Source organism: Meridianimarinicoccus roseus (assembly GCF_003172915.1).
GTDB classification, from domain to species: Bacteria; Pseudomonadota; Alphaproteobacteria; order Rhodobacterales; family Rhodobacteraceae; genus Meridianimarinicoccus; species Meridianimarinicoccus roseus.
This window is the reverse complement of the sequence record NZ_QGKU01000032.1, coordinates 168,285-217,277: the sequence shown is the minus strand read 5'-3', so window position 1 is coordinate 217,277 and position 48,993 is coordinate 168,285. Positions and strand designations below refer to the sequence as shown.

At 64.3% G+C, this 48,993-nt stretch carries 46 protein-coding genes and 1 pseudogene (1 of these 47 cut by a window edge); 29 read left to right on the top strand and 18 right to left on the bottom strand.

All coding sequences use genetic code 11. The annotated features are described in order from the left end of the window. Positions 1-136 precede the first annotated feature (136 nt). Positions 137-1,107 (top strand): annotated as a pseudogene (locus DKT77_RS10150) (IS5 family transposase). A gap of 169 nt (positions 1,108-1,276) precedes the next feature. On the opposite strand, the gene DKT77_RS10145 reads toward DKT77_RS10150, so the two are convergent. The 3 genes from DKT77_RS10145 to idi all read right to left on the bottom strand — a co-directional run bounded on the left by DKT77_RS10145 (position 1,277) and on the right by idi (position 4,243). Next, positions 1,277-2,560 (bottom strand): glycerate kinase type-2 family protein, encoded by a 1,284-nt coding sequence (locus tag DKT77_RS10145; protein ID WP_109811582.1) that lies wholly within the window; start codon positions 2,558-2,560, stop codon positions 1,277-1,279. 29 nt (positions 2,561-2,589) lie between these two features. Further along, on the bottom strand, positions 2,590-3,621 hold the full coding sequence (locus tag DKT77_RS10140) for a zinc-dependent alcohol dehydrogenase (RefSeq protein WP_109811581.1): 1,032 nt from the start codon (positions 3,619-3,621) through the stop codon (positions 2,590-2,592). A gap of 91 nt (positions 3,622-3,712) precedes the next feature. After that, the gene (gene idi / locus DKT77_RS10135; protein WP_109811580.1) at positions 3,713-4,243 is read right to left on the bottom strand and encodes an isopentenyl-diphosphate Delta-isomerase; all 531 of its coding nucleotides are present in this window, start codon (positions 4,241-4,243) and stop codon (positions 3,713-3,715) included. Positions 4,244-4,529: 286 nt separating this feature from the next. Between idi and DKT77_RS10130 the strand changes: the two genes are divergently transcribed. Then, positions 4,530-4,958, top strand: a complete 429-nt coding sequence (locus DKT77_RS10130) for a c-type cytochrome (protein WP_109811579.1) — start codon at positions 4,530-4,532, stop codon at positions 4,956-4,958. A 79-nt stretch (positions 4,959-5,037) separates the two neighbouring features. Here the strand turns inward: DKT77_RS10130 and DKT77_RS10125 are convergent, their stop codons facing one another. The 3 genes from DKT77_RS10125 to DKT77_RS10115 form a co-directional block, all read right to left on the bottom strand. Further along, on the bottom strand, positions 5,038-5,580 hold the full coding sequence (locus DKT77_RS10125) for a fasciclin domain-containing protein (protein ID WP_109811578.1): 543 nt from the start codon (positions 5,578-5,580) through the stop codon (positions 5,038-5,040). A gap of 117 nt (positions 5,581-5,697) precedes the next feature. After that, positions 5,698-6,423, bottom strand: a complete 726-nt coding sequence (locus DKT77_RS10120) for an anti-sigma factor (RefSeq protein ID WP_109811577.1) — start codon at positions 6,421-6,423, stop codon at positions 5,698-5,700. Continuing rightward, positions 6,420-6,959, bottom strand: a complete 540-nt coding sequence (locus tag DKT77_RS10115; protein WP_109811576.1) for a sigma-70 family RNA polymerase sigma factor — start codon at positions 6,957-6,959, stop codon at positions 6,420-6,422. The genes DKT77_RS10120 and DKT77_RS10115 overlap by 4 nt, the downstream gene beginning before the upstream one ends. Positions 6,960-7,165: 206 nt before the next feature. On the opposite strand from DKT77_RS10115, the gene DKT77_RS10110 reads away from it, so the two are divergent. Further along, positions 7,166-7,519 (top strand): H-NS histone family protein, encoded by a 354-nt coding sequence (locus DKT77_RS10110; RefSeq protein WP_238547787.1) that lies wholly within the window; start codon positions 7,166-7,168, stop codon positions 7,517-7,519. A gap of 30 nt (positions 7,520-7,549) precedes the next feature. On the opposite strand, the gene pncB is transcribed toward DKT77_RS10110, so the two are convergent. Together pncB and pncA are read right to left on the bottom strand one after the other, a co-directional pair. After that, on the bottom strand, positions 7,550-8,839 hold the full coding sequence (pncB, locus tag DKT77_RS10105) for a nicotinate phosphoribosyltransferase (protein ID WP_109811574.1): 1,290 nt from the start codon (positions 8,837-8,839) through the stop codon (positions 7,550-7,552). Between the two features lie 19 nt (positions 8,840-8,858). After that, the gene (gene pncA / locus DKT77_RS10100) at positions 8,859-9,467 is read right to left on the bottom strand and encodes a bifunctional nicotinamidase/pyrazinamidase (RefSeq protein ID WP_109811573.1); all 609 of its coding nucleotides are present in this window, start codon (positions 9,465-9,467) and stop codon (positions 8,859-8,861) included. A gap of 109 nt (positions 9,468-9,576) precedes the next feature. On the opposite strand from pncA, the gene trhO reads away from it, so the two are divergent. The 16 genes from trhO to hslV all read left to right on the top strand — a co-directional run bounded on the left by trhO (position 9,577) and on the right by hslV (position 31,835). After that, on the top strand, positions 9,577-10,494 hold the full coding sequence (trhO, locus tag DKT77_RS10095; protein ID WP_109811572.1) for an oxygen-dependent tRNA uridine(34) hydroxylase TrhO: 918 nt from the start codon (positions 9,577-9,579) through the stop codon (positions 10,492-10,494). Positions 10,495-10,725: 231 nt separating this feature from the next. Further along, positions 10,726-12,252, top strand: a complete 1,527-nt coding sequence (gene gpmI, locus DKT77_RS10090) for a 2,3-bisphosphoglycerate-independent phosphoglycerate mutase (protein ID WP_109811571.1) — start codon at positions 10,726-10,728, stop codon at positions 12,250-12,252. 172 nt (positions 12,253-12,424) lie between these two features. Beyond that, complete coding sequence (locus DKT77_RS10085) at positions 12,425-13,762, top strand: S41 family peptidase (protein ID WP_109811570.1); 1,338 nt, start codon at positions 12,425-12,427, stop codon at positions 13,760-13,762. A gap of 199 nt (positions 13,763-13,961) precedes the next feature. Beyond that, the gene (locus DKT77_RS10080) at positions 13,962-14,354 is read left to right on the top strand and encodes a hypothetical protein (protein WP_109811569.1); all 393 of its coding nucleotides are present in this window, start codon (positions 13,962-13,964) and stop codon (positions 14,352-14,354) included. Between the two features lie 67 nt (positions 14,355-14,421). Continuing rightward, complete coding sequence (locus tag DKT77_RS10075) at positions 14,422-17,001, top strand: response regulator (RefSeq protein ID WP_109811568.1); 2,580 nt, start codon at positions 14,422-14,424, stop codon at positions 16,999-17,001. A gap of 66 nt (positions 17,002-17,067) precedes the next feature. Beyond that, positions 17,068-18,096, top strand: coding sequence for an AbrB family transcriptional regulator (locus DKT77_RS10070; protein ID WP_109811567.1), 1,029 nt, complete (start codon positions 17,068-17,070; stop codon positions 18,094-18,096). After that, positions 18,093-18,656 (top strand): tRNA (adenosine(37)-N6)-threonylcarbamoyltransferase complex ATPase subunit type 1 TsaE, encoded by a 564-nt coding sequence (tsaE, locus tag DKT77_RS10065; RefSeq protein ID WP_420798311.1) that lies wholly within the window; start codon positions 18,093-18,095, stop codon positions 18,654-18,656. The genes DKT77_RS10070 and tsaE overlap by 4 nt, the downstream gene beginning before the upstream one ends. Then, a complete protein-coding gene (locus DKT77_RS10060; RefSeq protein ID WP_109811566.1) occupies positions 18,644-19,675 on the top strand; it encodes an aminoglycoside phosphotransferase family protein in 1,032 nt (343 codons plus the stop codon). The genes tsaE and DKT77_RS10060 overlap by 13 nt, the downstream gene beginning before the upstream one ends. After that, a complete protein-coding gene (locus DKT77_RS10055; RefSeq protein WP_109811565.1) occupies positions 19,651-20,352 on the top strand; it encodes a nucleotidyltransferase family protein in 702 nt (233 codons plus the stop codon). Before DKT77_RS10060 ends, DKT77_RS10055 begins: the two co-directional genes overlap by 25 nt. After that, on the top strand, positions 20,349-23,312 hold the full coding sequence (gene addB, locus DKT77_RS10050) for a double-strand break repair protein AddB (protein ID WP_109811564.1): 2,964 nt from the start codon (positions 20,349-20,351) through the stop codon (positions 23,310-23,312). The genes DKT77_RS10055 and addB overlap by 4 nt, the downstream gene beginning before the upstream one ends. Next, positions 23,267-26,770 (top strand): double-strand break repair helicase AddA, encoded by a 3,504-nt coding sequence (gene addA / locus DKT77_RS10045; protein ID WP_109811563.1) that lies wholly within the window; start codon positions 23,267-23,269, stop codon positions 26,768-26,770. The genes addB and addA overlap by 46 nt, the downstream gene beginning before the upstream one ends. Before the next feature lie 35 nt (positions 26,771-26,805). Further along, complete coding sequence (trxA, locus tag DKT77_RS10040) at positions 26,806-27,126, top strand: thioredoxin (RefSeq protein ID WP_109811562.1); 321 nt, start codon at positions 26,806-26,808, stop codon at positions 27,124-27,126. Positions 27,127-27,344: 218 nt separating this feature from the next. After that, positions 27,345-27,848, top strand: coding sequence for a putative pterin-binding protein (locus tag DKT77_RS10035; protein ID WP_109811561.1), 504 nt, complete (start codon positions 27,345-27,347; stop codon positions 27,846-27,848). A gap of 24 nt (positions 27,849-27,872) precedes the next feature. Then, positions 27,873-30,485, top strand: a complete 2,613-nt coding sequence (locus DKT77_RS10030) for an ATP-binding protein (protein ID WP_109811560.1) — start codon at positions 27,873-27,875, stop codon at positions 30,483-30,485. Between the two features lie 110 nt (positions 30,486-30,595). Continuing rightward, positions 30,596-31,210: a response regulator transcription factor gene (locus DKT77_RS10025; RefSeq protein ID WP_109811559.1), complete on the top strand. Its 615-nt coding sequence runs from the start codon at positions 30,596-30,598 to the stop codon at positions 31,208-31,210. A gap of 64 nt (positions 31,211-31,274) precedes the next feature. Next, on the top strand, positions 31,275-31,835 hold the full coding sequence (hslV, locus tag DKT77_RS10020) for an ATP-dependent protease subunit HslV (protein ID WP_109811558.1): 561 nt from the start codon (positions 31,275-31,277) through the stop codon (positions 31,833-31,835). On the opposite strand, the gene DKT77_RS10015 is transcribed toward hslV, so the two are convergent. Further along, positions 31,832-33,061: an MFS transporter gene (locus DKT77_RS10015; protein WP_109811557.1), complete on the bottom strand. Its 1,230-nt coding sequence runs from the start codon at positions 33,059-33,061 to the stop codon at positions 31,832-31,834. The two genes, hslV and DKT77_RS10015, sit on opposite strands and share 4 nt — an antisense overlap. 117 nt (positions 33,062-33,178) lie before the next feature. On the opposite strand from DKT77_RS10015, the gene DKT77_RS20960 reads away from it, so the two are divergent. Continuing rightward, complete coding sequence (locus DKT77_RS20960) at positions 33,179-33,346, top strand: hypothetical protein (RefSeq protein ID WP_238547784.1); 168 nt, start codon at positions 33,179-33,181, stop codon at positions 33,344-33,346. A 124-nt stretch (positions 33,347-33,470) separates the two neighbouring features. Here the strand turns inward: DKT77_RS20960 and hslU are convergent, their stop codons facing one another. The 3 genes from hslU to DKT77_RS10000 form a co-directional block, all read right to left on the bottom strand. After that, positions 33,471-34,772, bottom strand: a complete 1,302-nt coding sequence (hslU, locus tag DKT77_RS10010; protein ID WP_109811556.1) for an ATP-dependent protease ATPase subunit HslU — start codon at positions 34,770-34,772, stop codon at positions 33,471-33,473. Positions 34,773-34,831: 59 nt separating this feature from the next. Next, positions 34,832-35,395 (bottom strand): Smr/MutS family protein, encoded by a 564-nt coding sequence (locus DKT77_RS10005; RefSeq protein WP_338016076.1) that lies wholly within the window; start codon positions 35,393-35,395, stop codon positions 34,832-34,834. Between the two features lie 93 nt (positions 35,396-35,488). Beyond that, positions 35,489-36,157, bottom strand: a complete 669-nt coding sequence (locus DKT77_RS10000) for a Tim44/TimA family putative adaptor protein (RefSeq protein WP_109811554.1) — start codon at positions 36,155-36,157, stop codon at positions 35,489-35,491. Between the two features lie 107 nt (positions 36,158-36,264). On the opposite strand from DKT77_RS10000, the gene DKT77_RS09995 reads away from it, so the two are divergent. After that, on the top strand, positions 36,265-36,795 hold the full coding sequence (locus tag DKT77_RS09995; RefSeq protein WP_109811553.1) for an FxsA family protein: 531 nt from the start codon (positions 36,265-36,267) through the stop codon (positions 36,793-36,795). Positions 36,796-36,857: 62 nt separating this feature from the next. After that, positions 36,858-37,358, top strand: a complete 501-nt coding sequence (gene secB / locus DKT77_RS09990) for a protein-export chaperone SecB (protein ID WP_109811552.1) — start codon at positions 36,858-36,860, stop codon at positions 37,356-37,358. 21 nt (positions 37,359-37,379) lie between these two features. Here the strand turns inward: secB and dnaQ are convergent, their stop codons facing one another. The 4 genes from dnaQ to DKT77_RS09970 are packed head-to-tail and all read right to left on the bottom strand — an operon-like array spanning position 37,380 to position 40,102. Continuing rightward, positions 37,380-38,090 (bottom strand): DNA polymerase III subunit epsilon, encoded by a 711-nt coding sequence (gene dnaQ, locus DKT77_RS09985; protein ID WP_109811551.1) that lies wholly within the window; start codon positions 38,088-38,090, stop codon positions 37,380-37,382. After that, complete coding sequence (gene coaE / locus DKT77_RS09980) at positions 38,083-38,676, bottom strand: dephospho-CoA kinase (protein WP_109811550.1); 594 nt, start codon at positions 38,674-38,676, stop codon at positions 38,083-38,085. The genes dnaQ and coaE overlap by 8 nt, the downstream gene beginning before the upstream one ends. Beyond that, positions 38,673-39,506 (bottom strand): shikimate dehydrogenase, encoded by an 834-nt coding sequence (locus DKT77_RS09975; protein WP_109811549.1) that lies wholly within the window; start codon positions 39,504-39,506, stop codon positions 38,673-38,675. The genes coaE and DKT77_RS09975 overlap by 4 nt, the downstream gene beginning before the upstream one ends. Then, positions 39,503-40,102: a Maf family protein gene (locus tag DKT77_RS09970; protein ID WP_109811548.1), complete on the bottom strand. Its 600-nt coding sequence runs from the start codon at positions 40,100-40,102 to the stop codon at positions 39,503-39,505. The genes DKT77_RS09975 and DKT77_RS09970 overlap by 4 nt, the downstream gene beginning before the upstream one ends. 402 nt (positions 40,103-40,504) lie before the next feature. Between DKT77_RS09970 and hemJ the strand changes: the two genes are divergently transcribed. The 7 genes from hemJ to DKT77_RS09935 all read left to right on the top strand — a co-directional run bounded on the left by hemJ (position 40,505) and on the right by DKT77_RS09935 (position 47,862). Beyond that, on the top strand, positions 40,505-40,957 hold the full coding sequence (gene hemJ, locus DKT77_RS09965; protein ID WP_109811547.1) for a protoporphyrinogen oxidase HemJ: 453 nt from the start codon (positions 40,505-40,507) through the stop codon (positions 40,955-40,957). 136 nt (positions 40,958-41,093) lie between these two features. Beyond that, positions 41,094-42,377 carry a transcription termination factor Rho gene (rho, locus tag DKT77_RS09960; protein ID WP_420798310.1) on the top strand — a complete coding sequence of 428 codons (1,284 nt, stop codon included), beginning with the start codon at positions 41,094-41,096 and terminating at the stop codon, positions 42,375-42,377. Between the two features lie 19 nt (positions 42,378-42,396). Further along, positions 42,397-43,680: a tRNA uridine-5-carboxymethylaminomethyl(34) synthesis GTPase MnmE gene (mnmE, locus tag DKT77_RS09955; RefSeq protein WP_109811546.1), complete on the top strand. Its 1,284-nt coding sequence runs from the start codon at positions 42,397-42,399 to the stop codon at positions 43,678-43,680. A 3-nt stretch (positions 43,681-43,683) separates the two neighbouring features. Continuing rightward, on the top strand, positions 43,684-45,555 hold the full coding sequence (mnmG, locus tag DKT77_RS09950) for a tRNA uridine-5-carboxymethylaminomethyl(34) synthesis enzyme MnmG (RefSeq protein WP_238547783.1): 1,872 nt from the start codon (positions 43,684-43,686) through the stop codon (positions 45,553-45,555). Beyond that, on the top strand, positions 45,548-46,162 hold the full coding sequence (gene rsmG / locus DKT77_RS09945) for a 16S rRNA (guanine(527)-N(7))-methyltransferase RsmG (RefSeq protein ID WP_109811545.1): 615 nt from the start codon (positions 45,548-45,550) through the stop codon (positions 46,160-46,162). The genes mnmG and rsmG overlap by 8 nt, the downstream gene beginning before the upstream one ends. Further along, entirely contained in the window at positions 46,155-46,955 is an 801-nt protein-coding gene (locus tag DKT77_RS09940) for a ParA family protein (RefSeq protein WP_109811544.1), read from the top strand. The genes rsmG and DKT77_RS09940 overlap by 8 nt, the downstream gene beginning before the upstream one ends. A gap of 10 nt (positions 46,956-46,965) precedes the next feature. Then, the gene (locus tag DKT77_RS09935; protein ID WP_109811543.1) at positions 46,966-47,862 is read left to right on the top strand and encodes a ParB/RepB/Spo0J family partition protein; all 897 of its coding nucleotides are present in this window, start codon (positions 46,966-46,968) and stop codon (positions 47,860-47,862) included. Here the strand turns inward: DKT77_RS09935 and DKT77_RS09930 are convergent. Next, positions 47,837-48,190, bottom strand: coding sequence for a YbaN family protein (locus tag DKT77_RS09930; protein WP_109811542.1), 354 nt, complete (start codon positions 48,188-48,190; stop codon positions 47,837-47,839). The genes DKT77_RS09935 and DKT77_RS09930 overlap by 26 nt on opposite strands. Before the next feature lie 2 nt (positions 48,191-48,192). Then, positions 48,193-48,993, bottom strand: the 3' portion of a protein-coding gene (hemW, locus tag DKT77_RS09925) for a radical SAM family heme chaperone HemW (RefSeq protein WP_109811541.1). The gene runs 363 nt beyond the window's last position; 801 of the gene's 1,164 nt are visible here — the last part of the coding sequence; its start codon lies off the right edge, out of view; the stop codon is at positions 48,193-48,195.

Sequence of the window (48,993 nt, the reverse complement as noted above, 5' to 3'; positions counted from 1 at the left end):
GGCCGGATACATGTCAGCACCCGACGACGCGCCAAAAAGATCCGAAACCCCTCTTGCGCTTGGGGCGGTTACACATGTTGCGCAACTTCGTCGATGGAGGATTCACTGCGCGTATCCAGCATGATAGCTGGCGGTCATGAGCAGACCCACGCGCGCGACCTACAGGACCAGGAACTGGCCAGCCTACAGTGAGCCATTGTGTCGCCATGTGTTCGAGACCAATGGCGAACGCGCTCAAGCGCCGGGGGCTCGCTGACGATCTGGTTTGACCCCGAGATGAGCTGGAATGCCGTGCCGACGGACAGTCGTGGGCGCCAGCAGAGCTATAGCGACGCGGCGGTGCAGGCCTGCCTCACCCTCGAGATCCTCCTCGGGCTGCCGCTCCGCCAAGCGACCGGTTTCGTGGCAAGCCTGCTGGAGCTGTCCGGACTCGGCTGGTCCGTGCCGGACTTCAGCACTCCGTCACGCCGCCAGAAAACCCTGAACGTGACCATCCCGTATAGCTTCTAGAAGGGGCAGCTGCACCTGCTCGTGGACAGCACCGGCATCAAGGTGGAAGGCGAAGGCGAGTGGCACACGCGCAAGCATGGCGGCTCGAAACGAAGGGTCTGGCGCAAGCTCCACCTCGGGATCGATGAGGAAACGCTGGAGATCCGGGCGTTCGAGGTGACTTCCAGCAATGTCGGCGAAGCGCCGATGCTGCCGGGCCTGCTTGCTCGGATCCCAGCGGAGGAGGAGATCGCCACCGTCACCGCTGACGGTGCCCTTGACACCCGCGCTTGCCATGATGCCGTCGCTGCCCGCGATGCAGCCGCCATCATCCCACCGAGACGGAATGCGAGGCCCTGGAAGCCGGACACCGCCGGAGCCCAGGCGCGCGACGCGATCCTGCGAACATCGAAGCACTTGGGCCGGGTGCTCTGGCGGAACTGGAGCGGGTATCACCGCCGCAGCAGGGTAGAAACGAAAATGAACTGCGTGAAACTGCTCGGCCAGCGGCTAATGTCGCGGGCCTTCGACCGCCGGGTTGCAGAGGTCCAGATTCGCGCGGCGGTTCTCAACCGCTTCACGGCACTCGGTATCCCGATGACCGCGGCCGCAGGATAGGTGTGTCCCGGGAAAACGGAAGTGCGGCCATCAGCTGATTTGCGCAACAGCGCCGGTCCAACAGGGAAAACCGATCACCCCTCAGCACAGTCTCTCCTAGGCACCTATATCCCGACATTGAAACCAAACGGAAAATCGCTGTTTTCAGCAAAGAGATTGCTGTTGCCTTTCAGCCTTCCGCCGTCGGCGATCGAATGAGGAAGGCACGGAAGTCGTTCACGTTGGTGCCGGTCGGGCCGGGCACGAACAGATCTCCCGCCGCACCGAACGCGCCCCATGCGTCATTGCGTGCCAGTGCCGCCGCAGGGTCTGTGCCCGCCGCGCGCATCCGGGCTGCGCTGGAACCGTCGGCGAAAGCGCCGGCATTGTCCTCGGACCCGTCGATCCCGTCGGTGTCCGCGGCCAGCGCCGCCACGCCGGGCACTCCCTCCAGCGCCAGCGCCGCGGCCAGAAGGAATTCGGTGTTCCGGCCGCCGCGCCCGCCGGTGCCGCGCAGGGTGACAGTCGTCTCGCCGCCCGACAGGATCACCACGGGGTAAGCGAAGGGTCGGGACCGCGCCACAACTTCGCGGACAATGGCGGCATGAACCTGCCCGACATCGCGCGCCTCGCCTTCGATCGCGTCCGACAGGATCACGGCGGGAACGCCGGCCGCCCGTGCCGCGTGGGCCGCGGCTTCGAGCGACAACCGGGCCGATGCGATCACCCGCACCTCGTGCCGCGCAAACACGTCATCGTCCGGGTCCGGGGCCGCCGCCTGCCCGCCGCGCAGATGGGCCAAAACCCGGTCAGGCAGCGCGATGGAGCGGCTGTCGATCATCGCCAGCGCCTCGGCCACGCCCACGGCGTCCGGCACCGTCGGCCCAGAAGCGACCTGCGCAGGATCGTCACCCGGCACGTCCGACACGACAAGGCTGACGACCCGCGCGGGCGCAGCTGCGGCAGCCAACCGCCCGCCCTTTATTCGGCTTGCGTGTTTGCGGATCGCATTCATCACGCCGATCGGTGCGCCCGAAGCCAGCAGCGCACGGTTCAGCGCCTGCTCGTCCTCCAGCGTGAGCCCGTCCGGCGGCGCGGGCAGCAGCGCCGAGCCACCGCCGCAAACCAGCGCGACCACAAGATCGTCCGGCCCGAGACCGTCGACCGCGTCGAACAGCGCCTGCGTGGCGGTCATGCCAGCCGCGTCGGGCACGGGATGGGACGCCTCCAGCACACGGATCTGACGACATGGCGCGGCATAACCGTAGCGCGTGACGACGACCCCCGACAGCGGCCCGTCCCACAGCGTCTCAAACGCGGCGGCCAGTTGCGCCGCGCCCTTGCCCGCGCCCACGACCACAGTACGTCCGCGCGGGCGCTCCGGCATCGCGTCGCGAAGCGCGACCAGCGGATCCGCAGCATCCACCGCCGCATCGAACAGGCCCTTCAGGAAATCCCGTGTGCCCTCGTCCATATCATGTCCTTCCGTATTGCCGCCGCGACTCAGTCCATGACGATCTGGGTCTTCAGATCGTCTGGCCGGTCGGCGAAACTGTCGAATGCTTCCTGAATGTCGTCCAGACGGAATGCCGCGCGGGTAAACAGGTCCGTGTCGATGCGACCGTGCATCAGAAGCGTCAGCGCATCGTGCATGTTCTCACCCATGCCGGCGACGGAGCCCTTGACCGAGTTCTCGCGCAGAACAGTCGTCAGGATGTCCAGTTCCAGCGCCTCGTCCGGGCCGGTCAGCCCGAAGGCGGCGATGTGCCCGCCGTTGCGAACGAGCGTCTGCGCCCGTCGGTAAAGCGCGGCGGACCCGACACTCTCGATCACCACGTCCGCCCCGCGCCCGCCGGTCGCGGCCATCACCACCCCGTGCAGGGCAGCGGGGTCCGATACCGCGTGATCGGCGCCCACGGCCTGCGCCGCACGGCCTGCCGCGGTGTCGAAAACGATGATCGGAGCGGCCCCTATGGTTCGCAGCAACTGCACGTGCAGGTTGCCGATCGGGCCCGCCCCCAGAACCACCACCGACTGTCCGAAGCTGATCCGCGCCTTGCGCGCCGCACGCACGACGCAAGCCAGCGGTTCGGTGAGCGCCAGAACCGCATCGGGCACGTCATCCGGCGCAGGAATCACAAGGCGGGCGGGCACGACGAGGTATTCGGCAAACCCGCCATCGGCGTGAATTCCCATCTGACGCATCGTCGGACAGTTAAGAATCTCGTTCCGGCGGCACCAGTAGCACGACCCACACCCGATATTGGTATCGACCACCGCCTTCTGCCCGATGCGCAGCCGCGCCGCGGCGGGACCCGACCCCAGAGCAGCGACAGTGCCGGTGAATTCGTGGCCCGGCACCATCGGCAGATGTTCGGAAGAATAGCGGCCCCGGAAAATATGCAGATCGGTGCCGCATATGCCACAGCGCTGTATGCGCAGCAGGGCCTCGTCCGGGCCGGGCCGAGGGATGGGCCGCGCCTCGATCACGAAGCGGCCCGGTGCCACCAGAACGGCGGCCTTCATGCTGTCCATTGCGCGCCCTCCCCGGCATGCGGCTCTGGCGCATCAGCGCGGATTATGATCGGGAAGGCAACAGGGGACTGCGCGGGCAACCGTCCGACGATCAAACCCGAACGAGATTTCCGAAGATCGCGTCCTTGTGATCCTGCAGGTAGATCCGCAGCCAGGGCGTGAAACGGCCCGGTCGCCGCGCCACTTCGGCCGCGAGATCATAAAGACCGACCCATTCGACCTGCATCACCTCTTCAGGGTTCGGCGCGACCTTCAGCGTCTTCGGTGCCGTGGCGAGGTAGATATCTACCACCTCGTGCTCCACCATGCCGCCGCCCACGTCGGCGCGGTATTCCACCGTGTCGCGCTTGGCCGGATAGACCCCGGTAATGCCCAGTTCCTCCTTCAGGCGGCGCACGGCGCAATCAGACGGGCTTTCGCCCCAGGCGGGATGGGTGCAGCAGGTGTTCGCCCACAGACCCGGCGTGTGGTATTTCGACATGGCCCGCCGCTGGATCAGCACGTTCTGCCCATCCATGATGAACACCGACACCGCCTGATGCCGCAGCCCTTGCCGGTGCACGGTCAGCTTCTCGACCGGGGCAAGCGTGCCGTTCACCCAGGCGGGTATAAGTTCGGTCATTGCGCGGGCCTCATGTCGGGCGGTTGAAACTGGTCATTCGATGTAAAACAGGGCTTTCCGCCACGCGTACCTCATCACTTTAATCGGGAGGCGGCGGCAGATGCACGCCGACATCATGACACAGGGAAGATCGCACAGTTGCGGGCGACATCTGACGCCCTTATCCGACCAAGGCAGGATGCGGGAGACCTTGCAACCTTTGCCATTCTAGGCGACGTATTTGTGGCATCGGTCCGCGCCCGTGCTAGGGTATCGCGGGCAGACACTGCAAAAATGGGAGCTACCTATGACCAAGCTTTTCGCCGCACTCGCGGCCACCGCGCTCACGGCGTTGCCGATGGCCGCCGCAGCACAGTCCGGCGACGCAGCCGCCGGGGAAAAAGCTTTCCGCGGGTGCCAGGCGTGCCACGTGGTCGAGAATGCGGCGGGCGACGTGCTTGCCGGGCGCAACGCAAAGACCGGCCCGAACCTCTACCAGGTCGCCGGTCGTCCAGCGGGTTCCATCGACGGGTTCCGCTATTCGGATTCAATGGCCGCCGCGGGCGAGGCCGGGCTCGTCTGGGACGAAGAGAGCTTCGTCGCCTATGTGCAGGACCCGACCGGTTTCCTGCGCGAGTACCTCGACGACAGCGGTGCGCGCGGCGCAATGTCCTACAAGGTCCGCAAGGAAGAGGACGCCGTGGATCTCTATGCCTACCTGTCCAGCCTCGAGTAATCGGGCAGCGACGGCCATCCGGCAAAAAAGAAAGGCCCCGTTTCCGGGGCCTTTTTTTCGTGAGCTATGCACACCCGGATCACGAAGCGGGCAGAAGCACCCGGTCGATCACATGGATCACCCCGTTCGACTGGTCCACATCCGCGATGGTGACGGTGGCCACGCGGCCGCGCTCGTCCTCGATCATGATCTCGTCACCGGAATAGCGCGCCTGCAACATGCAACCGCCCACCGTCGGCACGGCATGGACCCCGCCGTCATCGTCGATCATGCCCTTGATCGCCATCGACATGGCATCGGCAGACACGACATGGCAGGCAAGGATCTGGGTCAGTTGCGCCTTGTGTTCGGGCTGAAGCAACTGCGCAAGTGCGTCGGCGTCGATCCGGTCGAAGGCGGCATTCGTGGGCGCGAACACGGTGAACGGGCCGGGACCCATCAGCGTTTCAACTAGGCCAGCCGCCTTGACCGCGGCGACCAGCGTGGTGTGATCAGCCGAGTTCACGGCATTCTCGACGATGTTGCGCTGGGGGAACATCTCGGCCCCGCCGACCATCGGGTTCTGGGCGGCGGCGGCAGTGGCAGCAAGGGCAAGGCAGGCGGCGGTTATCGTGGTTTTCATGGGTGTCTCCCTGGTGTGATGCCGGCGCGGTTGCGCCGGTTACCAGAAGTCACGTTGCACGAAGCCCAGAGTTTCAGCCTTCAAATCACTCCCAATCACGGGCGCGTGAAGTCAGCCTCACAGCCCAGCCAGGCGCCCGATCGCCCGCACCGTTCCGGTCGGTGCGCCAGTAGGTGAGCCGCCCGGAGGTTCGTCGCTGATGGCCAGAACGAGTTCATCGGCGGCCCCCCGCAGCGCGGGCGGAATCTGCGTCGTGCCCTGCGCCGACGCATCGAGAAGCCCCAGCGACACGGGCGCTTCGTCCGGCGGAATTGCCCAAAGCTCCAGCACGCGCCCCGGCGGCGACACCCCATCGGTGCGCGTGATGCGCAGCGTGCCGTCCGCCCCGTCATAGAGCACCAGAAGCCTCAGGCTGTCATCCTCGGCCGAAATCTCGCCGACCAGAAGCGGCGCGGGCATCTGAGGCTGCGTGAACAGCAGCCCGCCCAGCACAGCCGCCGCGCCGAACCCTGCAAAGGTGAGACCCCGCCAGAGGCCGACACGCTGCCAGAAGCCGGGGGACGGACGTGCCGTTTCGGGGAACAGGCCGCGCATCAGCAGCGGTTTCGCCGAGGGCTGCGGCGCAACCGGCTTGATCTCGTCTGCGGCGATGTCGGCGAAATGCGCCTCCCATACCTGCACCTCGGCTCGCAACGCGGCCGAGAAGCCAAGCCTCGCCTCGAACTCGGACCGCTCGTCGGGGCCCAGGAGGTGCAGCACATACTCGGCAGCGAGCGCCCTGTCCTCGTCGGACAGGCGCGGCCCGCCGACAGCGCCGCGATCGGGATCAGGCGTGTCCGTCATCGGCTCAGGCACTCTCTCAGTCGGATCAAGCTGCGGCGCAGCCACGTCCTTACGGTGTTCAGTGGCACATCATACATGGCCGCCAGTTCGACATAGCTGCGCCCCTCAAGATAGGCCCCGCGCACGGCGCCCCGCTTGTCGGGCTCGAGTTCTTGCATACACACGGCGATGCGCGCCGCTTCGGAGCGCGCGATCGCGCTTTGTTCTCCGGTGGCCACGTCGCCGGCAAGCGTATCGGCAAGGGCCGCCACGTCCTCGGCCGGGCGCCGCTTGCGCAGCCGGTCGATGGCGGAATTCCGCGCGATGGTGATGAACCACGTCATCGGACTATGGCCGGTCACGGCATAGCGGTCGGCGTTGCGCCAGATCTTAACGAAGGCATCCTGCATTGCATCCTCCGCGCTGGCCCTGTCCTGCAACACACGCAACGCCACGCCGAGAAGTTTCGGCGCGACCGCATCGTAGAGTCTCGAGAATGCCTCACGGTCGCCAAGCGCTATTCGGGAAATGAGGGCTTCTAGATCGGCACTGGACAATGGGGCCTGAACTTTTCTTTCGGGAGGTGTTGATTGTGCTTATCGCGCCCCGCGCCGCATGTCATCCCCAAAGCTGCAGCGGCGCGCCAAGTGCTTAAATCCTGCATTTTTTTCAACACCACGCCTGTTTGCCAATTACTCGCAAAGCCGTGATTGAAACACGCCTCGAAAGACATTCCAATTGCGGATTTTTCTGAGGTGTAATAATGAGAAAAAAACGCCGGAAAGGATTAGGCATGACCAGTATCGATGTCGCCAGCATGTCGCTGGAAGAACTCAAATCTCTGCAGACGAAAGTTAACCGCGCCATCGAAACCTACGAGGAACGCAGAAAGAAAGAAGCGCTGGCGATCGTGGAAGCCAAGGCGCGTGAAATGGGCTACTCCATTTCCGATCTTTACAGCGCTCCGCGCAAGGGCGCGCAGCCGCCGCGACCGGCGAAGTACCGCCACCCGGAAAATTCCGAACTCACGTGGTCCGGACGCGGGCGCCAGCCGCAATGGTTCAAGGACGCGCTGGAAGCCGGTGCCGAGCCCGAGGATTTCTTGATCAAGGCCTGACCTGACCGTCGCCGCAGCGCCGTCCTCGGTTCACACCTCGACGGCGCGGGCGACTTGCGAGCCGACCTCGAAAACCCTCTTGTAGCGCGCAACTTCAGGCGCGGGGCCCATCGCCTTGTTGGGGTTGTCGCTCAGCTTGACTGTCGGGCGCCCATTGGCGCTGATCGCCTTGCATACCAGCGAAAACGGCGCCAGCGCATTTCCCGGCACCAGCCCACGGAAATCATTTGTCAGAAGTGTGCCCCATCCGAATGAGACCCGCACTCGGCCAGCAAATTGTTTCTGCAATTGCAGCATCGCGTCCACGTCCAGCCCATCCGAGAAGATCACCAGTTTTTCACGCGGGTTTTCCCCCCGGCTTTTCCACCAGTCGATCGCAATTTCCGCGCCGCTGGCCGGATCGCCGCTGTCGATGCGAATTCCCGTCCAGCCGGCAAGCCAATCAGGGGCGTTTTCCAGGAAGCCGCGAGTGCCGTAGGTGTCCGGCAGGATCACCCTGAGATTGCCGTCATGTTCCTCGTGCCAGTCGGCCAGAACCCTGTAGGGCGCGGCGCGCAGGTCGGCATCGGTTTCAGCCAGCGCGGAGTAGACCATCGGCAGTTCATGCGCGTTGGTGCCAATCGCTTCCACCTCGCGGCGCATGGCGATCAGACAGTTCGACGTGCCGACGAAGCTGCTCCCCAGACCTTCCAGCATTGCCTGAACGCACCAGTCTTGCCACAGGAAGGAATGGCGCCGCCGCGTGCCGAAATCGGCGATGCGCAGGGCGCTGTCGCCGCGCAGACGTTCGACCTTTTCCCAAAGCTTGGTCATCGCACGCGCATACAGGACTTGCAGCTCGAACCGCCCCATGTCCTTGAGTACCGCGCGCCCGCGCAGTTCCATCAGTACCGCCAGCGCCGGGATTTCCCACAGCATGACCTCTGGCCAGGCCCCCTCGAAGGTCAGTTCGTACTGACCGTCGCGCTTTTCCAGGTGGTAGGGCGGCAATCGGAAGCCTTCGAACCACTCCATGAAATCGGGACGGAACATCTGGCGCTTGCCGTAGAAGGTATTGCCGCGCAGGAAGGTTGACTCGCCCCGGCTGAGCGACAGCGACCGGATGTGGTCAAGTTGCTCGCGCAGCTCACCCTCGTCGATCAGGTCGGCCAGCCGAATGTCGGCGGTGCGGTTGATGAGCGAAAAGGTGACCTGCGTGTCCGGCTGGTTCCGGAATACCGATTGGCACATCAGCAGCTTGTAGAAATCCGTGTCGATCAACGACCGTACAATCGGGTCGATCTTCCACTTGTGGTTATAGACGCGCTGCGCGATGTCCACGTATCGCCCTCCTGCCGGGTCAGTCTGACAGGCGCACGCCGGCGTCCTGCATGGCGGCGCGCGCGGCGGCCAGAGATCCGCCAAGGTCGATGGCCCGGCACAGATCGCACCGCACCTCCACGTCGAAACCCAGCCGGGCCGCATCGCGGGCCGAATACTGAACGCAGAAATCCAGCGCGAGGCCGACCAGCGTCAGGTTCGTGATGCCGCGGCTTCTAAGGTAGCCCTCTAGCCCGGTTGGAGTCGTATGGTCGTTCTCGAAGAAGGCGGAATAGCTGTCGATGGTGCGGCGATATCCCTTGCGCACGATCACGTCCGCACGCGCGGTGTCGAGATCCGGATGAAACCCGGCCCCCGCGCTGCCCTGCACGCAATGATCCGGCCACAGCACCTGAGGGCCGTAGGGCATCTCGATCATCTCCAGCGGGGCCTTGCCGGGATGTTCGGACGCGAAGGACGAATGCCCCGCCGGGTGCCAGTCCTGGCTGAAAACCACCGCGGAAAATTCCTGCATCAAGGCGTTGATCGGCGCGACCACCGCAGACCCGCCGGGCACGGCGAGCGCGCCACCGTCGCAGAAGTCGTTCTGCACGTCGATAACGACAAGGGCGTTGGTATCGGGGCGCATGGCCGTCTCCGTTCTGGATCGGCCTATCGCTAAGCAGTCCCCGGCCTCAGGTCAACCGCGACGCCCGCGCCCCTTGCCGCAAACCGCCCCGCTGGCGTAAGGCACGCCCATGCATATCATCGCCGCGCTGTACCACTTCACCCGCTTTCCAGACCCCGCTGCACTGCGCGGACCGTTGGCGCAACTGTGCTGCGCGCAGGGTGTGACCGGCACGCTTCTTCTGGCCGGGGAAGGTATCAACGGCACCATCGCGGGCACCCGCGCGGGGATCGATGCAGTGCTAGCGCATATCCGCGCGCTTCCGGGCTGCGCGGATCTGGACTGGAAGGAAAGCCACAGCGCCGCCGAACCCTTCGGCCGCATGAAGGTCCGGCTCAAGCGCGAGATCGTGACGATGGGCCAGGCGCAGGTCGACCCGCTGGCGGGCACCGGACACTACGTGGATCCGGCGGACTGGAACGCACTGATCTCCGCGCCAGACGTCGCGGTGATCGACACGCGCAACGATTACGAGGTCGCCATCGGCACGTTCGAGGGCGCGGTGAACCCGGAGACAGCGAGTTTCCGGGACTTCCCGGCCTGGTGGGCGGCGAACCGCGATAGGTTCCACAACAAGCGCATCGCGATGTTCTGTACGGGTGGCATAAGGTGCGAGAAGTCCACCAACTACCTGCTGGGCGAAGGCGTGCCCGAGGTGTTCCACCTCAAGGGCGGCATTCTGAAATACCTCGAAGAGGTGGCGGAGCCCGATAGCCTATGGCGCGGCGAATGCTTCGTGTTCGACGGCCGGGTTTCGGTGGGGCATGGATTGCGCGAAGGCCCGCACGAATTGTGCCACGCCTGCCGCCGCCCGATCCTGCCCTCGGACCGGACCCGCCCGGAGTTCGAGGAAGGCGTGTCCTGTCACCATTGCATCGCCGAGACGACCGCAGACGACAAGGCCCGCTTCCGTGAACGTCAGAAGCAGATTGCGCTGTCCCGCGCACGCGGCGAACGGCATTTGGGGCGCGCGGATTTCGAGGACTGACGCCAGCCCTCCGCACGGCCGGCAGGCGGCCGCAGGCCGACTGCCCGGCCCAACGGGATGAGATGCGGGTGCGGCGCCCCCGCGTCGCAGACGGGCGGGAGTTCCCCCTGCCGACAGCGGTCGGCCAGGGGCTCGGTATGCCGCTCCCGCAATCCCGCACCCGAGCCGCCCCCTCGCATCCTGGCGCGCCCGCCGCTATACGGGGGCAGACCCAAAGACCGGAGCTTTGCCATGACCCCGCCCAAACCCGTTGTCCTGTGCATCCTCGACGGCTGGGGCGCGCGCGGCGACACGGCCGCCAACGCGCCTGCTCTTGCGGACACACCCACCTTCGACCGGATCATGGCGACCTGCCCACACGCGCAGTTGGTCACCCACGGGCCCGATGTCGGCCTGCCGCGCGGCCAGATGGGAAATTCCGAAGTGGGACACACCAATATCGGCGCAGGCCGCGTGGTGGCGATGGATCTTGGTGCGATCGACCTCGCCATCGAGGACGGCAGTTTCAAAAGCAACGATGCGCTGCAGGACTTCATTGCCGGGTTGAAGGACACCGGCGGCACTGCACACCTGATGGGTGTCGTGTCCGACGGCGGTGTGCATGGCCATATCAGCCATGTCCTCGCGGCCTGCCGGGCGGTGGCCGAGGCCGGCGTGCCGGTGGCGCTGCATGCCATCACCGACGGGCGCGACGTCGCGCCAAGTTCGGCCGCGGGGTTCATCGAAGATCTGACCGGTGCGCTGCCAGAGGGGGTCCGCGTGGCGACCGTCATCGGGCGCTACTTCGCGATGGACCGCGACAATCGCTGGGATCGGGTCCAAACCGCCTATGACGCCATGGTCCGGGGCGAAGGTGCGCAGGCGGACACTCCCGCCGCCGCCATCACCGCCGCTTATGACGCGGGCAAGACAGACGAATTCATTCCCGCCACCGTGATCGGCGATTTCGCCGGAGCGCGGGATGGCGACGGCTTCTTCTGCCTGAACTTCCGCGCCGACCGCGCCCGCGAGATTCTGCGCGCTATCGCCCAGCCCGACTTCGACGCCTTCGACCGGGGCACGTCGCCCGCATGGGCCGGGATGCTGGGCATGGTCGACTACTCGAAGGACCATGACGAGTGGATGACCACCGCCTATCCGAAGAAGCCGGTTGTCAACACGCTTGGCGCCTGGGTCGCGGCGCATGGCAAGCGGCAGTTCCGCCTCGCCGAAACCGAGAAATATCCGCATGTCACCTTCTTTCTGAACGGCGGCAAGGAAACCCCGGAGGACGGCGAGGACAGGCATATGCCGCCCTCGCCCAAGGTGGCGACCTATGACCTCGCCCCAGAAATGGCCGCCGCCGAAGTGACCGAGGCCTTCGTCGGCGCGATCCGGGACGGCTACGATCTGATCGTCACGAACTACGCCAATCCCGACATGGTCGGCCATACCGGCGACCTGGACGCCGCGATGAAGGCCTGCGAAGCGGTGGACCGGGGTCTTGCCGCCGTGACCGTAGCGCTGAAGCAGGCGGGCGGTGCGATGATCCTGACCGCCGATCACGGCAATTGCGAGACGATGGTCGATCCCGACAGCGGCGGGCCGCACACCGCACACACGATCAACCCGGTGCCCGTCGCGCTGATCGGCGGACCGGCAGGCACGGCGCTGGCCGACGGCCGCCTGGCCGATCTCGCCCCGACGCTGCTGGACCTGATGGGGATCGACAAGCCCGCCGAGATGACCGGCGAAAGCCTGCTGCGTCATGGCAGCTAGCTGGACGGGGCCATGGGAGCAGCTACTTTGCGGGGTCAGCGGGCGGTCACAATGCCGACACGCCCCGGCAAAGGGCTGGCATCCGTCGGTCTGACGCGCTTTATACTTGGCAAGGCATCCGCAGACACAGCCGCCGCGCTCAAGTCAGGCGGCGGGAAAGGACAAGGCAGAGATGAGATCATTCGTGTTGGCCACCGTGGGCGGCGCCGTCGCGGGCCTGCTTCTGAGCACACAGCTTGCCGGGCCGCTTCTGGCGCAGGAGCAGGACAACAAGCGATCAGTTTATGAACAGCTCGATCTGTTCGGCGACATCTTCGAGCGCATCCGCGCGCAGTATGTCGAAGAAGTGGACGAGGGCGACCTGATCGAAGCCGCGATCAACGGAATGCTGACCTCGCTCGACCCCCATTCGAGCTACCTGTCGCCCGAGGATGCGAGCGACATGCGTGTGCAGACCCGCGGCGAATTCGGCGGACTCGGCATCGAGGTCACGCAGGAGAACGGCTTCGTGAAGGTTGTCTCGCCCATCGACGGCACCCCGGCGGAGGAGGCCGGGATCGAGGCGGGTGATTTCATCACCCATGTGGACGGGGAGCCCGTTCTGGGCATGACCCTCGACGAGGCGGTAGACCTGATGCGGGGCCCCGTCGGGTCCGAGATCGTGATCACCGTTGTGCGCGAAGGCGACGGCGACCCGTTTGACGTGACCATCGTGCGCGACACGATCAAGCTGACTGCCGTGCGCACCCGCACCGAAGGCGACGCGGTGATCCTGCGCGTGACCACGTTCAACGACCAGACCTACCCCAACCTCGAAAGCGGCCTTCAGGAAGCTGTGGCCGAACTGGGCGGGATCGACAAGGTCAGCGGGTTCGTTCTGGACCTGCGCAACAACCCCGGCGGCCTTCTGACCCAGGCGATCCGCGTGTCCGATGCCTTCCTGAACGCAGGTGAGATCGTGTCGACCCGCGGACGTGAACTCGCCGACAGCGACCGTTACAACGCCAGCGAAGGCGATCTTGCCGAAGGCAAGCCGATCGTCGTGCTGATCAACGGCGGCTCCGCGTCGGCGTCCGAAATCGTCGCCGGCGCGCTTCAGGATCATCACCGCGCGGTCGTCGTGGGGACCAAAAGCTTCGGCAAGGGTTCGGTTCAGACGGTGATGCCGCTGCGAGGCGACGGCGCGATGCGCCTGACCACCGCGCGCTACTACACCCCGTCCGGGCGGTCGATCCAGGCGCTTGGCGTCGCGCCAGACATCATCGTGGAACAGCCCCGCCGCGACCCCGAGGCGGAGGCCGGGGAAACCGAGGAAAACCGCCCCGGCCGGACCGAGGCGGACCTGCGCGGTAGCCTGTCGAACACAGACGTGTCCGAGGACGAATTGCGCCAGCTGGAAGAGGACGAAGCGCGCGCCCGCGCCACCGCCGAACTGCGCGAGCAGGACTATCAGCTGGCCTATGCCATCGACATCCTGAACGGGCTGTCAGTGCTGTCAGTAGCCGACTGACGCCCCTTCGGCGGCACCGCCGCCAAGGCCGAATGACCTATCGCACGGGGCCGCGAGATCGCGGCCCCGTTCGTATTCTAGCCAAACAAGCGCCCGCGCACCTAGACTAAGGATTTGCGTAACTATTCCTTGGGATATGTGTGAAACCCTGTCCCATCGTGCTAGGGTTGTGCCAACACCTTGAATTGGGGAGTCGCCAATGCCCAAGACCTTCTTTGCCGCGATCGCCGTATCCGCCGCGCTTCTTGCCGGTAACGCGATGGCAGACGACACCACTAAGATTGCCGAGCTGCAGGTTGTCATGCAGCGGTATATCGACAGCAAGCTGATCGACGGCGCGATGCGTGCGGTAGATTATGAAACCGGTGAAATCCGGTCCTACTACCCCACCGAAGCCCATACGATGGTGATGGGACTCAACGGCGACTATGTGTTGTGCAGCGACCTGACCAACAAGGACGGCACTTCGGTTCCAGTGGATTTCTACATCACCGAAACCCCGGCGGGCTACGTTGTCTACCAGACGGAAATCAACAACAGGGCCCCGCTGCAAAGCCTAATCAAGCAGGGACTGGTTGAACGAATCCGCTAATCCACCCCGGGAGTCCCTAAAGCTCCCGGGAACGTTCGGGCTGTTCCGGAAACTGGCACTGTTCACGGTGCCGATCTTCTTTGTGCTGTCGTCCTTCGGGCTTCTCTACATCCAGAACGAACAGATGGTGGACGCGCGGGACGCGTTGTCCACCCGGATCGGTAACAGCGTCGGGCGCACTGCCACCTCGCTCGAAAAACTGCTGAACTCGGACCAGTTCACCGACAGCACCCAGTCAGTCGCGGTGCAGCAGCTTCTGCTGATGCTGCTGGGCGACCAGGCGGTCAGTTGCGCTCGCATGACCAACCCCGACAACCCGAACATCGGCACCATCGTGGCGCCGGTCGGGATCGGGTGCAATTTCCGACCTGTTGACGACTGGCTGTCGGTGCGCATCTTTTCGGACACCTACACGCTGCTCGAGGTCGGCTTCAGCCAGGAAGAATTGGCCCAGGCCCGCGAGACGCAGATGGAATACTCGCTCACCGTGCTGCTCGGCGCGTTGATGATCTCCATGCTGTCAAGCTGGGTCGCGTTCCGGATCATCGTCGGGCGCCCGTTGAACGACCTGATTTCAGACCTCGTGAAGGCCCGTGACGAGGCGGACACGGCCAGCCGCGCCAAGACCCGGTTCCTCGCCAATATCAGCCACGAAATCCGGACCCCGATGAACGGGATCATCGGCACCGCCGAATTGCTCAGCGAAAGCCAGCTCACCCCGCAGCAGGCATCCAGCGTGCAGACCATCGTGAATTCCGGCAACTCGCTGATGCACATCATCGAGGACATACTCGACTTCGCCAAGATCGAGGCCGAGAAACTGGAGATGAACGAGGACGAATTCCAGCTCAGCGATGTGATCTACGACGCCTCTGATCTGGTGGAGCCGACCGCGGCGATCAAGGGTTTGGACCTTGTGGTGGACATTCCCGACACGTTGCCGCACGGCTTCGTTGGCGACGATATCCGCCTGCGTCAGGTTATCCTGAACCTGCTTGGCAACGCGGTGAAGTTCTGCCCGTCCGGCACGGTGCGCCTGTCGGCCACGGTCGCCCAACACGAGGACGGCAACGCCAGCGATCTGACCGTCGCCGTGCAGGACACCGGCATCGGCATCGCGCCCGACAAGCTGGAGGCGATCTTCAGCCCTTTCAGCCAGGCCAACGACACCACGACCCGCGATTTCGGCGGCACCGGGCTGGGGCTGACCATCTCACGCGAACTGGTCAACCGTATGGGCGGCGAAATCAGCGCCACGTCCACGGTCGGCGAGGGGTCGGAATTCCGTTTCACCATCCCGCTGCGCCACGGCCGCCCGGTGCAGCAGTCGCCCGCCATCACCCGGCTGAAGGCGATGTCGGAAACGACACCGCTGCGTGTTCTGGCGGTGGACGACATGGACGTGAACCTGCAAATCCTGCAGCGCAGGCTGGCAATGTGGGGGGTGGACACCACGCTCTGCGCCGCCCCGGCAGAGGCGCTGGAGTGCCTGACCAATGCCGCCGCCGCTGGCACGCCGTTCGATGCAATGATCCTCGATTTCGACATGCCCGACATCAACGGACAGGACCTCGCCGAGATCATCCGCGGCGAAGAAGGGATCGACGCCACGCCCATGATCCTGCTGTCCTCGGTCGCGGTGGTTACCCGTCTGGCACGCGATCCTTCCACACCCTTCGATGCAACGCTGACCAAGCCGCTGCGGCCCAAACGCCTGGCGCGCGCGCTGTGTGCCGTGCTGTCGGGGGAAAGCCTTGGACTCGATCCCGACCAGGACAAGTCTGCCAAGGACGCAGGCCAGGAGAAATACACCGGCTTCCTGCGCGGCGTGGATGTGCTCGTCGTCGATGACAGCGAAATCAACCGTGAAGTGTTGGGCCAGCAGCTTGCGCTGACGGACTGCAGCCTGCGCTTCGCCGTCAACGGCGCCGAAGCCGTCGAGGAGTGTCGCGGCAAGCGGCCCGACATCGTATTGATGGACATTTCCATGCCGGTGATGGGTGGCTTCGAAGCCACGCGCGCGATCCGCGCCCACGAGCGCGCCATCAACCGCCGCCCCAGCACGATCTTCGCGCTTTCCGCTAATGTGCTGCAGGAACACAAGGACCGTGCCCGGGCCGCCGGAATGGACGGATTCATCGGCAAACCGACCCGCCGCGCCGAACTGCTGGACGCGATCTCGGCGGCGCAACTTGGCACCATGCCCGACGACGTGGCGCAAGCCACGCGGGACGATACGGAGACCCCCGGCAACGCCGCTCACACACCCGGCACCGCCAGTGCGGCGACTCCGGTGCCCGCCGTCCTCGTTCTCGACGACGAAATCGACGAATTGCGCGGAATGATCGGCGCAGAGAAGCTGGGCACACTGGCGCAGAAGCTTCAGGATCAGGGCGACGAGGTACTGGACGGCATCCGCAGCGACCTTGCTGCGGGCGATCTTCCGGGCGCCGCGGCGCGCGCGCACAAACTGGCGGGCGGGGCCGGCACGCTGGGCTGCCGACCGCTCGCCGAAGCGATGGCCGGGCTGGAACAGGACCTTCTGGGTGGCGACGCGCCCGACGCCGCAGATATTGAGCGTCTTTCGGAGCTGTGGCGGGCGACCCGCGACGCACTGTCCCGGCTGCATACAGCATCGGCGGCCTGACCACTCGCGACCCGCGAACCACTGAAACCGCTTGAGCGTTCCGCCGCGCCGCGCCATAGCGGCGAAATGCTGGCCACATCGCTTCTGTCCCTTGCGCTTGGAAGCCTGGGCGCGCTTGCCGCTGCCCTTGCGGGGTTTCCCGCGCCGTTCCTGACCGGCCCGGCCGCCGTCGTGTCGCTGGCCGGCATCGCCGGGTTGCAATGTGCGGTGCCGACCCTTCTGCGAAATGCCTGCTTCATCGTCATCGGCCTTGGTCTCGGCACCTCGGTCAGCCCCGAGATCCTCGCCGATGCCCTGAAATGGCCGGCCAGCCTTCTGGGAATGGCGGGCAGCGTCTCGGTCATCATGATCTTCGGCGCATGGCTGTTGCGGCGCGGCTTCGCCTGCGACGGGCGCACGGCGGTCCTGGGCTCCGCGCCGGGGCACCTGAGCTTCGTTCTGGGTCTCAGCCTTGAGACTGGCGCGAACACCGCCTTTATCTCGGTCGTGCAATCGCTGCGGGTGCTGTTCCTGACGCTGGTGACGCCCGCAGCGATCGCGCTTGCCACCGATGCCGATCTGTCGGCCCGCCCAGCGCCCACCGCACTCCTGAGCCTGCCGCATCTCGCCCTGCTGGCCACGCTGGCCGTCGCGGCCGGGTTCGCACTTGGGCGCCTGCGCGCGCCCGCCGCCTTCCTGCTGGGCGGCATGGCGGTGTCCGTGATCGGCCATGGCAGCGGCCTGACACCGGGCGGGATGCCCCTGCGGCTGACCGACGCCGCGATGGTCTGCATGGGGACGCTGATCGGCACGCGCTTCACCGGCGTGCGGCTGGCACAGATCCGGCAGGCCGCGCTGGCCGCCTTCGTACTGACCGGCGGCAGCATCGCGCTGGTGGTGCTGACCGCACTCGCCGTGGTGTCGCTGGTCGATCTGCCGCTGACCGACGTGGTGCTGGCGCTGGCCCCCGGTGGGCTCGAGACAATGATCGCGATGTCCGCCGCCGTGGGCGCGGACCCAGCCTTCGTCGGATTCCACCACGTCGCGCGCATGTTCCTGCTATCGGCGCTGATTCCCGCCGCGATGGCCCATGCAAGCCGGGCCGACCGGACATGACCCGACTTGTCGGCCTGCGCGCGACACCCCATAGTCGCCCCATGCCGTCTGACCTGCGCATCGACATCCCCCTGCACGGCGAGGCGGCCACGACCGCGCTGGCCGCGGCGCTGGCCCCGCTTCTGCGCCCCGGCGACGTGATCGCCCTGTCGGGCGAGATCGGCGCAGGCAAGAGCCATTTCGCCCGCGCGCTGATCCGCGCCCGCCTGCCGGAATCGGATCGCGCACTCGACATCCCGTCGCCAACCTTCACGTTGGTGCAGACCTATGACGCGAGCGGGCTGGAGATCTGGCACAGTGACCTCTATCGTTTGACGCATGCCGACGAGGTGCTGGAACTGGGACTCGACGAAGCGTTTGGCACTGCCCTGTGCCTGATCGAATGGCCCGACCGGCTGGGTGCCGACCTGCCCGCCACGGCTTTGCACCTGCTTCTGTCGCCCGGAGCGACGGATCAGGACCGTGTAGCATCCCTGCGCGCGCACGGCGGCGACTGGTCGGCACGGATCGGCCCGGCGCTTTCGCTGGCCGCGCGCGACGCTGTCCGGTGCACGCCTTGACCGCCGATGCAGACACATCGCGGCGCGCCTTCCTCGGCGCGGCGGGCTGGGGCGCGGCCACGTCCGTGCCGCTTGCCGGGGACGCCTCCGCGCGGCGTTATGAACGGCTGACTAATCCGGACGGGCGGCGCGCCGTCCTGATGATCGCTCCGCCCGCGCCCGACGACAGCACCGGGCGTTTCTGCATCGTGGCTGCGCACCTTGCGGGGCTGGGCCTGTCGGTGCCAACGATCCACGCCGCCGCGCCGGAGGACGGTCTGGCGCTGATGGAAGACCTGGGCGATGCCGTCTTCGCCCGCGAGATAACACGCGACGCCACTTGCGAGGCGCCACTCTATACCGCCGCGATCGATATGCTGGCCGAGCTGCACCGGCACCCCGCGCCTACCGACCTAGCAGCGCCGGACGCGGCGCAGATGGCGGCGATGATCGCCCCGGCGGCGGACTGGTATGCCGGGCGAGGCCGCGCGCGCCCCGACCTCGCCCGCGCCTTCGCGAGCGCGCTGGCCGGGCCGCTGGAGGCGGCACTGGACGGTCCACGCGTTCTGGCGCACCGGGACTTTCACGCCGAAAACCTGATCTGGCTGCCGCAGCGCCGCGGTGTGGCGCAGGTCGGCCTACTGGATTTCCAGGATGCGTTCGCAGGCCCCCCCGCTTACGACCTCGTATCGCTTCTGGAAGACGCTCGGCGCGATCTTGCGCCCGGACTGGCCGAGGCGATGCGCGAACGCTATTCCGAGGCAACCGGCACACCGCCCGAGGCGCTGGCCCGAGACCTTTCAGTGCTGGGCGCACAGCGCAACCTGCGCATCCTTGGCATCTTCGCGCGCCTGTGCCTGCACTTCGGCAAGCCGCGCTATGTGGACCTGATCCCGAGAGTACGCGCCCATCTCGACACCGACCTCGCGCATCCCGACCTTGCCGCGCTACGTGCGCTGACGGACGCGCACCTGCCCGCGCCGACACCCGACCTGCTGGAGGAGCTCAAGTCCAGATGCCTCAAGATCCCGACGCCCTGATGCTGTTCGCCGCCGGGTTCGGAACCCGCATGGGCGCCCTGACCCAGGACCGGCCCAAGCCGCTGATACCGGTGGCAGGGCGCCCGTTGATCGAGCACGCCTTGGCGATCGCTGACGCGGCGGGCATCGCGCGGCGGGTGGTCAACGCCCACTATCTGGCCGACCAACTGGCCGCTTATCTCGACGGGCGCGGCGTGGCTATTTCGCACGAACAGCCGGACATTCTCGATACCGGGGGCGGGCTGCGCGCCGCGCTGCCGCTGTTGGGCGACGGGCCAGTCTTCACCATGAACACCGATGCGGTCTGGACCGGGCCGAATCCGCTGACCGCACTCTACAAGGCGTGGCGCGGCGACCGGATGCAGGCACTGCTGATGCTGGTGCCGGCGGACCGCGCCGCCGGTCATGACGGACCGGGCGATTTCGCGCTGGCCCCGGACGGCCGGATCACGCGCGGCGTGGGCTACGTCTATACCGGGGCGCAGATCGTCGATCCGTCCGGTCTGGCACTGATCCGGCAGACCGCCTTCTCGCTCAATCGGCTATGGGACCGGATCGCCGCCGACGGCGGGCTTTATGGCACAGTGCATGTGGGCGGCTGGTGCGACGTGGGCCATCCCGGCGGTATCGCCGAGGCCGAGGCGATGCTGACCCATCCGCCCGCTCTGCTGAAATGACCGCCGCGGCCCCGGTCGACCTGCGCGGCCTTTACGCTGTTCCGCCGGGCGTGGATTTCCCGCGCGCACTGGTGGACGGCCTTCTGGCGCGCTTCGACGGCACCCCGCCCGAAGCGCTGGCCCGCGCAACTGTCTATGTCAACACGCGGCGAATGGAACGCCGCATCACCGAGCTGTTCGCCGAAGGCCCGCCGCGCCTTTTGCCACGGCTGCGGCTGATCACCGATATCGGCCAGGAAAGTGCAGCTGCCCTGCCACCGCCGGTGCCGGGTCTGCGGCGCCGCCTGCAGCTGGCCCGACTGATCGAAGCACTGATCGCGGCGGAGCCGGACCTCGCGCCCCGCGATGCCGCGTTCGACCTGGCCACAAGCCTCGCCGCACTGATGGACGAGATGCAGGGTGAAGGCGTCATCCACGAGGACATCGCCGCGCTGGACGTGACCGACCTGTCAGGCCACTGGGCACGGAGCCAGAAGTTCCTTGCCCTGATCGGTCAGACGGTGGCGCCCGACCCGTCGGCACCCACCGACACAGAGGCGCGCCAGCGCCGGATGGTGGAACTTCTGGCAGACCGCTGGGCCGATGCCCCTCCGACCGATCCGGTGATCGTCGCAGGCTCCACCGGCTCGCGCGGTGCGACGGCGCTGTTCATGCGCGCGGTGGCCGGGCTGCCGTGCGGGGCAGTGGTCCTGCCGGGCGTCGACGCCCACATGCCGCCCGACATCTGGGCGCGGCTGGTCGCTGATCCGCCGCAGGAGGACCACCCGCAATACCGCTTCGCCGCTCTGGCCCGCGCGCTGGGTCAAAACCCTGCAACCTTGCGCGAATGGGCGCCCGTGTCCGCGCCCAGCCCGGCGCGCAACGCGCTCGTGTCGCTGGCGCTGCGCCCGGCGCCGGTCACCGACGGCTGGCGCCGCGATGGGCCGTCGCTGGGGGATCTGACGGCGGCGACGGCGGGCCTGTCGCTGATCGAGGCGCCCGACCCGAGGTTCGAGGCGATGGCAATCGCGCTGCGCCTGCGCGCCGCACTGGAGGACGGCCAGACCGCAGCGCTGATCACCCCTGACCGAATGCTGACCCGCCGCGTCGCGGCCACGCTCGACCGCTGGGGAATCGAACCCGACGACAGCGCGGGCGAGCCACTACGCCAGACCGCCGCGGGGCGGCTGGTGCGGCATGTGGCGGACCTCTTCGGGCAGCGTCTGACCGGGGCGGCGCTGATCGTGCTGCTGAAGCACCCGATGGTACACGCGGGCAGCGGCCGCAACCAGCACCTGAAATGGGCGCGCGACCTTGAACGCCGCCTGCGTCGGCAGGGCCCGCCCTTTCCGGACGCCGCTGCGCTGGCGGACTGGGCCCGTGGCGCGCGTGGCAGTGCGCCCGGTGCGCCCGACCCGGTCCCGTGGGCCGAATGGGTTGCTGCCACCTGCCTGGGTCATGAATGGATCGGTGTGGCACCCCTTGCCGATCTGACAGAAACGCTGATGACCACCGTGGAAGCGCTGGCGATCGGCGCCGACGGCGATCACGCAACGCTCAAGGTCTGGGCGGACCCGGACGGACGCGCAGCGCACAAGGCGCTGTCCGACCTTCTGGCCGAAGCCGACCATGGCGCCCCGATGGCGCCGCCCGCCTTCCGGGCGGTGCTGGAAAGCATCATGGGCGGCGAGGTGCGCGAGCCCGTGACGCCCGATCCACGGGTGATGATCTGGGGCACGCTGGAGGCGCGGGTACAGGGCGCTGATCTGGTAATCCTCGGCAGCCTGAACGACGGCAGCTGGCCCGAGATGCCCAGCCCGGACCCGTGGCTGAATCGCAGGATGCGCCGGGATGCCGGGCTGCTGCTGCCGGAACGCCGGATAGGCCTGTCGGCGCATGATTTCCAGCAAGCCATCGCGGCGCCCGAGGTGGTGCTGTCCCGCGCGCGGCGCGACGGCGAGGCGGAAACCGTCGCCTCGCGCTGGCTGAACCGTCTGGTCAACCTGATGGACGGGCTGCCCGACCAAAGCGGGCCCGCCGCGCTGGCCGAGATGCGGGCGCGGGGAGCGCGCTGGACGGCGCTGGCGCAGGCGATGGATCGGCCCGCCGCAACGCTGCCGCCCGCGCCCCGCCCTTCGCCGGTACCGCCTGTGGCACACCGCCCGCGCGCATTGCCGGTAACGGACGTGGAAAGACTAATCCGCGACCCCTACGAGGTCTATGCCAAGCGCATCCTGCGCCTGCGCCCGCTTGATCCGCTGCACCGCGACCCCGATGCGCGCGACCGGGGCCGCGTTCTTCACCTTGTGATGGAGCGGTTCGTGCCGGACTTCGCAACGCTTCTTCCGGCCGAACGCGAAGAACGGCTGATGCAGCTTGCGCAGGAGGTTCTGGAGACGGAGGTGCCGTGGCCCGCGGCGCGCCGGATGTGGCTGGCTCGGATCGCGCGCATCGCCGAACCGTTCCTTGCGGACGAAGAGGCGCGCCATGCGCTTGGCCACCCGATGACCGGGGAACAAAAAGGCACGCTCGATATTCCCGCGCCGAAATTCACCCTGACCGCCAAGGCCGACCGCGTGGATATGACGGCGGACGGGGCATATCTGCTGTACGATTACAAGACCGGCAGCCCACCCACCGCACCGCAGCAGAAGCAGTTCGCCAAACAGCTTCTTCTGGAAGCGGTGATCGCAGAACAGGCCGGTTTCGGCGACGCCGGTCCTGCCCCGGTCCTGCGCGCGGAATACATCGGGCTGGGCGCGACGCCGAAGGTCGTGGCCGCGCCCCTGGCCGACGCGCCGCCCGCCGACGTGCTGGCCGAATTCCTCGAACTGGTCCGGCGCTACGACGATCCGGACACCGGCTATACCGCCCAATCCGCCCCCGAAACGGACTCCTTCGACGGCGACTACCTGCACCTCGCCCGCGCCGGTGAATGGGACCTGAGCGACACACCCGGACGCGAGAAGGTCGGCCATTGACCACGACGGCATCCCCTGCCCGTCCCGCGACCGACGAGGCTACCCGACGGCAGATCGCGGCCGCGCGCCCGGACCTGTCCACCTGGCTGGGCGCCAACGCCGGATCGGGCAAGACCCGCGTTCTGACCGACCGCGTAGCGCGGCTTCTGCTGGCAGGAACCCCGCCGCAGAACATCCTGTGCCTGACCTACACCAAGGCCGCGGCTTCCGAGATGCAGAACCGGCTGTTCCAGCGGCTGGGCGAATGGGCAATGAAGCCCGATGCCGATCTGCGCGCGGCGCTTGGGCATCTTGGCGTGGCCGGCACGCTGGATGGCGCGGCGCTGGACGGTGCGCGACGCCTGTTCGCGCAGGCGATCGAAACACCGGGCGGACTGAAGATCCAGACCATTCACGCCTTCTGCGCCGCACTTCTGCGCCAGTTCCCGCTGGAGGCCGGTGTATCGCCCAACTTCACCGAACTCGATGATCGCAGCGCCGATGCGCTGGCCGCCGAAGTTCTGGAAGACCTTGCCGACGGGCCGGGCGCCGCCGCCCTAGACCGGGTCGCACGGCACCTGTCGGACGATGGGCGCCTTGGCGGGCTGATCGCGTCTCTGCTCGGGCACCGCGCCGCTTTCACGCCAGCGCGCGATTTGCCCGACCTGTTGGCAGCTCATGGCCTGCGCACCGATTTCGACGAAGCGGCCCTTGTGGACACCGTGTTCGACGGGTCCGAGCGCGCATTGCTGGAAACGATGATCCCGGTCCTTCAGGCCAAGGGTGGTCTTGACGGAAAGGCCGCCGAAAAGCTGGCCCCGCTGCTGGCCGGCACGCTTGAAACGGGCGCCGCCCTGCGCGTTCTGGAAGGCGTTCTGCTGACCGGAAAGGAAGCCAAGGCCGGCGCATTCGTGGCCAAGACCGACAGCTTTCCCACGAAACCGAGCCGTACCAAGCTGGGCGAGACGGTCACGGATGCGCTCGATGCGCTGATGGAGCGAGTGCAGGACGCCCGGCCCCTGCGGCTTGGCCTTGCCTCCGCACAGCGCAGTGCCGCGCTTCATGCATTCGCCGCCGTTTTCCTGCCCGCCATCGCCGCCCGCAAATCGGCGCGCGGACTTCTTGATTTCGACGACCTGATCCTCCGCGCGCGGGATCTTCTGTCGCGGCGGGCGGCGGCAGATTGGGTCCTGTTCAAGCTCGACGGGCGGATCGACCATATCCTCGTGGACGAGGCGCAGGACACCAGCCCGGAACAGTGGGACGTGATACGCCTTCTGGCGCAGGAACTGACCTCGGGTGCAGGAGCGCGGGAAGGCGTGACGCGCACGATTTTCGTGGTCGGCGACAAGAAGCAATCGATATATTCCTTTCAAGGCGCAGACCCGGCCGCCTTCGACCGTTTGCGCGGGCATTTCGATGCGGCGCTACGTGATGTCGGCTCCAGCCTGCAGAACGCGGTGTTGGAACACTCCTTCCGTTCGTCCGCCGCAATCCTCCAGGCGGTGGACCGCACCTTTGCCCTACCCGACATCGGCGACGCGATCGGCGGCACGCCCAGCCACATCGCCTTCAAGGACGCGCTGCCCGGGCGGGTCGATCTGTGGGGCTGGGTCGAGCCGGATCCGAACAAGCCGGAAGCGCCCGACTGGTTCGATCCCGTGGACAAGATCAGCCCCGAGGCGCCGGACGCCGTTCTTGCCCGCGCCATCGCCGCCGAGTTGCGCCGCCTTATCGACGCCGGCGAAACCGTGCCGGACGGCAAGGGCGGGCGCGAGCCCCTGCACGAGGGCCATGTACTGATCCTCGTGCGCCGCCGCAGCGTGCTGTTCCGCGAGATCATACGCGCTTGCAAGGCCGAGGGGCTGGACATCGCCGGGGCCGACCGGCTGCGCCTGACGCGCGACATGGCGGTGCGCGACCTGATGGCGCTGCTGGGCTTTCTCGCATTGCCCGAGGACGACCTGTCGCTGGCCTGCGCCCTTCGCTCACCACTGCTGGGCTGGTCGGAGGACGGGCTCTACCGCCTCGCCCAGCCGAGGCCCGGAACGCTGTGGCAGGCGTTGCGTGCGGCGGCACCCGGCAGCGACACCTACGAGATGCTGATGGATCTCGGCGACAAGGCGGACTACTTGCGCCCGTTCGATCTGCTGGAACGCATCCTGATCCGCCACAAGGGCCGAGAGAAGCTGGTCGCGCGACTCGGTCCCGACTGCGAAGAGGCGATCGACGCCCTGTTGGGCGAGGCGCTGAACTATGAACGCGCGAACGTTCCCAGCCTGACCGGGTTCCTCGAATGGATGCGCGGCGACAGCGTGGATGTGAAGCGCCAGGCCGAAGGCGCGGGACGACGACTGCGTGTGATGACCGTACACGGTGCCAAGGGACTCGAGGCGCCACTGGTGATCCTGCCCGATTGCGGCGTTCTCAACGCGCCCAAGCCGCCCGACATCATGCTGGACCCGGATAGCGGCCTGCCGCTCTGGACCCCGAACGCACCCGACACGCCGGAGGCGCTGGCGAAGGCGCGCGAGGCCAGCATCGCCCGGCAGGAAGAGGAGCGGCTTCGCCTGCTCTACGTCGCGATGACCCGCGCCGAAAGCTGGCTGTGGGTCTGCGCCTCGGGCAAGCCGGACAAGCATGGAACAAGCTGGCACGCGCGGGTCGAAGCGGGGCTGACCGGGCTTGGCGCAGCAGCGCTGGATACGCCCACCGGGGCGGGCCTGCGCTGGCAGCATGCGGACTGGGCCGCACTTCCGCTCCGGGGCACGGCACCGGCGCCGCTGTCCGCGCCGATCCTGCCCGCGTGGGCAGGAGACGCCATACCGCCGCGCCCGGCCAAGGCCGCAACCACGATCACTCCGACGGCACTTGGCGGCGCCAAGGCGCTGCCCGGAGAGGCGGGCCTGTCCGAGGACGACGCTAAGGAGCGCGGCACCCGCCTTCACCGGCTGCTGGAACACCTTCCTGCCTTCCCCGAAGCGAGCTGGACCGCGCTGGCACCCGGCATCCTCGGGCTGGCGGATGGCCCGGCCGAGGAGGCCATGATCGCCGACCTGCTGTCCGAAGCGACCGCCGTTCTGACCGCGCCCGCGCTGCGCCCGCTTTTCGCGCCGGGCGCACTGACCGAAGTCGGCCTGGTCAGCCCCCTGCCGGGCCTGCTGCCGCCGCCCCATGACCGCCTTGCCGGGGTCGTGGACAGGCTGATCGTCACCGGGGATCACGTCCTCGCCATCGATTACAAGTCCAACGCAAGGGTGCCCGCGGGACCCGAAGATGTGCCCGAGGGGATCTTGCGGCAGATGGGAGCCTATTGCGCCGCACTGGAGGCGATCTATCCCGGCGCGCGCGTCGAAACCGCGCTGCTTTGGACCCGCTCCGCTGCACTTATGCCACTGCCCCGTACTCTCGTCATGGCCGCCTTGCAACGCGCCGTCGCGGAGGGGCCCAACCTTGACGCTCGCCGGTCGGGTCCATAGTTTCACCCAACAGGATTTTGGCCAGGAGGCTCCCCATGGCGACGCAAGCCGTTACCGACGATACGTTCGATACCGAAGTGAAACAGTCCGATATCCCCGTCGTGGTGGATTTCTGGGCGGAATGGTGCGGCCCATGCAAGCAGATCGGCCCGGCGCTTGAAGAGCTTTCGGACGAAATGGAAGGCCGCGTGAAGATCGTTAAGGTCAACGTGGACGAAAACATGAAAACGGCGCAGGAACTGCACATCCGCGGCATCCCGGCCTTGTTCATGTTCAAGAACGGGCAGGTCGTGTCGAACAAGACAGGCGCAGCCCCGAAAGCCGCGCTGCAAAGCTGGATCGAAGATTCGATCTGACCCGGTCGCCGCCCTCGTGGGCGGCCGCCTGCAGAACACGCCCCGCGCCATCGGCGCGGGGTTTTTGCGTTTACGGGCCAGAAAAGCCATCGTGAATATACCAAAGGGCAGCGGCGTGTCGAACTTTGTCTATGTCAGGCATCCGATGCGCGTCTTGGGTGCGACGTGAGTCAGGCGTATGGTGCACTCCGACACGCATTGATTGAACGGAGAAACCGATGAGACGCCTGACTACACTTGTGAGCGCAGCAGCCCTTATCTTGAGCCTGGGCGGCATGGTACATGCCAACGGTTCTTTTCCCGACCCGACGGGCGCCGTGCTGCTGACGATCACTGACCCGGATGCGGGTGAGAAGATCGCGCTGGACCGGGCGGGGCTGGAGTCCCTGCCGCGTCGCAGCTTCGAGACGACGACGATCTGGACAGAGGGTGTCAAGACGTTCGAAGGTGTACCGCTGTCAGCGATCCTGAACCGGATGGGCATTTCCGAAGGCAAAGTGCGACTGACCGCCGTGAACGACTACAGCGTCGAGATCCCGGTCGAAGAGGTGCTCCAGAACGATCCGCTCATCGCCGATCTTGTGGATGGCCAGGAAATGTCGCTGCGGGACAAGGGGCCGCTCTGGCTTGTGTACCCCTATGATTCCGACACCCGCTATCAGAACGAGACTTTCTTCGCGCGCAGCATCTGGCAGCTGAACCGCCTCGAAGCACACAAGTAAATCGCGGCGAAGGACCAATCGGCCATGCTCACACCACACCGCACCGAGACCAGGCGCTTGACCTGGCTGCGCCCGGCGCTTTTTGGGCTGGCCGTACTGATCCTCATCGGCCTGATCGGCCTTCTGGCCATGGACCTTGCCCGCAAGCTGGACAAGCTGGACAGGGCCACGTCGGACAATGTCGAATGGCAACTCTCGCAGATGGAGGTCGAGTACCTCGGCCTCGTAGATGTGCTGGAGAACACCCGCACCGCAGCCGACCTGCCGGAGTTACGCCGCAACTTTGACATTTTCTACAGCCGGATCAGCACGTTCCGCGAGGGTATGATGTTCGACGGCCTTCGCCAGGCCCCCGGCTTTTCCGTGACGCTCGACAAGCTCGCCGGAACCCTCGATCACTTTGTGCCCGCGATAGACGGCCCGGACAGCGCCCTTCTGGCCGCGCTTCCGGAGATCCGTGCAGAGTTTCGCAGCCACCGGCCGACGATCCGTCAAACGGCCCTGAACGGAATGGTCTATTTTGCGGAACGGTCGGATGAGACACGCAACAGCATCGCGGCCACGCTGGAACGTGTGTCCGCCGTCACAGCCGGGCTGATCGCGGCTCTGGTCGGGCTGGTCTTCGTCCTTTGGCACTTCTACCGGCGCGCACAGTTCCATTCCCGCGAAGCGGAATCGAGCGGCGCACGAATGACCGCCGTGGTGGAAACGGCTCCGGACGGGGTGATCATCGCCGACCTGGGCGGGGTCATCCGCGACTTCAACGACGCGGCGCAGCGGATCTTCGGCTATGACCGTAGCGAGGTGATCGGTCGCCCGATGGCCGAGACCATTGTACCGCAGGATGCACGCGCCGCCCACGAGGCCGGGATGAAGCGCTTTGTCGAGACCGGCGAAGCCCGCATTGTCGGGCGCGGCCCGGTTACCGTGACCGCCCGCCGCAAGAACGGTGAGGAATTTCCTCTCGAACTGTCGCTGTCCACGAGCCACGACGCCGAGGGCGGGGCCATCGTGATCTCCTTTGTGCGTGATATCACGCACCGCGTTGCGGCCGAACAGGAATTGCGCGTGGCACGCGACACGGCACTTGCCGGCCAGCGGGCCAAGGACCGGTTGCTGACCGTCATGAGCCACGAGATGCGCACGCCGCTGAACGGAATGCTCGCGACGCTGGAACTTCTTGAGGAAACCGGCCTGAACGACCGACAGCGCCGCTATGCGTCCATCATCGGCCATTCGGGCGAGACCCTTCTGAGCCACGTGAACGACGTGCTCGACATCTCTCGCATCGATTCCGGGGCCGAAACGCAGACCGCCTCAACACAGATCATGGACTTCGGCGCCATCGTCCGCGACATCGTCGATGAACAGAGTGCGCTGGCACAGCGCAATGGCAGCCGCGTTCTGGCCGACTTGCCGAAAGCGACGACCGTCAGGGGCGATCCGGCAGCACTGCGCCGCATCTTTGCAAACCTGGTCGGCAACGCAGTGAAATTCACCCAGAACGGACGCATCGAAGTGTCCGCCGACAGGCTGGGGTCTTCGGACATGGTGGAATTCCGCATCAAGGATACCGGTCTCGGCATCGCGCCCGAGGACTGTGCGCGCATCTTCGACGATTTCGTGTCGCTTGATGCGTCTTACGGGCGGTCCACTTCCGGGACCGGGCTCGGCCTAGGAATCGTGCAGCGGCTGGTGCGCAAACTGGGCGGTGAGATCACGCTCGACAGCAAACTGGGCGAGGGAAGCCTGTTCCGGGTGCGGCTTCCGTTGCCGTCCGCGGCAGAGCCCGCCGCCGCCCGCGTGGCACCCGCCGCACCCGCGACGCCGCCCGTGCGGATCGTCACATCCGAACCGCTCCGCATACTCGTGGTCGAGGACAACGAGATCAATCGCCTCGTGGTGCGCGAGATGCTTGAAACGATCGGCCATTCCGTGACGGAAGCGGTGGATGGCATCGACGGCGTACAGGCAGCCGCGGCACGTCGATATGATCTGGTGCTGATGGATATCAGCATGCCGCGTCTGGACGGGGTTGAGGCCACGCGCCGGATCCGATCCGGCGGCGGCGCATCCTGCAGCGCGCCGATCGTCGCGCTGACTGCCAACGCCCTGCCCCACGAGGCCGCGAATTTCCGTGCTGCGGGCATGAACGACACCGTTACCAAGCCAATCTCGCGCAAGTCGCTGCAACGCGCCTTGGACCTTGCGACGGGGCGCGGCGGCGCACCTGCTGCGCATCGCCCCAAGGACGGGTCCGGCCCTGTGAACCTTGCACAACTTGACGAACTACGCGGCGAAATCGGCCAGGCCCGACTTGAGCAGATGTTCGGACTTTTTCGCAGCGAAGCGGACGCGACTGTCGCCTGGCTTTCCGATGCACCGGCACACGGCGTCCCGGCCGCGGAAGCGCTGGCGGCTGTGCACAAGCTGGCAGGGTCGGCTGCCGTCTTCGGCGCGCGCAGCCTGCACGCCCATCTGTCGGAACTCGATAACATGGCCAAGCTGGGTCAGCTCGATCAGGCCTGCGCCCGGCTGCCGGAGATTTCACCCATCTGGGCGGACACCGTCGCCGCCTATGAATGCATCGACTCGCTCGCCCCGCGAAGGGCGGCCCGGATCGCGGCGAGCGGCTAAAAAGCACACTCCTGCCATCTATCTGAGTTTATCAGGAAATTTAGATTGCAGTCGCTGGCTTTCGGCAACTACTGTGACACCACCCCGGTAGTCCGGTCTGGAGACAGCGCATGAACGTACTCATTGCAGACGATCACGATCTGGTCCGCGACACGCTTGCGGCGTTTTTGAGCGCCGAGGGCGAGATTGCCGTGGAAACGGTGGAAGACCTTGACGCCGCTTGCCGCCGGATGGAGGAGACCGGAGGTTTCGACCTGGTTCTGCTGGACTACACGATGCCCGGCATGCACGGGCTGGAAGGTCTGCGTCGCGCTCTGGACCTGAACGGTGGAAATCCGGTCGCCATCATGTCCGGCACCGCGCCCCGGACCATCGCGCAAGACGCGCTGGATGCCGGCGCTGTCGGCTTCCTGCCCAAGACCCTGCCCGCCAAATCGCTTGTCAATGCCGTAAGATTCATGGCGGCGGGTGAAACCTATGTCCCGGTGAAGTTCATGACCACCGAGGAGGACGAAGATATCAACCCGATCGCCGAGAAACTGTCCTCCCGCGAGATGCAGGTTCTGGGCGGTCTGTGCCGCGGCCTTGCCAACAAGGAAATCGCCCGCGAACTGGAACTTCAGGAAGTAACCATCAAGCTGCACGTCAAGACTCTGTGCAACAAGCTGGAAGCGAAGAACCGGACCCATGCCGCGATGATCGCGAAGGAAGCCGGCCTGTTCTAGGACCGGGCCGGTTGCCGCAGCGCGCGCGCGCCGCCATATAGGCCCCAAAAGAAGCGGAGGCCCCATGGCAGAAAAGACATTCCCCGGCTGGCACGGAACCACCATCATCGCGGTGCGTCGCGCCGGAAAGGTTGTCGTAGCGGGCGACGGTCAGGTGAGCCTTGGCCAGACCGTCATCAAGGGCAGCGCACGCAAGGTACGCCGTCTCAGCCCCGGCGGAGCCGAGGTCGTGGCGGGCTTCGCGGGCTCCACCGCCGATGCTTTCACTCTTCTCGAAAGACTCGAGGCAAAGCTGGAGGCGACGCCGGGCCAGCTGGCTCGTGCCAGCGTGGAACTGGCTAAGGACTGGCGCACCGACAAGTACTTGCAGAAGCTGGAGGCGATGTTGATCGTGACCGACGGACGCGACCTGTTCGTCATCACCGGCGCAGGCGATGTGCTGGAGCCTGAACACGATGTCGCCGCCATCGGCTCGGGGGGGAATTTCGCGCTGGCCGCAGCGCGTGGGCTGATGTCGAATACCGATATCGGCGCCGAGCAGATCGCCCGCGAAGCGATGGCCATTGCGGCGGATATCTGCGTCTACACCAACGGCAACCTGACCGTGGAAAGCATCGACGCCTAAGGCGCGTAGCGCGCCAGCGGGCCGGCGCTGCGTAGTCCGACGCCGATCAGCAGCGACGTAGCAAGGAAGTAGATCGCAATCACCGGCATCTGCCGGTCGAAGCCGATGCCCGCGTCGATCACCCAGCCTGTGGCCACCGGCCCCAGCGCGGTGCCCAGCACCATCACGGCCGTCGCCAGCGCGCGGATCGCGCCAAGGTGCCGGGTGCCGAAGTAATCCGCCCAGAACGCTGTGGGCAGGGTCGTCCCGACACCATGCCCGAGCCCCAGCAGCGCCATCGCCGCACCCCCCCAGAGCAGTCCGTCCGACAGACCCATCAGAACGAAAGCGGCAATCAGCGGCATCTGATAGAGTTGCATCAAGCGGCCGGTGCCAAACCGGTCGATCAGAAGGCCGGACCCGATCATTCCAGCGATCGTCGCCACCGTGTAGACCGGGAAAAGCGATACGAATTGAATGTGTTGCCAGCCTTTCTCGCCCGACAGGTGGACCTGGTGGAAGAACGTTGCAGTGATGAAGGCGGCCGGTCCGATGACCAGCGGTACGGCGCACCAGAACAGCGGGTGGCGCACGACCTGTGCGCGGGTCCAGTGCCGACCTTCCATGCCGGGGGATTGTTCGTGGTCGCCCATGCTTTGCGGCGTGCGTTCGCGTTGCAGCAGAAGTGCCAACGCGGGGATCGCCATCAGCGCGAGGCCGGCGGCCACGACCCACAGAAGCCGCCAGTCCACCACGCCCAGAAGACTGACAAAGGTGATGGGAAGAACAGACTCGCCAAGCGCAAAGCCGATCGTGGCCACGGCCAGTGCCTTGCCGCGATTGGCGACGAACCAGCGCGCCATCGCCACAGACGACAGATGCGAGGACATGCCCTGCCCGAAGAACCGCAGCGCGAAGATCACCGGCACCAGCATCCAGACGGCGCTGACCGCTGACATCGAAAGGCAGGCACCGGCGAGACAGGTCAGGATCACGGCGCCTAGGGCGCGCACGCGAAACCTGTCGGTGACACCGCCGACGAAGATCATCAGGCCCGCCGACAGGAGCGTTCCGGCGCCGTAAATGCTGCCCCACTGGCCGTGGGTCAGCCCGAACGTTTCCATGATCTCGCCCGCGAACAGCGAGATGAAATAGGTCTGTCCATAGCTCGACGAGAAAGCGAGCAGCAGCCCCGCCGTCAGCCACGGGGCATTTTCGCGCAGAAACGCGGGCGAGAAGGCAATCATGCAGAGACTCGTTCAGGGGGTTGGCAGCGTTGCTTCGAGCCTTAGGTCACTGCGCTTCAGGGTGCAATGTACCCTGCCGCGTATCGCGGACCCGAATAATTGAGAGAGGAGAGAAGAATGGACATCGTCGTATTGCTCCCCGCCCTTGCACTGGTGACACTCACAGCCGTGTGCATTTTCGCGCTGCTAAGCAAGGCAAAGGTTGAACAGAGAAGAAAGGACCCGTCTGTGCCGAAATCGACGCTGGCAAAGGACGCTCCGAACCGCAGCAAAAAGACCGCATGATAAGGGCTGTCAGCCCAAACCCGAAAAGGCGATGGTGGGCCGGGCAGATGTCGGCGCCGCCACCGTCCCTGCCCAAACGCACCGCCCGGTCATGTGTCGTTCGTTCACTCTGTTCTGGACGCTCTCAAAGGACATAGCGGCTGATGTCCGTCGATTTCACCAGATCGCCAAGATGCTTGTCCACGAAGGCAGCGTCGACCGTCACGGTTTCGCCGGCCCGGTCTGGCGCGGTGTAACTGAGATCCTCGAACACCCGTTCGAGCACGGTATACAGCCGCCGCGCACCGATATTCTCGACGCTGCGGTTTACCTCGGCAGCGATGCCGGCCAAAGCGGTGATCCCGTCTTCGGTGAAACTGACCGTCACTTCTTCGGTGGCCATCAAAGCAGTATACTGCCGCGTCAGCGCATTGTCGGTTTCGGTCAAGATGCGCACAAAGTCTTCTTCGGTCAGTGCGCGCAGTTCAACCCGGATGGGCAGTCGGCCCTGTAATTCCGGCAGCAGGTCCGATGGCTTGGCGATGTGGAACGCGCCGGACGCAATGAACAGGATGTGGTCGGTTTTGACCGGCCCATGCTTCGTGCTGACGGTCGTGCCTTCGATCAGGGGCAGCAAGTCACGCTGCACGCCTTCGCGGCTCACGTCGCCCCCCCGCGCCTCGGCCCGGGCGCAGACCTTGTCGATCTCGTCCAGGAACACGATGCCACTTTCCTGAACAGCATCAAGTGCGGTGCGCGTCACCGCCTCGTCGTCGAGCAGTTTGTCCGCTTCTTCAGCCACGAGCACTTCGTAGCTGTCGGCGACGGTCATCCGCTTCTTCACCTTACGTCCGCCGAACGCCTTTCCGAACAGATCGCCGAGATTCATCATGCCCATGCCCGGCTGACCGGGAATGTCCATCTGGGGCAGGGGGCTGGAACTGTCCGTCACCTCGATATCAATCTCGTGGCCATCCAGTTCACCGGCGCGCAACTTTTCGCGAAACCGCTCCCGCGTTCCTTCGCGGGCATCAGCCCCGGCGATCGCTTCGATGACCCGGGTTTCGGCGTTGGCTTCGGCGCGGGCCTTTACGTCCTCGCGCATGTAGTCGCGGGTGTCGGCAATGGCGACATCGACCAGATCACGCACGATCTGCTCAACGTCCCGCCCGACATAGCCGACTTCCGTGAACTTGGTCGCTTCCACCTTGACGAAGGGAGCACGGGCCAGCCGTGCGAGGCGGCGGCTGATCTCGGTCTTGCCGACGCCGGTGGGCCCGATCATCAGGATGTTCTTGGGATAGACCTCGTTGCGCAGATCGTCACCCAACTGCTTGCGCCGCCAGCGATTGCGCAGCGCGACGGCGACCGCGCGCTTTGCATCCGCCTGGCCAATGATGAACCGGTCGAGTTCGGAAACGATTTCGCGCGGGGTCAGCGTTGTCATGGGTCTCTTTCCTGTGGCCCGACGAACCTAAGCATGGAGGGCAAAGTTGCAACGGTCGCCTAGCGCGGTTTGCGCAGATACACGTAGTAGGCGCCGTCGCCGCCGTGCCGGTAATGGGCAGGAGTGATCTGCAATACGATCTGCGAAAGGGGTGGAGTGTGCAGCCAATGCGGCACCTGGTGGCGCAAAACGCCCCGCCGGAGCGGCATCACGCCGCCATCGTCCCGATCTTTGCCCTTTCCAGTGATCACGAGAACCAGCCGCTTGCGGTCCACGTGGGCGGCGGTCAGGAACCTTACAAGCACCGGATGGGCCTGTGCCAACGTCATGCCGTGCAGGTCAATTCGCCCTTCGGGCCGTAGTTTCCCGGCCTTCAGGCGCTGGTGGGTGCGTCCGTCCACCCGCGGCGGCGCTGCGCGCAAGGCGGCGGAAATGTCGGGCTGCAGATCATGGCGCGGCGGCGGTGTCTTGCTGCGGCTGCCGATACGGAAACTCTGCGGAGACTGCGGTTCGCGGGACGGCGCAGCCGACGTTGATGGCGGTGAGGGATGCGGCGCTTGATGGGCCGTCGTGCCTCCCATCAGCGCCCCTTTGGAGAGAGACCCGCGCGCCAGCGGTGTCACCGTTTCGGTGGCGCGGGTCCAGAGGTCAATATCTTCGGGCGATTGCCCCGGCTTGTGGCGTCTGCGCGACATGACAGGCTGGGGCGCCGCGCATCAATCGCCCGTGGCGACCAGTTGCCAGTTGGGATCATCCGCGTTCATGTCGCGGGCAAATGTCCAGGTGTCGCGCTGGCGCACGATGTCCTGCGGGTTACCTTCCACGATCTCGCCAGCGGGGTTGCGAACCACGGATGTCATTTCGCCGACGAAGCGAACGGTCAATTCGGCCTCGCGCGTATCTTCGTCGAATACGGCCTGAAGCAACTTGAGTTCACGGATGCCGACAAAGGTCGCGTCAATGGACAGGCCCTGACGCTCGCGTTCGGCCACCGCCTCACCGAAGCTGTCGAGCACGTCCGGCGCGATGAAGCCTTCCACATCCGACAGATCGCCCTTCTTGAATCCCATCAGGATCATCTCGTAAGCGCCGCGCGCCCCTTGAAGAAAGCCCGTCACGTTGAAATCAGGGTCGGCCCGCTTCATTGCCGCGAGCGCGGACGCCGCCGGGCTTTCGGCGGGTACGTTGTCGATGATATCGTGGTCTGGTCCGCCCTCGATGACCTCGAACTCGGGCCGGTTGTCGCCGCGCGGGTCGGTCTTGGCAGATTGGGGAACCGCGGGTTTTTCAAACCCTTCGCGTGTGCCCAGCACGCTTTTCAGGCGCAAGATCAAGAAGATTGCGACACCGGCAAGCACAAGAAGCTGGATCACGGCAGAGCTCATTTCGGCCTCATGGGGGGTTGGGATGGCGTATTGGTCGTGTCTCTCCTATGTAGGTGACACCGGGGCGCAAGTCCACCGGACAGAACCAAGACACTTGCGAGGTTTTCATGTGGCTTCTTGCAGCCTTCATCGGCATCCCTCTGATCGAGATCGGGCTTTTCATTCAGGTCGGTGGACTGATCGGCCTGTGGCCGACGCTGCTGATCGTCGTCGTCACGGCGATTATCGGGACCGCGATGGTTCGCTCGCAGGGTATCGCGGCACTTGCCAACATCCAGGGTGCGCTTGACAGGTTCGACAACCCGGCAGAACCACTGGCCCACGGGGCGATGATACTTGTGTCGGGCGTTCTGCTGCTGACACCCGGTTTCTTCACGGACGCGCTTGGTTTCGCGCTGCTGGTGCCTGCGGTCCGGGAACGTGTCTTTGCCGCATTGCGCCGCCGGATCACAGTTCAGCAGGCGCGCGCGGGCGGTGCCGACGGGACACAGCAGCACCGGCACGGCTATGCGCGCGACCGCTCGGCACCCGGCGGCGGACCGGGCGTGATCGACGGTGAATTCCACGAAATCGACCCGGACAGCCTGCCGCCACGTCGCACCGACACGCCCTCGGGCTGGACCCGCGGCGAGGGGTAACTTGTGAGCGGGGGGGTGATCTGCTAGCAGGTTCGCGACCTCTTTTATGATGGAGCATTCCGATGGCCGACACCCCGAACGGCGCAACCCCGCAACAGCCCGCACAGGTAAAGATGCAGGTGCTGGCGCAATATATCCGCGATCTGTCCTTCGAGAACATCGTCGCGCAGAAAGGCACCGGCGGCGACGTGAAGCCCGATGTTCAGGTTCAGGTAGGCCTGGACGCCAAGAAGCGCACGGCGGAAAACCAGTACGAAGTCCTGAGCAAGTACAACATCACGTCCAAGAACAAGGAAACCGGCGACGTCCTGTTCGCGATGGAAGTGGAATATGGCGGGGTGTTCCTGATCGAGGGCGTGCCGGAACAGCAACTTCATCCCTTCCTGATGATCGAATGCCCGCGCATGCTGTTTCCCTTCGTGCGCCGCATCGTTTCGGACATGACGCGCGACGGCGGCTTCCCGGCGCTGAACCTCGACACGGTGGACTTCATGACGATCTACCGCAACGAGATCGAACGCCGCCAGCGCGAATCCAGCGCGGCGCAGCCGACCAACGCCTGACAACGCGCCGGGTGCGGGCGGTCAATCGTCCGCGCCGGGGTATCGGTGCCAGAGCGCCCCGTCCCCAAGCGACCCGACAAAGGCCGCATGTGCGGCCTTTTCCTGTTCAGTTAGTCGCGGCTCCAGCGGCGCGGGTCGGGGCCGGGGCCTCCAGCGCGGAGCCTCGGAATTGGCCGCGCCTTCGCCGTGCCTTTCACCGCCGGTCAGTACCAGGCCAGGCTGCCGCCCGCCGATAAGCTCCAGATACACTTCAGCCAGGATTTCACTGTCCAGAAGCGCGCCGTGCTTTTCGCGCGCGGAGTTATCGATACCGAAGCGTCGGCACAGCGCATCGAGCGAAGCCGGTGAGCCGGGAAACCGTTTTCGCGCGATCGCCAGCGTGTCCAGCGCTTGTGACATCGGGATTGCGGGCATGTTCAGCCAGCCCAGTTCCGCGTTGATGAATTTCATGTCGAAGCTGGCGTTATGGATCACCAGCGTGGCGTCGGCGCAAAAGGCGATGAAGTCAGCTGCGACTTCGCGAAATCGCGGCTTGTCCGCAAGGAACTCGGCGCTGATGCCATGGACGTCGAACGCTTCCTGCGGCATGTCGCGGTCTGGGTTGATATATTGGTGATAGGTCCGCCCGGTCGGCATGTGATTGACAAGTTCCACCGCACCGATTTCGACCAGCCGATGCCCATCGAACGGATCGAGTCCGGTTGTTTCAGTGTCGAGTACCAGTTCACGCATGTCCGGCCCTTATGGTCTTCACGATCCGGCTAACGGCGATCTGTGCCGAAGCCATGTCGTCGGTTTCGATGACAAAGTCCGACCTTGCCCGTTTGTCGGCATCCGGCAGTTGCTTTGCAAGAAGGCTTTCGAACTGTTCCTCTGTCATGCCGGGGCGGGCAAGGACGCGGGCGCGCTGTGTCTCGGGTGGAGCCGTGACGACGGCAACGGCGTCGAAGCCGCGTTCCGAACCGCCTTCGAACAGTAGGGGGATGTCGAACACGGCAATGTCGGCGTCTGTCGCGGCAAGGAAATCAGCCCGGTCCGCTGCAACCAGCGGATGAACCACTGCTTCAATACGCGACAGCGCGGCCGGATCGTTGCGGATCCACACTTTCAGCACATCACGGGACACCGCCCCGTCAACGATCGCCGCCGGGTGGAGCGCAGCAATGGCCGAAACGGCTGCACCGCGTGGCCCGTAGAGCCGATGAACAGCCGCATCCGCATCCCAGACCGCGCAGCCCGCCTCCGCGAACATGCGCGCTGTCGTGGACTTTCCCATGCCGATGGAGCCGGTCAATCCCAGCCGGAACGGCCGAGTCATGGTGCAAGAAGCCGCGCGCGGGTGGCATCTGTGATCTGGGGGCGCGCGCCAAACCAAGCTTCGAACCCGGGAATGGCTTGATGAATCAGCATTCCCAGCCCGTCAACCGTTCGAAAGCCCGCGGCACAAGCCGTCTTGAGAAATGGTGTTTCGAGCGGAGTATAAACGATGTCGGTGGCCAAGGCGTCGCTTGCAGCCTGTTCCAACGGAATGTCGAACGGTGGCTGCCCCGCCATCCCCAGCGAAGTAGTGTTTACCAGCGTCGCTGCGCCTTCCGCGGCCTGCGCCGCATCCTTCCAATCGATCACGCGCACCACTCCGCCGAAAAGGTCCGCCAGCGCGTCGGCTCGGGCGCGTGTCCTGTTGGTCAGCCGGATTTCAGTCGCACCATCGGCAATCAGCGCTTCAAGAACCGCCCGCGCAGCACCGCCCCCGCCGAAAACGGCCGCCGGCCCAGATGCAGCGGACCAGCCGGGACAGCCCGAACGAAGATTCTCGACGAAACCCACACCGTCGGTGCAATCGGCCAGAAAACCGCCTTCGGGCAGGAAGGTAAGGGTATTCGCGGCCCCTATCCGCGCGGCACGGTCAGTCGCCCGTTTGGCCAGCCGTAACGCGGCTTCCTTCAAGGGTAGGGTGACATTCACACCCTTGAAACCCGCCTTCGGGAGCGCCGCCAGGACCGTCGCGAGATCGTCCGGGTTGACGTCCATCGGAATATAGTGGCCCCGAAGGCCCAGATCAGTCAGCCAACCACCATGCAATCGCGGCGACTTGCTATGTGCGATCGGGTGCCCGATGACACCGGCCAGTGGTACTGTCTTGCTCATCCCGGAATATCCCCCCGCAGCGTGAGGTACGACAGCAGTTCCAGCAGTGGAAGGCCGAGCACGGTAAAATAGTCACCTTCGATCCGACTGAACAGCCGCGCGCCTTCCTGCTCCAACTTGTAGCCGCCGACAGAATGGCGAATGCTGTCCCAGTTCCGAACCAGGTAATCGTCGAGATATGCTTCGCCGATCGTCCGCATGGTGAGCCGGACGATACCGACGTGTCGCCAAACCGGCTTGGCGTCGCAGTAAAGGACCGCGGCGGACAAAAGCGTGTGCCGGTCACCGCTCAAGCGGCGGATCTGTGCACGAGCTTCGTCCAGATCGATCGGTTTCCCAAATACTTCGCCTTTGAACGCAAGAACCTGATCACAGCCCAGAACCAGGCGCTCGGGGTGCCTTTCCCCGATCTTCCGGGCCTTCGCCTCTGCCAGGGCGTCGGCAATGTCGCGCGGCGGTGCACCTTCCGCACAAAGCGACGCCCGAATTGCCGCCTCATCGACCCGAGCGGGGATCGCTTCCACGGAAACACCCGCGTTGAGAAGCATCTGCCTTCGGATTTCGGACGCCGATGCAAGGACGAGAGGAAGAGTCATGGGGATAACCTTGTGTGCGACTCATGGGGTGGTGCGCGGGCAAGATGTGCAGGACTTGGGCAAAACGCGAGGACCGCGAAAACCGTCCCACTTCTTCGGTCAGAATGGGGCGACGATCAACAGGTGCACAACATCTTTGGTGCGCTGTGGATAAAACAGTTTGCAACCCGTTCTCCCCAAAGTTATCCACAGGCTTTACATGAAGTTCGAAAATTATCTATCTGATATCATTTAATTTAATTGATGCATAGTTCAAGCGCTGGTGTCTCACCCGACTGAAATCCACATGGGATGACTCTGTGAGCAGACCGGTAATCCACATAGTCCACCGCTCTACTGTCATCATCATCTTTTCTTTCATTCTTCTATATTGTTAGTTGGTCGGGCCATCCGGAGCGCCTCATGTTTGATCTTCTTTCCCCTTACTATCCATGGATCCTGTCGTTTCACGTCATGGCGGTAATTGCCTGGATGGCGGGCCTGTTCTATCTGCCGCGGCTGTTCGTCTATCATGTCGAGCGGGTTGATGTAGGAAGCGATACCGACAGTCTGTTCCAGACGATGGAACTCAAGCTGTACCGGCTGATCATGAACCCGTCGATGATTGCAGCTTACGTCTTCGGTTTGCTTATGGTGGTGACACCTGGCATCGTCGACTGGGCCTCGGTGTGGCCCTACACCAAGCTTGTCGGTATTGCGGGGATGACCTGGTTCCACCATTGGTGCGGTCGTCGCCGGAAGGAATTCACGAGCGGATCAAACACTCGGTCTGGTCGCGACTACCGGTTGATGAACGAAGTTCCGACCCTTCTGATGGTGCTTATCGTCATTTCCGTTATCGTGAAGCCGTTTTGATGGACTGAAACCTCTGCGAGGGGTCTGATTGACTCGGCAGCGGAAACAGCTTATCGCGATATCGCGGGCGTCCGTCCGTGTTCTCTCTCCCCATTTTCCGAAGGCCCGCGTGAAACTGCGCGGTGAAGGCTGATCCATGAACATCGCTGTGTCCCAAGAGCGTCTCAACCTGTCCGACCTGAAGGCGAAAAGCCCCAAGGATCTCCTCGCCATGGCCGAGGAGCTCGACATCGAGAACGCATCGACCATGCGCAAGGGCGAGATGATGTTCCAGATCCTGCGCGAACGCGCGGACGAGGGTTGGGAAATTTCGGGCGATGGCGTTCTTGAAGTCCTTCAGGACGGGTTCGGTTTCCTGAGGTCACCGGAAGCGAACTATTTGCCCGGTCCGGACGACATTTACGTGTCGCCCGATATGATCCGGCAGTTTTCCATGCGGACGGGTGACACCATCGAGGGAGTGATCCAGGCGCCCCGCGACACGGAACGGTATTTCTGCCTGACCCGCGTGTCCAAGATCAATTTCGAAGACCCGGAGCGTGCGCGCCACAAGATCAACTTCGATAACCTGACGCCGCTTTATCCGAACGAGCGTCTGAAGCTGGAAATCGAGGATCCGACGATCAAGGACAAGACGGCGCGTGTTATCGATCTTGTCGCGCCCATCGGCAAGGGTCAGCGGTCGCTGATCGTGGCCCCGCCGCGTACCGGCAAGACGGTTATCCTCCAGAACATCGCGGCGTCGATCGAGCGGAACCACCCGGAATGCTACCTGATCGTTCTGCTGATCGATGAGCGCCCCGAGGAAGTCACCGACATGCAGCGTTCCGTGAAGGGGGAGGTCGTCAGCTCCACCTTCGACGAACCCGCTTCGCGGCATGTCGGCGTGTCCGAGATGGTGATCGAGAAGGCAAAGCGGCTTGTGGAACACAAGCGCGATGTGGTGATCCTGCTGGATAGCATTACGCGCCTTGGCCGCGCCTACAACACGACGGTTCCAAGTTCCGGCAAGGTGCTGACCGGCGGTGTCGATGCCAATGCCCTGCAGCGGCCCAAGCGTTTCTTCGGTGCCGCGCGGAACATTGAAGAGGGGGGATCGCTGACCATCATCGCGACCGCGCTGATCGATACGGGCAGCCGCATGGATGAAGTGATCTTCGAGGAGTTCAAAGGCACCGGTAACTCCGAACTCGTTCTGGACCGCAAGATTGCCGACAAACGGGTCTATCCGGCCATCGACATCATGAAGTCGGGAACCCGCAAGGAAGATCTGCTGATTGACAAGATGAACCTGCAGAAAACGTTCATTTTGCGGCGTATTCTGAACCCGATGGGCACTACCGATGCCATCGAGTTCCTCCTGTCCAAGTTGAAGCAAACCAAGACGAATTCGGAATTCTTTGACTCAATGAATACTTGATGTAGTTGAGCGTCTTGTTATGGATACTATATATGCCTTAGCGACAGCGCAGGGCAAAGCGGGCGTTGCAGTGGTCCGTGTATCCGGGCCTGATGCTTGGAAGTCCGCATTGCATTTGTGTGGCCGCGTACCGGCACCCCGCCGCGCAAGCCTTTGTCGGCTGACCGATGCGAACGATCATCTCATTGATTGCGCGCTGGTTCTGGTGTTCGAGAAGGGCGCCAGTTTTACCGGAGAAGATTGCGTTGAATACCATCTTCACGGTAGCCGCGCCATCGTCGCCGCAGTGCTGAAGGCCTTGGCGGACTTGGACGACTTCAGATTGGCTGAACCGGGAGAGTTCACCCGCCGCGCGCTTGAGAACGGCTGCATGGACCTCACGGAGGTTGAGGGCCTGGCCGATCTCATTGATGCGGAAACTGAGGCGCAGCGGCGTCTTGCCGTCCGCGTATTCGAAGGAGCACTGGGCGCCAAGGTCGCACGGTGGCGCGAGCAATTGGTTCATGCAATGGCGCTTCTGGCAGTTACGATTGATTTTTCGGACGAGGATGTGCCGGATGATGTGACGGCGGAGGTCGCTACGCTGATGCGTTCCGTTCAGGAAGACCTTCAAGTCGAACTCACTGGGATCTCTGCGGCGGAACGTGTCCGGGACGGGTTTGAGGTCGCCATAATCGGGCCCCCAAACATCGGGAAGTCGACGCTGCTCAATGCTCTGGCGGGTCGGGACGCGGCGCTGATCTCGGATATTGCGGGAACGACACGCGATGTCATTGAAGTTCGCATGGATCTTAGTGGACTGCCTGTGACGTTCCTCGATACGGCAGGGCTGCGGGATACCAACGATCATGTTGAAACGCTGGGTATTGCGCGGGCACTCAAGCGGGCCGAACAAGCGGATATTCGGGTCTTCCTCACGGACGGTCGCGTCACCGATCATTTTATGCCGGAACCGGATGATATCGTTCTGCGTGGAAAGTCGGACCTGACTGGTGGGTCGGCTGGGATATCCGGCAAGACAGGAGAAGGTGTCTCCGAACTGCTGGCACAGATTACGGCAACACTTCAGCAGAAAGCGAGTCAAGCCGGCGTCGCAACCCAGGAGCGCCACCGCATAGCGATGAAACGTGCGAACGAGAGACTTGAACACGTGCTGATGCTGGTCGAGATTGGAACAGAGCAAACAGAACTTTTGGCCGAAGATCTCCGGCAGGCTGTATCCGCTCTTGATGCATTGGTCGGGAAGGTTGATGTAGAAGACTTGCTCGATTCGATTTTTAAGAACTTCTGCCTTGGCAAATGAAGGATGTTTCACGTGAAACATGATCGCTACGACGTCATAGTGATTGGCGGTGGCCATGCAGGATGCGAGGCAGCTCACGTTGCTGCGCGCATGGGGGCGCGAACCGCGCTTGTGACTCTGGATATATCGAAAATCGGCGTCATGTCTTGTAATCCAGCAATTGGTGGTCTGGGCAAGGGGCACCTTGTTCGTGAAATTGACGCATTCGACGGCGTCATGGGGCGTGTGGCGGATAAGGCCGGGATTCAGTTTCGGCTGCTGAATCGCAGAAAAGGACCTGCAGTGCGAGGTCCGCGGGCGCAGAGCGACCGAAAAATCTATGCCGAGGAGATGCAGCGGGAACTCCGACTTCTTCCAGGGCTGGACCTGCTAGAGGGCGAGGTCGCGGACCTTCTGCTTGAGGGGGATGCCCTGAATGGTGTTGTCCTTGCCTCTGGCCACACTCTCTATGGGTCGACCGTTGTGGTGACGACCGGGACCTTCCTTGGAGGCGTTATCCACATCGGGGACGAATCATTCCAGGCTGGTCGTATGGGCGAAAGTCCGTCGAACCAATTAGCCAAGCGGTTCCGAGACATGGGTCTTCCGATGGGGCGTCTGAAAACGGGAACGCCACCGCGCCTTGATGGGCGAACGATTGATTGGGCTTGTTTGGAATCCCAGCCCGGAGACGATGATCCGACATTCTTTTCTTTCCTGACAAAGAAGATATCGACGCGGCAGGTGGAGTGTGGGATTGCCTACACAAACGCAGAAACGCACGAGATAATCCGGAAAAACCTCGATAAATCGGCAATGTATGGCGGACGAATTGAGGGGACCGGGCCGCGATACTGCCCATCTATCGAAGACAAGATCGTCCGGTTTGCAGACAAGGACAGCCACCAGGTCTTTTTGGAACCTGAGGGCATTGACGATCACACGGTGTATCCAAATGGCATATCGACTTCGTTGCCTGCCGACGTCCAGTTGGCGTATGTCCGGTCGATGAAGGGCTTGGAGAGGGCCGAAATCCTTCAGCCGGGCTACGCGATCGAATACGACTATGTCGATCCGCGCGCGCTCGGGCTTGATTTGCAGCTCAAGACCCGTCCCGGCCTTTTTCTCGCCGGCCAGATCAACGGAACCACGGGATACGAGGAGGCGGCCGCACAGGGACTTGTCGCGGGCCTGAACGCGGTGCGCTGTGCGCGAGGGGAGGCGCCGGAGCTGTTCAGCCGTAGCGACAGCTACATTGGGGTTATGATCGATGACCTTACCAGCAGGGGGGTTGCAGAACCTTACCGGATGTTTACTTCACGGGCGGAGTTCCGTCTTGCACTGCGGGCGGATAACGCAGACCAGCGTCTGACCCCGCGTGCGATGACCCTCGGTTGCGTTGCCGTTGAGCGTGCTACACACTTCAAAGAGAAAATGGGCTTGCTGGCGCACTACCGGACAGTGCTTGAAGCGGAAACGTGGCTTCCACGTGATATAATGGCGGCGGGAATCCCGATAAGCGCCGATGGTGGGCGCCGTACCAGTCTCGATCTTCTTTCGTTCCCGAACGTTTCCTTCGCGCAGATCATCGCGTTGAATCCAGAGCACGCGGCGATTCCCGAGGCGATCCAACATCAACTGTGGTGCGACGCGCTGTATTCGAAATATCTTGAGCGGCAAGAGCGCGACGTGGCCATACTGAAGCGGGAAGAGGGGATGGTCATTCCCCGAGGGTTCGACTTTTCTGCGGTAGTCGGTCTTTCCAACGAAGTTCGGCAGAAACTTGAGGTGCACCGTCCAGCTACGCTGGCGCAGGCAGCGCAGATCGAGGGAATGACGCCGTCCGCGCTCGCGCTGTTGCTGTCGCGGATCCGACCGCTGCTGAAACATGCATAATGCGGCGGGGCTCGGCGATGTTTCACGTGAAACAACCGAGCGGCTTGAGATCTTCGCTGGGCTTCTGAAGAAGTGGACTCGCAAGATCAATCTTGTTGCGCCGGGCACCATTTCCAATCTTTACGAACGGCATATTGCCGATTCGGCCCAGATTTTTGACCTGCGCCCTGAAGGGACTAGGAACTGGGTGGATCTTGGGTCTGGCGGTGGTCTGCCGGGCGCCGTGATCGCCATTCTGGCAGCGGAGGCTGCGCCGCAGCTCAGGGTCACTTGTGTGGAAAGTGATCAGCGCAAAGCGGTCTTTCTGAGGGCTGTTTCACGTGAAACAGCTGTCCCCTTCACAGTTCTCACGGATCGCATTGAGTCCGCTCAGCCGCTTGAGGCGGATGTTCTTAGTGCGCGTGCACTTGCGCCGCTGAGCAAGCTGCTTGAATTTGCCGACCGCCATTTGGCCGAGGGCGGAACGATGCTGTTCCAAAAGGGGGCGCAGCACGAGAAAGAGTGTACCGAGGCGGAAAAGAACTGGCGATTTGACCGCGAAGTCATTACCAGTTGTACCGATCCCAACGCTGTCATTTACAAGATCGGAGCACTGCGCCGTGCCTGAAGAGTCTCCCGCCCGGATCATCGCAATCGCCAACCAGAAGGGCGGTGTCGGAAAAACAACTACGACCATCAATCTTGCCGCTGCGCTTGAAAAGCGCGGCTCAAGATGCCTGATCGTTGATCTTGACCCCCAGGGGAACGCGTCCACCGGGATCGGCATCAACATTGAAGATCGTATTGCAACAACCTACGACTTGTTGATCGACGGCGCATTGCTGGCAGATGTTGTGCGGCAATCAAACGTTCCGGGTGTCGTGATCGCGCCGGCGACCACGGACCTGAGTTCAGCAGACATTGAACTTGTGGCGAATGAGCGGCGAAGCTTCCTGTTGCGTGATATCTTGCGGAGCGATCAACTGTCCGCGCTTGACGTGGATTTCGTATTGATCGACTGCCCGCCGTCGCTGAACCTTCTGACCGTCAACGCCATGGTCGCTGCGGATTCCATTCTGATCCCGCTGCAAAGCGAGTTCTTCGCTCTCGAGGGCCTGTCGCAACTCATGTTGACGATCCGGGAGATTCGCCAGACCGCCAATCCCGCGCTTCGGATTGAAGGTGTCCTTCTGACGATGCACGATCAGCGCAACCGTCTTGCGCAGCAGGTCGAGGCTGATGCGCGGGAGACGTTGGGAGAGTTGGTTTTCAGAACCATCGTGCCGCGGAACGTCCGGGTTAGTGAGGCGCCGTCCTATGCGATTCCGGTTCTCGACTACGATCCGGCTTCGAAAGGGAGTCTGGCATACACTGCATTGGCGGAAGAAATACTAGCGCGACATGCATCTGTTGCGGCTTGAGGGGGAAAGAATGAACAGGGAAAAAAGAGGCCTGGGCCGGGGCCTGTCCGCGTTGATGGCCGACGTGTCCGTGCCCGAGCAGGGCAACCCGCCTCGAGCGGCGGAGCGGCGAATTCCGATCGAACAGATCTCGCCCAACCCTGACCAACCGCGTCGCCGCTTTCAGGAGGCCGATCTGACGGATCTCGCGAACTCGATTCGTGAGAAGGGTGTGATCCAGCCGTTGATCGTGCGTCCGTCACCGGGGCGCGACAATGAGTTTCAGATCGTCGCGGGTGAACGACGTTGGCGCGCCGCACAGATGGCGCAGTTGCACGACTTGCCGGTTCTGGTCCGTGACCTGGACGATACCGAAGTCCTCGAAATTGCGATCATCGAGAATATTCAGAGGGCCGATCTCAACCCGGTCGAGGAAGCTGCCGGGTATAGGCAATTGATGGACCGTTTCGGTCATACTCAGGAACGGTTGGCTGAGGCGCTTGGTAAAAGCCGCAGCCACATTGCCAACTTGTTGCGTCTGCTCAACCTTCCGCCCGAGGTTCAGTCGCTGATGATTGATGGGCGCCTCAGCGCGGGGCACGCACGCGCACTTATTCCGACCGATGACCCGCTTAAGTTGGCCCGGATCGTGGTAGAAAAAGGGTTGTCGGTGCGCGACACCGAAAAACTCGCTAAAAGTGGGCCCGCACCTGCGCAAGCCAAGGGCGGCCGCAGCAATGACAGCGACAAGGACGCCGACACCCGCGCTCTGGAGCAGGACCTGAGTGCCAATCTTGGCATGAAGGTCGCGGTCAATCACCGCGAAGGTCAAGAAAATGGAACAATAACAATCGCTTATAAATCCCTGGACCAGCTGGACGAACTGTGTCGTCTTCTCAGCCTTACGCCGACGGCCGGGACCATATGAACGTCAGCACGGCGATCAGGACGACCGCTTGAATTGCTAGGATGCTGGGCCGAACGGCCAGCATGACCGAAATTCCGAATGCGACGAAGATCGAAACGGTCGCGATCCGCTTTGCCGGGGCGCGGATTGCTCCGTGCGTCCGCCAGTCCCTTATATGAGGGCCATAGACCGGATGATCGACGAGCCAGTCGTGCAGCCGGGGCGAGGATTTGCCGAAGCAGAACGCCGCGAGGATCATCAGCGGGACCGTCGGCAGCAGGGGCACGACGATGCCCACCAGACCGATGGCCACGGCGATCAGTCCGGCAAAGGTCCAGAACAGGCGCATGGCTACTCCGCAAGAAGCTCTCGCAGGATCGCGTTCAGCACGCGTCGGCCCTGCAAGGTGGTTCGAAGGCGATCGTCCGCGGCGGTGATCAGGCCAAGGTCCGCCAGATGTGACAGTGTATCGCGCGCGGGTGTCAGCCCGAGTGCATGCAGCCTCGTCAAATCGGTGCCTTCGTCAAGCCGCAAACTCATCATCAGGTATTCGGCGGCCTGGTCGGGCAGGGGTAAGGGTTCCGTCAGCGACGAGCCGTTGCCGTTTCTCTCTACCGATGCCAGCCATGCGCCGGGCTGGCGGTGGGTTTCCGTCGCCATGCGTCCGCCCGGCTGCTGGGTGACGCGGCCATGTGCGCCAGGCCCGATGCCAAGATAATCGCCATAGCGCCAATAGATCAGGTTGTGACGACTTTCGGCCCCGTCGCGGGCATGGTTGGACACTTCGTAGGCTGGCATCCCCTGCGCCGCGCAAAGGTCTTGCGTCAGGTCGAACATGTCGGCGGCAGAATCATCCCCGGGCAAATCGCGCAAGGTGCCGCGCGCGTGGCGATCCCCGAAGGCCGTGCCCGGCTCGATCGTCAGTTGGTATAGCGACAGGTGATCGACAGCGAGTGCCAGTGCGCGGGACAGCTCGTCCCGCCAGCTGTCCAACGTCTGGCCCTGGCGGGCATAGATCAAATCGAAGCTTACCCGGTTGAAGATGCTGCGCGCGACATCGAAAGCGGCAATCGCCTCTGCGCTGCTGTGCATCCGTCCGAGCCGCCGAAGATCATCGTCGTTCAGTGCCTGTATCCCCATCGACACACGGTT

Coding starts and splice junctions, on each gene's coding strand:
- rsmG (WP_109811545.1), top strand. CDS start 45,548: ATGCATAATGCGGCGGGGCTCGGCGATGTTTCACGTGAAACAACCGAG.
- idi (WP_109811580.1), bottom strand. CDS start 4,243: ATGACCGAACTTATACCCGCCTGGGTGAACGGCACGCTTGCCCCGGTC.
- gpmI (WP_109811571.1), top strand. CDS start 10,726: ATGACCCCGCCCAAACCCGTTGTCCTGTGCATCCTCGACGGCTGGGGC.
- DKT77_RS10110 (WP_238547787.1), top strand. CDS start 7,166: ATGAGAAAAAAACGCCGGAAAGGATTAGGCATGACCAGTATCGATGTC.
- DKT77_RS10140 (WP_109811581.1), bottom strand. CDS start 3,621: ATGGACAGCATGAAGGCCGCCGTTCTGGTGGCACCGGGCCGCTTCGTG.
- hemJ (WP_109811547.1), top strand. CDS start 40,505: ATGTTTGATCTTCTTTCCCCTTACTATCCATGGATCCTGTCGTTTCAC.
- DKT77_RS09975 (WP_109811549.1), bottom strand. CDS start 39,506: ATGAGCAAGACAGTACCACTGGCCGGTGTCATCGGGCACCCGATCGCA.
- rho (WP_420798310.1), top strand. CDS start 41,094: ATGAACATCGCTGTGTCCCAAGAGCGTCTCAACCTGTCCGACCTGAAG.
- mnmG (WP_238547783.1), top strand. CDS start 43,684: ATGTTTCACGTGAAACATGATCGCTACGACGTCATAGTGATTGGCGGT.
- secB (WP_109811552.1), top strand. CDS start 36,858: ATGGCCGACACCCCGAACGGCGCAACCCCGCAACAGCCCGCACAGGTA.
- DKT77_RS10085 (WP_109811570.1), top strand. CDS start 12,425: ATGAGATCATTCGTGTTGGCCACCGTGGGCGGCGCCGTCGCGGGCCTG.
- DKT77_RS10125 (WP_109811578.1), bottom strand. CDS start 5,580: ATGAAAACCACGATAACCGCCGCCTGCCTTGCCCTTGCTGCCACTGCC.
- DKT77_RS10035 (WP_109811561.1), top strand. CDS start 27,345: ATGAGACGCCTGACTACACTTGTGAGCGCAGCAGCCCTTATCTTGAGC.
- DKT77_RS09970 (WP_109811548.1), bottom strand. CDS start 40,102: ATGACTCTTCCTCTCGTCCTTGCATCGGCGTCCGAAATCCGAAGGCAG.
- addA (WP_109811563.1), top strand. CDS start 23,267: ATGGGACCTGAGCGACACACCCGGACGCGAGAAGGTCGGCCATTGACC.
- addB (WP_109811564.1), top strand. CDS start 20,349: ATGACCGCCGCGGCCCCGGTCGACCTGCGCGGCCTTTACGCTGTTCCG.
- DKT77_RS10025 (WP_109811559.1), top strand. CDS start 30,596: ATGAACGTACTCATTGCAGACGATCACGATCTGGTCCGCGACACGCTT.
- DKT77_RS10120 (WP_109811577.1), bottom strand. CDS start 6,423: ATGACGGACACGCCTGATCCCGATCGCGGCGCTGTCGGCGGGCCGCGC.
- trhO (WP_109811572.1), top strand. CDS start 9,577: ATGCATATCATCGCCGCGCTGTACCACTTCACCCGCTTTCCAGACCCC.
- hslV (WP_109811558.1), top strand. CDS start 31,275: ATGGCAGAAAAGACATTCCCCGGCTGGCACGGAACCACCATCATCGCG.
- DKT77_RS10055 (WP_109811565.1), top strand. CDS start 19,651: ATGCCTCAAGATCCCGACGCCCTGATGCTGTTCGCCGCCGGGTTCGGA.
- tsaE (WP_420798311.1), top strand. CDS start 18,093: ATGACCCGACTTGTCGGCCTGCGCGCGACACCCCATAGTCGCCCCATG.
- DKT77_RS10000 (WP_109811554.1), bottom strand. CDS start 36,157: ATGAGCTCTGCCGTGATCCAGCTTCTTGTGCTTGCCGGTGTCGCAATC.
- DKT77_RS10015 (WP_109811557.1), bottom strand. CDS start 33,061: ATGATTGCCTTCTCGCCCGCGTTTCTGCGCGAAAATGCCCCGTGGCTG.
- dnaQ (WP_109811551.1), bottom strand. CDS start 38,090: ATGCGTGAACTGGTACTCGACACTGAAACAACCGGACTCGATCCGTTC.
- DKT77_RS10070 (WP_109811567.1), top strand. CDS start 17,068: ATGCTGGCCACATCGCTTCTGTCCCTTGCGCTTGGAAGCCTGGGCGCG.
- DKT77_RS10030 (WP_109811560.1), top strand. CDS start 27,873: ATGCTCACACCACACCGCACCGAGACCAGGCGCTTGACCTGGCTGCGC.
- DKT77_RS09935 (WP_109811543.1), top strand. CDS start 46,966: ATGAACAGGGAAAAAAGAGGCCTGGGCCGGGGCCTGTCCGCGTTGATG.
- mnmE (WP_109811546.1), top strand. CDS start 42,397: ATGGATACTATATATGCCTTAGCGACAGCGCAGGGCAAAGCGGGCGTT.
- DKT77_RS09930 (WP_109811542.1), bottom strand. CDS start 48,190: ATGCGCCTGTTCTGGACCTTTGCCGGACTGATCGCCGTGGCCATCGGT.
- DKT77_RS10080 (WP_109811569.1), top strand. CDS start 13,962: ATGCCCAAGACCTTCTTTGCCGCGATCGCCGTATCCGCCGCGCTTCTT.
- hslU (WP_109811556.1), bottom strand. CDS start 34,772: ATGACAACGCTGACCCCGCGCGAAATCGTTTCCGAACTCGACCGGTTC.
- pncA (WP_109811573.1), bottom strand. CDS start 9,467: ATGCGCCCCGATACCAACGCCCTTGTCGTTATCGACGTGCAGAACGAC.
- DKT77_RS10145 (WP_109811582.1), bottom strand. CDS start 2,560: ATGGACGAGGGCACACGGGATTTCCTGAAGGGCCTGTTCGATGCGGCG.
- DKT77_RS20960 (WP_238547784.1), top strand. CDS start 33,179: ATGGACATCGTCGTATTGCTCCCCGCCCTTGCACTGGTGACACTCACA.
- trxA (WP_109811562.1), top strand. CDS start 26,806: ATGGCGACGCAAGCCGTTACCGACGATACGTTCGATACCGAAGTGAAA.
- DKT77_RS09995 (WP_109811553.1), top strand. CDS start 36,265: ATGTGGCTTCTTGCAGCCTTCATCGGCATCCCTCTGATCGAGATCGGG.
- coaE (WP_109811550.1), bottom strand. CDS start 38,676: ATGACTCGGCCGTTCCGGCTGGGATTGACCGGCTCCATCGGCATGGGA.
- DKT77_RS10130 (WP_109811579.1), top strand. CDS start 4,530: ATGACCAAGCTTTTCGCCGCACTCGCGGCCACCGCGCTCACGGCGTTG.